This window comes from Parabacteroides sp. PFB2-10 (assembly GCF_029893085.1).
Classification (GTDB): Bacteria; Bacteroidota; Bacteroidia; order Bacteroidales; family Tannerellaceae; genus QVMG01.
This window is the reverse complement of sequence record NZ_JARXWI010000020.1, coordinates 1-57,671: the sequence shown is the minus strand read 5'-3', so window position 1 is coordinate 57,671 and position 57,671 is coordinate 1. Positions and strand designations below refer to the sequence as shown.

The 57,671-nt window shown below is 45.3% G+C and carries 43 protein-coding genes, 1 tRNA gene and 1 pseudogene (1 of these 45 running past the window's edge); 26 read left to right on the top strand and 19 right to left on the bottom strand.

The annotated features are described in order from the left end of the window. On the top strand, positions 1-4 hold the 3' end of the coding sequence (locus tag M2137_RS13485) for a glycosyltransferase (RefSeq protein WP_280766973.1). It extends 1,016 nt beyond the left edge of the window; 4 of the gene's 1,020 nt are visible here — the last part of the coding sequence; the start codon falls outside the window, past its left edge; the stop codon is at positions 2-4. Between the two features lie 17 nt (positions 5-21). Here M2137_RS13485 and M2137_RS13480 read toward each other — a convergent pair whose 3' ends face one another. From M2137_RS13480 to queF, 5 genes are read right to left on the bottom strand one after another with little or no spacing between them, the layout of a single operon-like run. Further along, a complete protein-coding gene (locus M2137_RS13480) occupies positions 22-1,137 on the bottom strand; it encodes a glycosyltransferase family 1 protein (RefSeq protein WP_280766972.1) in 1,116 nt (371 codons plus the stop codon). A 50-nt stretch (positions 1,138-1,187) separates the two neighbouring features. Next, positions 1,188-2,294, bottom strand: a complete 1,107-nt coding sequence (locus M2137_RS13475) for a glycosyltransferase family 1 protein (protein ID WP_280766971.1) — start codon at positions 2,292-2,294, stop codon at positions 1,188-1,190. A 54-nt stretch (positions 2,295-2,348) separates the two neighbouring features. Continuing rightward, complete coding sequence (locus M2137_RS13470) at positions 2,349-3,461, bottom strand: glycosyltransferase family 1 protein (RefSeq protein WP_280766970.1); 1,113 nt, start codon at positions 3,459-3,461, stop codon at positions 2,349-2,351. 44 nt (positions 3,462-3,505) lie between these two features. Continuing rightward, positions 3,506-4,600 carry a glycosyltransferase family 4 protein gene (locus tag M2137_RS13465; protein ID WP_280766969.1) on the bottom strand — a complete coding sequence of 365 codons (1,095 nt, stop codon included), beginning with the start codon at positions 4,598-4,600 and terminating at the stop codon, positions 3,506-3,508. Positions 4,601-4,647: 47 nt separating this feature from the next. Further along, a complete protein-coding gene (queF, locus tag M2137_RS13460) occupies positions 4,648-5,109 on the bottom strand; it encodes a preQ(1) synthase (RefSeq protein WP_280766968.1) in 462 nt (153 codons plus the stop codon). Between the two features lie 841 nt (positions 5,110-5,950). Here queF and M2137_RS13455 point away from each other — a divergent pair. From M2137_RS13455 to M2137_RS13430, 6 genes are all read left to right on the top strand, one after another. Beyond that, the gene (locus tag M2137_RS13455; RefSeq protein WP_280766967.1) at positions 5,951-6,958 is read left to right on the top strand and encodes a polysaccharide deacetylase family protein; all 1,008 of its coding nucleotides are present in this window, start codon (positions 5,951-5,953) and stop codon (positions 6,956-6,958) included. A gap of 53 nt (positions 6,959-7,011) precedes the next feature. Further along, positions 7,012-8,244 carry a 3-phosphoshikimate 1-carboxyvinyltransferase gene (locus M2137_RS13450; protein ID WP_280766966.1) on the top strand — a complete coding sequence of 411 codons (1,233 nt, stop codon included), beginning with the start codon at positions 7,012-7,014 and terminating at the stop codon, positions 8,242-8,244. A 31-nt stretch (positions 8,245-8,275) separates the two neighbouring features. After that, complete coding sequence (locus M2137_RS13445; RefSeq protein ID WP_280766965.1) at positions 8,276-9,781, top strand: TlpA disulfide reductase family protein; 1,506 nt, start codon at positions 8,276-8,278, stop codon at positions 9,779-9,781. 28 nt (positions 9,782-9,809) lie between these two features. After that, entirely contained in the window at positions 9,810-10,226 is a 417-nt protein-coding gene (locus M2137_RS13440; protein ID WP_280766964.1) for a phospholipase, read from the top strand. Positions 10,227-10,337: 111 nt separating this feature from the next. Then, positions 10,338-11,141 carry a metal ABC transporter permease gene (locus M2137_RS13435; protein WP_280766963.1) on the top strand — a complete coding sequence of 268 codons (804 nt, stop codon included), beginning with the start codon at positions 10,338-10,340 and terminating at the stop codon, positions 11,139-11,141. A 22-nt stretch (positions 11,142-11,163) separates the two neighbouring features. Beyond that, on the top strand, positions 11,164-14,697 hold the full coding sequence (locus M2137_RS13430; RefSeq protein WP_280766962.1) for a hypothetical protein: 3,534 nt from the start codon (positions 11,164-11,166) through the stop codon (positions 14,695-14,697). A 52-nt stretch (positions 14,698-14,749) separates the two neighbouring features. On the opposite strand, the gene M2137_RS13425 is transcribed toward M2137_RS13430, so the two are convergent. Beyond that, positions 14,750-14,956 carry a hypothetical protein gene (locus tag M2137_RS13425; RefSeq protein ID WP_280766961.1) on the bottom strand — a complete coding sequence of 69 codons (207 nt, stop codon included), beginning with the start codon at positions 14,954-14,956 and terminating at the stop codon, positions 14,750-14,752. Positions 14,957-15,003: 47 nt separating this feature from the next. Then, positions 15,004-16,815, bottom strand: a complete 1,812-nt coding sequence (locus M2137_RS13420) for a hypothetical protein (protein WP_280766960.1) — start codon at positions 16,813-16,815, stop codon at positions 15,004-15,006. Positions 16,816-16,887: 72 nt separating this feature from the next. Here M2137_RS13420 and hflX point away from each other — a divergent pair, with 72 nt between their 5' ends. After that, positions 16,888-18,111: a GTPase HflX gene (gene hflX, locus M2137_RS13415; protein WP_280766959.1), complete on the top strand. Its 1,224-nt coding sequence runs from the start codon at positions 16,888-16,890 to the stop codon at positions 18,109-18,111. 15 nt (positions 18,112-18,126) lie between these two features. After that, a complete protein-coding gene (locus M2137_RS13410; RefSeq protein ID WP_280766958.1) occupies positions 18,127-18,915 on the top strand; it encodes an aspartate dehydrogenase domain-containing protein in 789 nt (262 codons plus the stop codon). On the opposite strand, the gene M2137_RS13405 is transcribed toward M2137_RS13410, so the two are convergent. Then, entirely contained in the window at positions 18,898-19,782 is an 885-nt protein-coding gene (locus tag M2137_RS13405) for an NAD(P)-dependent oxidoreductase (protein ID WP_280766957.1), read from the bottom strand. The genes M2137_RS13410 and M2137_RS13405 overlap by 18 nt on opposite strands. A gap of 283 nt (positions 19,783-20,065) precedes the next feature. Here M2137_RS13405 and hisS point away from each other — a divergent pair, with 283 nt between their 5' ends. The 3 genes and pseudogenes from hisS to M2137_RS13390 form a co-directional block, all read left to right on the top strand. Then, positions 20,066-21,427, top strand: coding sequence for a histidine--tRNA ligase (gene hisS / locus M2137_RS13400; RefSeq protein WP_280766956.1), 1,362 nt, complete (start codon positions 20,066-20,068; stop codon positions 21,425-21,427). Positions 21,428-21,551: 124 nt separating this feature from the next. Beyond that, positions 21,552-22,376: a hypothetical protein gene (locus M2137_RS13395; protein ID WP_280766955.1), complete on the top strand. Its 825-nt coding sequence runs from the start codon at positions 21,552-21,554 to the stop codon at positions 22,374-22,376. 12 nt (positions 22,377-22,388) lie between these two features. Next, positions 22,389-22,683 (top strand): annotated as a pseudogene (locus tag M2137_RS13390) (His/Gly/Thr/Pro-type tRNA ligase C-terminal domain-containing protein); the annotation flags it as partial. On the opposite strand, the gene M2137_RS13385 reads toward M2137_RS13390, so the two are convergent. Next, on the bottom strand, positions 22,684-23,580 hold the full coding sequence (locus tag M2137_RS13385; RefSeq protein ID WP_280766954.1) for a DUF3667 domain-containing protein: 897 nt from the start codon (positions 23,578-23,580) through the stop codon (positions 22,684-22,686). Between the two features lie 274 nt (positions 23,581-23,854). On the opposite strand from M2137_RS13385, the gene M2137_RS13380 reads away from it, so the two are divergent. The 4 genes from M2137_RS13380 (at position 23,855) to dusB (ending at position 27,740) form a co-directional block, all read left to right on the top strand. Next, complete coding sequence (locus M2137_RS13380; RefSeq protein WP_280751183.1) at positions 23,855-24,124, top strand: co-chaperone GroES; 270 nt, start codon at positions 23,855-23,857, stop codon at positions 24,122-24,124. Positions 24,125-24,158: 34 nt separating this feature from the next. Further along, positions 24,159-25,799 (top strand): chaperonin GroEL, encoded by a 1,641-nt coding sequence (gene groL / locus M2137_RS13375; RefSeq protein WP_280766953.1) that lies wholly within the window; start codon positions 24,159-24,161, stop codon positions 25,797-25,799. 132 nt (positions 25,800-25,931) lie between these two features. Further along, a complete protein-coding gene (locus M2137_RS13370; protein ID WP_280766952.1) occupies positions 25,932-26,690 on the top strand; it encodes a glycoside hydrolase family 11 protein in 759 nt (252 codons plus the stop codon). 60 nt (positions 26,691-26,750) lie between these two features. After that, positions 26,751-27,740 carry a tRNA dihydrouridine synthase DusB gene (gene dusB / locus M2137_RS13365; RefSeq protein WP_280766951.1) on the top strand — a complete coding sequence of 330 codons (990 nt, stop codon included), beginning with the start codon at positions 26,751-26,753 and terminating at the stop codon, positions 27,738-27,740. A gap of 351 nt (positions 27,741-28,091) precedes the next feature. On the opposite strand, the gene M2137_RS13360 is transcribed toward dusB, so the two are convergent. Continuing rightward, on the bottom strand, positions 28,092-29,771 hold the full coding sequence (locus tag M2137_RS13360) for a putative transporter (RefSeq protein WP_280766950.1): 1,680 nt from the start codon (positions 29,769-29,771) through the stop codon (positions 28,092-28,094). Positions 29,772-30,149: 378 nt separating this feature from the next. Next, positions 30,150-32,534 carry an ABC transporter permease gene (locus M2137_RS13355; RefSeq protein ID WP_280766949.1) on the bottom strand — a complete coding sequence of 795 codons (2,385 nt, stop codon included), beginning with the start codon at positions 32,532-32,534 and terminating at the stop codon, positions 30,150-30,152. A gap of 844 nt (positions 32,535-33,378) precedes the next feature. Between M2137_RS13355 and M2137_RS13350 the strand changes: the two genes are divergently transcribed. Further along, the gene (locus tag M2137_RS13350) at positions 33,379-34,695 is read left to right on the top strand and encodes an outer membrane protein transport protein (RefSeq protein ID WP_280766948.1); all 1,317 of its coding nucleotides are present in this window, start codon (positions 33,379-33,381) and stop codon (positions 34,693-34,695) included. Between the two features lie 105 nt (positions 34,696-34,800). On the opposite strand, the gene glgP is transcribed toward M2137_RS13350, so the two are convergent. From glgP to M2137_RS13315, 7 genes are all read right to left on the bottom strand, one after another. Continuing rightward, entirely contained in the window at positions 34,801-37,368 is a 2,568-nt protein-coding gene (glgP, locus tag M2137_RS13345; protein WP_280766947.1) for an alpha-glucan family phosphorylase, read from the bottom strand. A gap of 116 nt (positions 37,369-37,484) precedes the next feature. Beyond that, entirely contained in the window at positions 37,485-39,140 is a 1,656-nt protein-coding gene (locus M2137_RS13340; protein ID WP_280766946.1) for a glycosyltransferase, read from the bottom strand. A gap of 492 nt (positions 39,141-39,632) precedes the next feature. Beyond that, positions 39,633-40,106 (bottom strand): Lrp/AsnC ligand binding domain-containing protein, encoded by a 474-nt coding sequence (locus M2137_RS13335; protein ID WP_280766945.1) that lies wholly within the window; start codon positions 40,104-40,106, stop codon positions 39,633-39,635. Positions 40,107-40,281: 175 nt separating this feature from the next. Next, a complete protein-coding gene (locus M2137_RS13330; RefSeq protein ID WP_280766944.1) occupies positions 40,282-40,983 on the bottom strand; it encodes an FKBP-type peptidyl-prolyl cis-trans isomerase in 702 nt (233 codons plus the stop codon). 22 nt (positions 40,984-41,005) lie between these two features. Then, positions 41,006-41,593, bottom strand: a complete 588-nt coding sequence (locus tag M2137_RS13325) for an FKBP-type peptidyl-prolyl cis-trans isomerase (RefSeq protein WP_280766943.1) — start codon at positions 41,591-41,593, stop codon at positions 41,006-41,008. A 686-nt stretch (positions 41,594-42,279) separates the two neighbouring features. Continuing rightward, the gene (locus M2137_RS13320; RefSeq protein WP_280766942.1) at positions 42,280-43,206 is read right to left on the bottom strand and encodes a FimB/Mfa2 family fimbrial subunit; all 927 of its coding nucleotides are present in this window, start codon (positions 43,204-43,206) and stop codon (positions 42,280-42,282) included. Positions 43,207-44,265: 1,059 nt separating this feature from the next. Beyond that, on the bottom strand, positions 44,266-45,192 hold the full coding sequence (locus M2137_RS13315) for a FimB/Mfa2 family fimbrial subunit (RefSeq protein WP_280766942.1): 927 nt from the start codon (positions 45,190-45,192) through the stop codon (positions 44,266-44,268). A 959-nt stretch (positions 45,193-46,151) separates the two neighbouring features. Here M2137_RS13315 and M2137_RS13310 point away from each other — a divergent pair. The 4 genes from M2137_RS13310 (at position 46,152) to M2137_RS13295 (ending at position 50,813) form a co-directional block, all read left to right on the top strand. Then, positions 46,152-48,044 (top strand): response regulator, encoded by a 1,893-nt coding sequence (locus M2137_RS13310; protein ID WP_280766977.1) that lies wholly within the window; start codon positions 46,152-46,154, stop codon positions 48,042-48,044. A gap of 307 nt (positions 48,045-48,351) precedes the next feature. Continuing rightward, entirely contained in the window at positions 48,352-48,918 is a 567-nt protein-coding gene (locus M2137_RS13305; protein WP_280766941.1) for a DUF3575 domain-containing protein, read from the top strand. An 8-nt stretch (positions 48,919-48,926) separates the two neighbouring features. Continuing rightward, complete coding sequence (locus tag M2137_RS13300) at positions 48,927-50,402, top strand: DUF3868 domain-containing protein (RefSeq protein WP_280766940.1); 1,476 nt, start codon at positions 48,927-48,929, stop codon at positions 50,400-50,402. A 69-nt stretch (positions 50,403-50,471) separates the two neighbouring features. Further along, positions 50,472-50,813, top strand: a complete 342-nt coding sequence (locus M2137_RS13295) for a hypothetical protein (RefSeq protein ID WP_280766939.1) — start codon at positions 50,472-50,474, stop codon at positions 50,811-50,813. A gap of 210 nt (positions 50,814-51,023) precedes the next feature. Here M2137_RS13295 and M2137_RS13290 read toward each other — a convergent pair. Beyond that, positions 51,024-51,097, bottom strand: a tRNA-Met gene (locus M2137_RS13290). A 224-nt stretch (positions 51,098-51,321) separates the two neighbouring features. Here M2137_RS13290 and M2137_RS13285 point away from each other — a divergent pair. The 5 genes from M2137_RS13285 to M2137_RS13265 all read left to right on the top strand — a co-directional run bounded on the left by M2137_RS13285 (position 51,322) and on the right by M2137_RS13265 (position 57,191). Next, entirely contained in the window at positions 51,322-51,705 is a 384-nt protein-coding gene (locus M2137_RS13285; protein WP_280766938.1) for an START-like domain-containing protein, read from the top strand. 83 nt (positions 51,706-51,788) lie between these two features. Continuing rightward, on the top strand, positions 51,789-53,729 hold the full coding sequence (locus M2137_RS13280; protein WP_280766937.1) for an LptF/LptG family permease: 1,941 nt from the start codon (positions 51,789-51,791) through the stop codon (positions 53,727-53,729). A gap of 520 nt (positions 53,730-54,249) precedes the next feature. Continuing rightward, the gene (locus M2137_RS13275) at positions 54,250-55,464 is read left to right on the top strand and encodes a bifunctional 3,4-dihydroxy-2-butanone-4-phosphate synthase/GTP cyclohydrolase II (protein WP_280766936.1); all 1,215 of its coding nucleotides are present in this window, start codon (positions 54,250-54,252) and stop codon (positions 55,462-55,464) included. Between the two features lie 80 nt (positions 55,465-55,544). Continuing rightward, the gene (locus M2137_RS13270) at positions 55,545-56,738 is read left to right on the top strand and encodes a pyridoxal phosphate-dependent aminotransferase (protein WP_280766935.1); all 1,194 of its coding nucleotides are present in this window, start codon (positions 55,545-55,547) and stop codon (positions 56,736-56,738) included. Positions 56,739-56,822: 84 nt separating this feature from the next. After that, positions 56,823-57,191, top strand: a complete 369-nt coding sequence (locus tag M2137_RS13265) for a DMT family protein (protein ID WP_280766934.1) — start codon at positions 56,823-56,825, stop codon at positions 57,189-57,191. Positions 57,192-57,671: the final 480 nt, after the last annotated feature.

Here is a 57,671-nt window from a genome sequence, read left to right as displayed (position 1 = left end):
ATAATAGAAATCTTAAAAAGATCAACCTTCATGTACCGAAGTAATAAATTCATATACCTCCCGTGCTATTTTCCGATTATTATACTCTTCCCTAAAGCAAGTGGATATCTTTTCCAATTCTTTTTGGGAAGGAGGGTTTTGTAGTACCTCCATTATTTTGGTTGCCAAAGCCTGATGATCCATGGGCGGCTCATAATAATTTAATAGCCCCTTGGTTGTTTCGTAAAGTGCCGTCTCTTTGGTCGAGATAACAGGGGCGTTGCATAGAGCCGCTTCGATAGGGGTAAAACCAAAGCCTTCCAATAGAGAAGGGGTAACAAAGAGGGTGGTATGTTGATAGAGCGCCATTAATTCTTCATCACTAACCGTTTTCAGATGAACCACCCGATCCGCTAATCCATGTTGATCGATATACGGTTTCAATACTTCTCTAAAATGCGGGGTCTCTTTCCCGACAAAAACCAGTTTGTGCGGCATGTTGTGTTTGATCGCTTCAAATGCTTTTAGCAATGTAAGGAGATTCTTGTATTCAGCTAATGAATTTACATATAAGATGTAACTGAAGTCGAACAACGAACGGGTCTCGTGGGTCTCCATGCCAAACTCTGCCGCGTTGTATATCGTTTTTATATTCTTCTTAGCAGCAAACGGATATTTTCTTTTGATCTCCTCTTTCACATAGTCAGAGATGGTAATAATAGCGTCTGCCCGTTTGATAATGCGCGGGATGGTTATATAGGATCCTATTTTCCAAAGGATAGAGGTTGAATTAAACTGAAACAGGTCGTGAATGGTTCTGACTTGCTTTTGTTTCATTTTCCAGTAATAGAAAACGACGTGAAAGGGTGAAAAGATAATGTCGCAGTCAATTTGATTGATCGCCTGTTTGTATTTATGTTTATTGGCAAATAGTTTAAACCAGACTCTGGGGATAAGAGTTGAGTATTTTGCTTCCGGTGCGATAACGTACTCATAAGAGGGAAATTCCTGACGCATCACGTCTGCTGTTTTAGGATGCAAGAACAGGCAAATATCTTTCACCCCGTTGTCGCGCATCCCTTTTAGAATTCTAAATGCATACAAGGCTACTCCGTTATGAAGATCTTCAATATAAGACAGGTCAATTAGTAATTTCATTGTAAGATAATTAGTTGATTAGTATCTTCATCTTCTGTGCAAAAATGAATTTAACCCTCATAGACCGAAGTAATGAATTCATACACCTCTTTGGCTATTTTCCGATTATTATACTGCTCTTTGAAGGAGGAAGAGATTTTTTCCAACTCTTCTTGGGAAGGAGGATTTTGCAGTACTTCCATTATTTTTGTAGCCAATGCCTGATGATCCATGGCCGGTTCGTAATAATTCAGTAATCCCATGGTGGATTCATAAAGTGCTGTCTCTTTGCTAGAGATCACAGGGGTGTTACATAGAGCCGCTTCGATAGGAGTCGCACCAAACCCTTCTTGCAGCGAAGGAGTAACAAACAGTGAAGTGTGTTGATAAAGAGATTTCAGTTCATTATCTGTAACTTTATTAAAATGTACTACTCTATTTTCTAAATTATGATCCGTTATATATGGTTTTATTACGTCAGACAGATAAGATGTGACTCCACCAACCAGAACCAATTTATGGGGTATAGAGTCTTTGATTTCTTCAAAAGCTTTTAGTAGCGTCATAACATTTTTGTACTCCGCCAATGTGTTTACACACAATATATATCTAAAGTCTAATAAAGGAAGAGTGTCTTGCCTATTCACATCAATAGGCGCGTATATCTTTTTAATGTTTTTCTTGGCGGCAAATTTGTACTTTTTTAAAACATCTTGTTTTACGAAATCAGAAATTGTAATAAGAGCATCAGAATTTTTTATTTTAATGGGAACAAATATCTTTCCACAAAAGATCCAGAAGCGACTATAGACTCTCAATTCTTGCAAATCATGGATCGTTCTTACATGTTTCTTGCGTATTTTCCAGAAATAGAAAGGGTCGCTGAATGGGGTGAATACGATTTCGCAATCCATTTTATTAATGATTTTACTATAATTGTAACTTGTTACTAAGCGTCTGTACCAAACCTTGTTGATTAGATTTGCCTCAATCTTTGGGGCTATAACATACGCATAGGAAGGAAACTCATTCTGTACAATTTCTGCCGTTTTTGGATTTAAGAACAGGCAGATATCTTTCACTCCGTTGTCGCGCATCCCTTTTAGAATTCTAAATGCATACAGAGCTACTCCGTTATGCAAATTTTCAATATAAGACAGGTCAATTAGTAATTTCATTGCAAAGTAATTTGTTGGTTACATCCATATTACGTCTTTCATTAAAAAATGAATTTAACTCTCATAGACCGAAGTAATGAATTCATACACCTCTTTGGCTATTTTCCGATTATTATACTGCTCTTTGAAGGAGGAAGAGATTTTTTCCAACTCTTCTTGAGAAGGAGGATTTTGCAGTACTTCCATTATTTTTGTAGCCAATGCCTGATGATCCATGGGTGGCTCATAATAATGCAACAACCCCATAGTGGTCTCATAAAGCGCTGCTTCTTTGGTGGAGATAACAGGCGTGTTACACATAGCCGCCTCGATAGGGGTGAAACCAAAGCCTTCCAATAAAGAAGAAGTGACAAACAGCGAGGCATGTTGATAGAGTGATATCAATTCTTTATCGCTAACTCTTTCCATATGAACCACCCGATCAGCTAATTCATGTTGATCGATATAAGGTTTTAATACTTCCATAAAATAGGCTGTTTTTTTCCCCAGGAAAATCAACTTATGGGGAATTTTATGTTTGATGATGTCAAATGCCTTTAGTAAAGTTATGATATTCTTGCTTTCAGATAATGAATTCACATATAATATATAGTTGTATTCGACTAAAGGAGAGATGTTATCTGTCTCTGTTCCAAATTCTATGGCATTGTAAATCGTTTTGACATTCTTCTTGGCTATAAGTTTGTATCTTTTTAGAATTTCGTTTTTTACATGATTGGATATTATAATGATAGCATCTGCATTTTTTATCATACGTAGAATAGTTAGATGAGCACCTATTCTCCAAACGGTTGATGTCGCATTTAATTGAAACAGGTCATGAAAAGTTCTAACATGTTTCTTTTTCATTTTCCAAAAAGTAAAAATCGGATGAAAGGGTGAAAAGATAATATCACAGTCAATTCGCTTCATTGCCTGTTGGTATCTATATCCATCCACTAATAGCTGAAGCCAGACTCTGGGAATCCGGACTACTCTTTTCTCCGGTGCTATGACATAGTCATATTCAGGAAATTCCTGATGGATCGCTTCTGCGGTTTTGGGGTTCAGAAACAGGCAAATATCCTTTACGCCATTATCATGCATTCCTCTTATAATTCTGAGGGCATACAATACTACTCCGACAGGAAGTTCTTCCACATAAGATAAATCAATTAGTAATTTCATTGTCAATAATTAGTTAGTTAGTGAATTCTTTTTTAACGGCTTTTCTATTTTATCACCTCTCTAAACCTTCTCATCCGCTCCTCTTCCGAATAATTCTCGACAAACAGCTGGCGGGAATAGGGGTTAAAGCGGGGGATGGGGTGTTGAGAAAATGTTTGTAGTGCTTTGATAAACTCTTCTTGGGTATGGCATAAGGCACCGACTTTTTTGAAGTCTACATCGTAGCCTTCGAAGGCCTCGGCTGTTCCGATGATGTTCTTCCCGTACATCAGGGCTTCACAGGTCTTTACTTTCATACCACTTCCTTCAAAGATCGGGAGAAGCATAAAGTCGGCCTGTTCGATATAAGGGCGTAGGTCGGGCACATCACTTAAGACTTCGATATTCGCATATTCTTTTACTTTTGGAACGATGGCGTGCATTCCTTTGCCGACAATTTGCAAACGGATGTTTACATATGGCAACACATGGTGGACAAACCATAGAATACCCCGCACATTCATGGGTAAGTGGGTGCCTAAAAACAGGCAAAGGGGCGTTTGGCTTGTCATTCCCTCCGGGTAGATATCCCGTTTATACACATCTTTAAATACGATTGGCGTCAAAATATCAGGCGTCCGGTGATAGCGCTTTTCGATCTCTTCCCGATCCCTTTTATTGAGCGCAATGATCACATCCGAATAGTCGCATGCTTGCTGATCATTTTGAGCCACGCAACGAACGACTATCGGTCGCCAGGGCTTCCATCGTCCTATCTTGGCTGCAAAATAGACCGACTCCACATTATGGAAGAAGGTAATGATCTTGCCTTTGTATTGCTCTTTCTTTAGTTTTTTGGCAATGACCCCGAAAATACTTCTATCGATAAAGACGTAATCATATTCCTTTGCCAAGCGGGCAATATGATCTACCTTCTGAGGAGAGAGCCCATAATAATAGCCTTTCAGGAAGTGTATCAATATAGAAAATATGTGGAGTAACAGCTGCTTCTTACTTTGACTCTCATGAATGTAGTATGTGGTTATATTTTCTTCACCCACCAATTCTGACAGTATACGATAATTAGCATTGGTACACTGTTCACCTCCGGCATCGATTGCCCCGGATCTTCTGTAGCGAATGAAAAGTAATCGTTTCATATCTGCAAAGATAGGCTATTATTTATAAAAACAATCGGCCGGATTCTTCACAGTTTTCCTTGGTGTTCGAACAGCCGCTTTTCGGCCAAAGTTTCGTATTTGGTAGCGGGGCGTCCGTAGTTGGCATAAGGATAGATACTGATGCCTCCCCGGGGGGTGAATATTCCTGTCACTTCGATGTATTTCGGATCCATTAGGGCAATCAGGTCTTTCAGAATGATATTGATACAATCTTCATGAAAGGCGCCATGGTTGCGGAAGCTAAACAGATAGAGTTTCAGGCTCTTACTCTCCACCATACGGGTGTCAGGGATATAATCGATGTAGATGGTGGCAAAGTCGGGCTGCCCGGTGATCGGGCAAAGACTGGTAAACTCCGGACAGTTGAACTGTACCCAATAATCATTTTCCGGATGCCGATTGGTGAACGCCTCCAATACCTCAGGTGCATAGTCCTGCTTGTATTCCGTTGTTCCTCCCAAAAGATGTAGTTCGTCTTCTCTTTTCATGTTGTTGTCAATCTATTCTTGTTTTTAAACGTGGTTAAATAAGCACACGGAAAGAGAATCCCCTTTCAATGGACAAAGATAATGAAAGCTGAACGCAGAGACAAGCTCGCTTGAGCATCCGGTAAATGCGTAAGGTGTTTTTTCGAATAAGGAAAGAATGGAAGGAGATGGGAGTGGGGGAGGTTTAAATTATGTAAGATGTGAAGGTTATAGGAATCACTATCCAAGGCTCCCCTTCTTAGAAAAGAAGGGGGGGACCATCGCTTGCGATGGTGGGGTAGTTTGATGTATTTAAAATCACACATTTGTTCTGTTTTGTGTATTTGTGACTATCAAAGAAATAGGAAAAACATTTATAAAGAATTCAAATTACCCCACCGCTGCAAGCAGCGGTCCCCCCCTTCTTTTCTAAGAAGGGGAGCTTTTAGATACTGATCTGATATACCTTGTATCTTCAATTTCTTTCCGATCTGAAGATCTCACCACCTATTTTCACACTCCTTCCTCCCAAATGTTAAAATCGCGATTGTAAGCAAAACCACCCCTTTTACTTACAAATCCATACGTTAAAAAGTGTTTCTCCCGGGAGTTTGTCTCCGAAGTCCCTCGTTTTTGCGCGCAAAGTCCCTCGGAAATTACAAATCGTAAATTCGGGGTTTCTTCGAAAATGGGCAATTTAACGTTTGTTTACATTATTGTAGGGTGATTGAATCGGTATATAATTAGAGGAATTCATTTTATGTGGTGAGAATTTTCCTACAGAAAATCGTGTCGGTGAAAGACGATGATACAAAAGCCATAGATATGTAATATATTTGTAAAACCATAAAAATGAATCGATATGAAAAGTAAAACTTTGTTCACCTTCCTGGTAGGGGCAGTGGTGGTGTGTAGTAGTTGTTCCACAAAGCCGGAACCGGGTGTTTATGAAATCGCGGACTGGAAAAACTTCACGCAGGCTGCCGTTTCCTACACTTTTGACGATCATTGTCCGAATCAGTTTGCCATTGCCGTTCCGCTTTTCGACCAATACGACTTTAAACTGACCCTTTATCCGGTTCCTGCCTGGGGACCTAACTGGGATGATATTCGCCGGGCGGTAGCCAATGGGCACGAAGTAGGAAGCCATACGGTGTCGCATCCCGTCTTGGGGCGGCTCACGGTGGAAGAACAGATAAAACAATACACCGAATCGATATCGATTCTTCATTCGGAACTGGGCGTTACGAATGAAAACGGCATGACAATCGCTTACCCCAATTGTGCGGTCGGCGATGTGAAAACAATCAGTCAATACTTCATCGCCGGACGTATCTGCTCGGGACGTATCGTAGCAAAGACACCAGCCGATTTCTATAACATCAGCGCTATTAATTGCGGCAGCCTGGGGGTAAACGACCTGCCGGCATTCCAAGAGAAGCTCGCCATGGCTACAGCCGAAAATGGCTGGTTGGTATTGATGATGCACGGGATCGACGACAACAGCTATTCGCCCGTGACGGCCGAATTTCTGCGCGAGAGCGTGGAATATATGGATAAGGTCAGAGATGATTTCTGGGTGGCCTCGTTCAAAGAGGTGGTACTCTACATAAAAGAGAGAGATGCCGCAACAATCAAAGAAGTAAATCTTTCTTCCACGCAGATCACGCTCGAGGTGACCGATGGATTGGATGACGCGATCTATCAGTATCCCCTCACCATCCGGAGGCAACTGCCTGCGAAATGGGAGAAGGCGGAAGTGACCCAAAACGGGAAAACCGTTTCTTCGAAACTGATCGAAATAGACGGACAAACCTATATTCAGTTCGAAGCAGTTCCCGATGGGGGGATTGTTCGTATTACGAAGTAGTTTTTAGATTAAATTCGTACCTTTGTCTCTCTATCTTAAAGATTAAGGCAAAGATGAACTATAGGATCAAGGCACCGGAGCGTTTGCTTCGGGCTACGGTGACACTTCCTGCTTCTAAAAGCATCAGCAACAGGGTGTTGATTCTGAATGCACTAAGTTATAGCGATCAGGAAGTTCAGAACCTGGCGGATTGCGATGATACAAAAGTGATGGTGGGTGCGCTTCAATCGAACGATACGCACTTCGACGTGGGCGCGGCAGGCACCTCCATGCGTTTCCTGACCGCTTTTCTTTCCAAGATCGTAGGCGAATGGACAATTACCGGAACGGAGCGAATGAAAAACCGCCCGATCAGGATATTGGTCGACGCGCTCAACAGCCTCGGGGCAAAGATCGAATATATGGAGAAAGAGGGCTATCCTCCGCTCCGTATCTTGGGCAGCGCCCTGCAGGGAGGGGAGATCTCGCTGGCAGGCGATGTGAGCTCCCAATACATCTCGGCCCTGTTGATGATTGCTCCGTATATGGAGAAAGGGCTTACACTGCATCTGGAGGGAACCGTTATTTCGCAACCTTATATCCGATTGACTCTCAGCCTTATGGAACAATACGGCGTAACGTCGGAATGGACAGGCAACCGGATCCGGATCCGCCCGGGCGAATACCGCCCGATCCCCTTTACGGTAGAGAGCGACTGGAGCGCAGCTTCGTACTGGTATGCGATCGCGCTGTTGGCGCCGGGGGCGGAGATCACACTGAAAGGGCTTTTCAAACATAGCCTGCAAGGCGATGCCGCCGGGGCGAAACTATTTGCGCAACTGGGTATTGGCACGACCTACACGCCGGAAGGTGTTGTATTGAAACCGAATGGAAACAGTTGTCGCAAATTGATTTATGACTTTGTGCAGGAACCCGATCTGGCGCAAACCTTCGTGGTAGCCTGTGCGATGCGGAATATCCCTTTCCGGTTCACCGGACTGCAAAGCCTGAAGATCAAAGAGACCGACCGTATCGAAGCCCTGAAGGCAGAGATGCGGAAACTGGGGTATGTGTTGAAAGACAAGGCAAACAGCCTCTTAGAGTGGGATGGCGAACGATGTGAAACTGAAAAAGATCCGGTGATTGTCACCTACGAAGACCATCGTATGGCGATGGCTTTTGCTCCGATAGCTTTGGCGTGCCCGGAAGGGATCACTATGGCTGATCCCGGAGTGGTCAGTAAAAGCTATCCGAGGTATTGGGAAGACTTGAAAGCAGCGGGATTTCAGATAAGTAGAGAAGAATAGAAAAATTTCTTGAATTCATAGAGTAATAGAAATGAGAGAATTAGGAATTAAATTGGTTGTTGTTTTATTCAGTTTATTATTACTTCAATGCAAAAGCGAGAGTAATGATAATACTCATTTGTCTGTGGAGGGTTTGTCTAATAAATCCACCATCATCACGGGAAACATACAGAACAGGCATGTTTATCCTAATACGAAGGATATAACTATTGACGTTTCTCGTGTGTCGGGTGAAGCCAGGATTTTTCAAATCAAAGCGCCAATCAAAGATGATGGTACTTTTTCCTTTGAAATTGATTTAGCCCGTCCTCAAGACCTGAGTATGCCGCCTTATCTTGATTTTTTGTGGCTGATCCCAGGGGATAGTTTACATGTAGAGATCGATTTCAATAATTTGCTGGATGTTCGCTTATCAGGAGGTAAATCGGCTGAAGTAAATCGTGATTTTTTCAAGTTTTTCGACGCTACCGCATACCGCAATGCCCATTATAACTATACTGGAGTGGGAACCGATTGTGAAATAAACTGTTCCTGGTCTGAAGTCAGGGAAAAACTGGATGAAGAACGACGTCTTTATCGCGACAGGCGGCAAGCGTTTTTGCAGGAAAACAGTGTGTGTGATGAGGTTGTTTCGCTAACGGAAGCAATGATTGAACTGGACTATTACCGAAGTCTTTTTGGCTCATGGTCGCGGCGGCAGATTGTTTATGGTAAGGAAACAATGAGTGAAGAGGCATTAATGAATGAACTGAACGATGTCGCCGTTAAATACTTTCATTCCGATCTTTATGCCAATACACATTTCCATTTTATTGTGGCGCTTTTATCGGCTACAGGATACATTGCAGCGCCAGAGACGGATGCTGATTTCGTGGATTTAGTTAAAAAGACTGCAAAAACAGATGTTATTAAAGATTTCATGTTTACGGTACTGGCAGCACATTCTCTTGTACAAAAAGATTTGGATGGTTTTGAGAAATATAGCGTACATGTTGACAATGCCTATCTGCTCGATCGATTGATGCAGGAGTACCGGATGACTCGCATAAAAATGGAAAATCCCGAAGATATTTCGTCCTATTTGCTTGGGCGTCCGAAAGATTTCACAAATGCCATGTCGTTAGATTACAAAAATCTGCTTGATCAAACCATTGCTCCAAATCATGGGAAAGTGCAAATCATTAACATTAGCGCATCATGGTGTTCTCCGTGTAAAGTTGTTTTGGGAGAACTTGTAAAACTCATGGAAGACTACGGCGACGAGGATTTGAATGTTTCTTTCATTTGTGTAACTCCTGATAATAGTGCAACCCGTGCGATATATTGGGAAAAAGGGATTCATGACTCACGTATTTATTTTGCTACTGACGATGAATATCAATTTTTGGCAACGACCTTTTCCCCCATGGGTTTTCCTTACGGTATTTTGGTAAACAGACAAGGTGTTATTGTGGACTATGGTACGCATGTGCGTCCGAGTAAGATGTTACGTGAAAAGATAGATTTGCTTTTAGAGCAAGACAAATTGGTAAAATAAGAATAAATCATTTATATATAGATAACCGGTGTTTTATTTACTACTTGGATTAATCGTATTGGGTGTTGTGGCAGCGGCGTTGGGCTTTTTCCGCAACCGGAAGTTTCAGCAGATGCTGGAGCGGGGAGAGATTGATGTCATTCCGGAAGCAAAGGAGATTCCGGAGGTGTGCTGCGGACAACATGAATTGTGTGAACGGGATAGTTTATTGGCTGCCGTGAGCAAAGAGATTGAATATTTTGAAGACGAAGACTTGGATCGTTTCCGGGGTGTGGCGGCAGAGGCCTACGAAGAGGAGGCGGTCGAAGAGTTTCGTGAGGTGTTGATGACCCTTCGGGAAACAGAAGTGGCCGGATGGATCCGAAGCCTGCAACTCCGTGGCCTGGAACTGCCCGATGCCCTGAAAGCGGAGGCGTTTCTGATTTTGGGGGAAAGAAGAAATTAATGATGAATTATGGATTATGAATTATGAATTGCTGATGCCTTTCATTACTTTATGCTTCACGAAGCAGTCTTCCATTCATAATTCATAATTTATAATTCATAATTTAAAGAGATGGATATCTTACACTACGCCTTTTTCCAACATGCCTTGATTGGCAGCATACTGACGGCCATTGCCTGCGGTATGGTCGGCACGTATGTGGTGGCTCGTCGGTTGGTGTTTATCAGCGGAGGCATTACCCATGCGTCATTCGGCGGGCTGGGGCTGGGGTTCTACTTGGGCACCAACCCGATATGGATGGCGTTATTGTTTTCAGTCTTATCGGCTTTCGGGGTGGAATGGGCCAGCAAAACACAGAACATACGCGAAGATTCGGCCATTGCCGGCGTGTGGTCGCTGGGCATGGCGCTGGGGGTTATCTTTATCTTCCTCACACCGGGCTATACGCCCAACCTGTCGGCATTCCTCTTTGGAAATATATTGACTATCACGACCTCCGACCTCATCTGGATGGGGGTATTGGCGTTGCTGTTGATCGGGCTGTTCAGTCTGTTCTTGCGGGAGATTGTGTACGTGGCGTTCGATCGCGACTTTGCCGTGACACAGGGGCTTCCCGTGCGGCTTGTCGAATATGTGATGATGTTCTTTATTGCGGTTACGATTGTCTTTTCTATCCGGTTGGTGGGCATTATGCTATTGATGAGTATGCTGACACTCCCGCAGATCTGCATGAATATCTTTACCTCCGACTTCAAAAAGATTATCTGGGGAAGCATTGGCATTGGCTTTCTGGCTTGTGTCACCGGGCTTTTCCTCTCCTATTTCTTCAATGTGCCTTCCGGGGCGTTTATTATCCTGATTTTGGTGGTCTTCTTTTTGGCGGCAAAAGCAATAAAAGCGCTGATTCGTCGTTAAGCAATTAGTCATTATCAATGAATTGAAAAAGAGCTTTTATCATATCATTCCCTTTCTGGCGGTCCTCCTACTCCTCTCTTGCAGTACAAAGAAGAACACCAGGGCGACCCGCTTTTACCATTCCTTTACGACCCGTTATAATATTTACTATAATGGAAAGGTATCGTTTGACGAGAGCCTTAACAATATGCAGCGCAACTACAAGGAGAACTATACGGACAGGATCCATATGTATCCGATCAGCGCGAAACCCAAAGACAAAGCCAATCCCGGCGGTCCTTTCGACCGGGCGATCGAAAAAAGCAATAAAGCCATCAAACTTCACTCTATCGGTACCAAGCCGGCACGCAAGCCAGGCTGGCGCAATGATCCCAAGCAGGTGGCTTTGCAGGATAAAGAAGAATACAATCCTTTCTTGAAACACAGTTGGCTGATGCTTGGGCAGGGACAGTTCTATAATGCCGACTTTCTGCAGGCGGCAGCTACCTTCTCGTATATCTCACGCCATTATGCCGACGATCCGGAGGTGGTGGCCGAAGCTAAGATCTGGCAAGCCCGTGCCTATTCGGAGATGGCCTGGTATTTTGAAGCGGAAGATATTCTTTCTAAACTGAATACCAACGGTATTCCCAAGAAGAACCGGAAACAATACGAGGCGGTCATGGCAGACTACCTGATCAAAGAAGGGCGTATAGAGGAGGCTGTGCCCTATCTGCGGACAGCGATCAAAGCGGAGAAAAACAAACTGCAACGCACCCGCATGAAATATCTATTGGGGCAGATCTATACCGATCTGGAAATGCCCTCCATGGCGTATGATATGTTTCGGCAGGTACCCAAGGCTAATCCCCCATACGAATTGGAGTTTGCCGCCCGCATCCGCCAGACGGAGGTGTTTGCCGGAAGCAATTACCAGAAAATGATACGCATGCTCGAACGGATGGGCAAGCAGGATAAGAACAAAGATTTCCTGGATCAGGTCTATTATGCGATCGGAAATATCTACATCAGTCGGGAAGATACGGTAAATGCTATCGCCAACTATGAGAAAGCGGTAGAAAAGAGTACGCAGCATGGGATGGACAAAGCCATAGCCCAGATACGCGTAGGAGACATCTATTTCCAGATGGGTGATTACATCAAGGCACAACCGCATCTTAGCGGCGCCCTGGCAGGCATTCAGAAAGAATATAAAGACTATAAGCGGGTGGCGCATCTTTCGTCTGTATTGGATGAACTGGTGATCCATGCCGAAGCGGTTCATTTGCAGGATAGCTTGCAAACGCTTGCCCGTATGCCGGAAGAGGAGCGCTTGGCTGTGATCGATAAGATCATCGAACAGGTGATCAAAGAGGAAGAAGAGGCAAAGAAAGAGGCAGATCGCGAAACCTATCTGGCAGAGCAACAGGCGCAGGGAACAGGCATTAACCGTCCGGGTATGGAAGGCTCGGGTATCACGGTGCCGACAGCCGGTGGCGCCGGTGGTTTCTATTTTTATAATCAGCAAACCGTCGCCCAGGGCAAAACGCAGTTTCAACGGCGTTGGGGACGTCGTGCGTTGGAAGACAACTGGCGGCGCTCTAACAAAAAAATGACCACCTTCGATGACCCGCAGGAAGAGAACCTGGCAGAAGGAGCCGCTCAAACCGACACTCCTCTCGTGGATGAGGAAGGGAATATGATTGAAGGGGGCGAAACGATCTTAGAAACAGAACTGTCCGATGACCCCAAAACGCGGGATTATTACATACAACAACTCCCATTGACGGAAGAGGATATCGCCGCATCCGACCTTATCATCGAAGACGGACTCTTCCACATGGCGATGATCTACAAGGATAAACTGGAAGACTTCCCCTTATCGATCGGTGCTTTTGAAGACCTGGAACGCCGTTTCCCGGAACATCAAAACAGGCTGGAAAGCTATTATCAGATATTCCTGATGGCAATCCGCATGGGGGATAAGGAGTTGGAAGAGAGATATAAGCAACTTATCATCCGGGAGTTCCCGGAAAGCGATTATGCCATTGCGGTGGCCGATCCCGATTATGAATACAATATCCGCATGATGGATGTGGTGCAGGATTCTATCTACCAGCTTACTTACGATGCCTACTTAGATGGGAATGTCGCTATGGTGCGTGAAAACTATCAATTGGTAAGCGAAAAGTATCCGTTGGCAAAGCTTATGCCTAAGTTTATGTTCTTAGACGCGTTGAGTTATGTGGAAACGGCCGATGTGGAAGGATTCAAAGAGGCATTGCGGGCCTTATTAGACAGGTATCCGAACGCGGATGTGAGTGAACTGGCCGGTGAGATGTTGAAAGGTGTATTGCGCGGCCGTGCCCTGGTGCAGGGTAGTGTTCGCGGTATGACCTGGAACCTGCGCTTCGGCGACGGGGAGATGTCGGAAGCGGATTCGGCTCGTGTGTTTACGGATAAGCGGCAGGCGCCCCACCGCATGATGTTGATCTTCCCGACAGGTAGTATCGATCGCAATCAGTTGTTGTTTGCTGTGGCGGCCTACAACTTTGCCCACTTCTTAGTGAAAGAGGTCGATCTCTCGTTTGAAGAGGCCGGCCCGGTGACGATGTTAATGATAACCGGATTCTATCACTTCGACGAGATTGTGCAATATTATAAGATGATTCATGGCGAAGGTGGGTATGCCCAAGCGCTCAACCGGGATGTTTCTATCTTCCCGATCTCCGAAGATAATTATGAGACGTTGATGCGTGGCAAGACCTTGGATGAATATGTCGACTTCTTTGAAGAAACATACGGGGAGGAGTTGGCGGACATGATTGCCCGTTGGCGCTTGCGTCAGAATGCAGATGAGCAGGAGGCCGAAGAAGAGGCGGCAGCTGCGGCAGAAAGAGAGCTGTTGCGCGATGAACCGGAAGCAGTCGTAGAAGAGCCTGTTGTCATGGAAGAGATACCGGAAGAAGAAGAACCAATCGTGCCGGAAGAGGTAACTCCGGAAGAAGAAAGGACGATTCCGGAAGAAGGCGAGGATATTCCGACGGAAGAGGTGATAGAGGAGATAGATATACAGGTTGCCGATAGCATAGCAATAGAGGTAACGCCCGATTCCGTGCCTGCCCTGCAAACCGTTCCTGAAGAAAAGCAACTCACCTTGGAAGAGATTGAAGAGATCCGGCGCCGTGAAGCAGAAGAGAAAGCCGCCCAGGAGGCTGAAGACCTTGCTCGGAAAGAGCAGGAACGTCTGGATCGCGAAGCGCTTCTTGCCAAGCAAAAAGCGGAAGAAGAGGTTCTCCTAAAGGCAAAGGCCGAGCAGGAAAAACAGCAGGAAGCCGATCGTAAAGCCAAACTGAAACAGGCCGAAAAGGATCGCAAAGCCCGCCAGAAAGCGCAGGAACAACTCCGCAAACAGAAGGAGAAAGAGAACAAAGCCCGTCTGAAACAACGCGAGAAGGATCGACGCGAAAAAGAAAAACTGGCTAACCAACGCCTGAAAGAACGTGAGGCAGCAGCACGCAAAGCCCAGAAAGAGAAAGAAGCTGCGGCACGAGCACGGGCAAAACAACGGAAATAGACCTTCATCATAAAAATAAACCCCGACAAATAATTTGCCGGGGTTTATTTTTTTACTTTTCTTCTTTCCACTTATCTCTCATCTTCTTGCGTTTAATCTGCAGGAAACGCAGTAAAACAATGATGACCAACGTGGCGCCGATCATACAAAAGTATTCCGTATAATCCATCGGGGCATTGGCACGTCCCGGCCATCCGAGAACACTCATGACGATCAGGTAAGCCACTAAGGCTAAACTGGTGATATTTACTTTCTTCATTTTCTTTCCATTGATAAACGACAAAGATAGAGGTTTATCGGTACAGGTCAATCGTTTAGAATGAATTTATGTTGTGCCTGATACTGACTCGTTTTCACACAGACAATATAAAATCCCATCGTTAAGGAAGAAGGTAGGCTAAGCACGGTAGAACCGGGCTTAACCTCCTTCTGCCAACAAATCCGTCCTCGTAAATCGACCATGTATGCAACACCTGGCATGAGTAAATTCTCTAAAAAGAGTTTGTTCGCACTAACATAGCTAAGTTGCGTTTGAGTCAAGGGGGAAGAGGTCGCGGATACCGGCGACGAGAACGTTGGATCAGCTTTTGTCTTCGACAAAGCTTCTGAAGTGGATAACATCCTATATATAGAAGTAGTGTATGGGACAGTAACCAATAGATCCATATCCCTCTCCGCTTTTACAAAAAAGGCGGAAAAGGCAGGAAGGGCATAGTCGCTATCCATTGGATAGGTCATATAATTGCCGTTTTCATACAGATAGATAGAAGCTCCCTGTTCAAAGTAAGGAGCCAATGCCTGCAAAGGAAGGGGTGAGGGTAGCGGATTTCCGCAAAGATACCAGCCATGGTGTTCTGAATAGACTGACGGTCCCTTCAAAGCCGTGCGAACGGAAATCGTCCCCTCTTTGCCAAAGTCCGGCGGGATCACGCCCGGAAGAGAAGAAAAACAGATCGTTTGTCTGTCAGCCTTCTCATCCAGAGCGATCAGATAACCCCTGTTCTTTTGCATAATCGGCTGTTCGCTTGTCAATACAGAAGTAGGAATCACTTTCCAGTAATTCTCTCCTGCCGCTTCGCCACGCGAGCGAGCCTCGCCGTCGTATCTATACAGGTAAAAGAAATTACCCCCTTCATTTGGTGAATCATCTTTCAATGTAAAGGCGGGATCGATCCCTTCCGCGTAAACATCAAACGGGAAAGAGACAAAATACCATTTATCCTTTTCCGGCAGTGTCCGGTAAACAGTTGTTTTCTCTTTTATATTGATTTCTCCCGCAGAAGAGAATGCCGCCTCTGTATCACAAAAAAGCAGATTTTCTGTTGATAGCGATTGCCCTTCTTCCACATAAACGCTGCCATCACCAATATATAACCGGTTGCAAGCGACAGCACTATCGACCGTCACTTCCCCGTTTATCATCGCATGGCGTTTACGCATGGGCGGATCATCGCTCCATTTCTGCGCATCATACCAATTGCCGGCACCGGTAAACAGGGAATATTCTTTCACCTGTCCAAAGGCATACAGGCTATCGATGGCATAGTATCCTCCTTTCGTACTGCCCGGCTTTTCTCCGATCTCCAATAAAATATTCCAGGGATTGTCTCTGACCCGCAGCCGATGGCTATCCGGAGAGCCGCTAAAAGGCTTGAGCCCCTTGAAGGAGATCGAATAATCGCCTGTTAGATCCAGACAGGCTATTCTCCCGATCGGCTTCTCTTTTCGGGAGGCAGAAAGGTATAAGTTTTCCTCTTTTATCAGGTTTTGGGCGGCAAACAAGACGATGATTTCCACGTCGCGATAGATTCCCAATGGAAAATCATCCATTTGTAACCCGCTTCCGGCTGGCATTTTTAAGGACAATCCACCGGAGCCATCCATAAGCCCTTCCGCTTGCGGATCAAAAAGTGATGCCTCTCCATTTGTCTCATACCCCCAGTTATCACCCGGATCATCCGAAAATGTTTGCACCCGGAACGTATCCGCAACGAGCTTGTTCTCGACGGATCCGACAAAAGAAGTCCATGTGGAAGGATTGATTTCCTGTGCTTGTGATGAAAAGTGGCCTGTCAGGATCATAAGGAAGCCACTTATGATAAGGTTTTGCCGCGTCATAGTAAAGGTCTTAAAAAGGTTATTATAGGTAGCAAATATAATAAAATAATCCAAAAGACCTATCTTTGTGGCATGAAAGATTTTATTATTTCCGACAACACAACGGAGAAGGCCGTATTGGTAGGGCTTGTGACACATGTGCAAAACGAGCAGAAGGTAAAAGAATACCTGGATGAATTGGCATTCTTAGCCGAAACAGCCGGGATGGAGACAGCCAAACGCTTTACCCAGAAGCTGGATTATCCGCATCCGGTCACCTTTGTCGGTTCCGGGAAGCTGCAGGAGATCAAAGAATATGTAGTGGAAAACGAGATTGGTGTCGTGATCTTCGACGACGAACTCTCTCCCAAGCAATTGCGCAATATAGAAAAGGAGTTACAGGTACGCATTATGGATCGTACCAGCCTCATCCTCGATATCTTTGCTTTCAGGGCGCAAACGGCTCATGCCAAGACGCAGGTCGAACTGGCACAATACCAGTATATGCTTCCCCGCCTGACACGCCTTTGGACTCACCTGGAGCGTCAGCGAGGTGGTAGCGCCATGATGCGTGGACCCGGTGAGACGCAGTTGGAGACCGATAAACGAATCATCAAAGAAAAGATCGCCTTGTTGAAGAAACAATTGGTCGATATCGATAAACAAAAGAGTGTGCAACGCAAGAACCGCGGCAAGATGGTGCGTGTAGCCTTAGTTGGATACACCAATGTCGGGAAATCGACCCTGATGAACCTATTGAGCAAAAGCGAGGTGTTTGCCGAAAACAAACTATTCGCCACGCTCGACACCACCGTGCGCAAGGTGATTGTCGACAACCTTCCTTTCCTGCTTTCCGACACGGTCGGTTTTATCCGTAAGCTTCCGACCGAGCTGGTCGAATCGTTTAAGTCGACCCTCGATGAGGTGCGCGAAGCCGATCTGTTGGTTCACTTAGTCGACATCTCGCATCCCTCGTTTGAGGAGCAGATCGAGGTGGTGAACAAAACCCTGGCGGAGATCGATAATACCGAAAAGCCGATGATTATGGTATTCAATAAGATCGATGCCTTCACCTTCGTGCCGAAGGAGGAAGACGACCTTTCCCCGCGCAGCCGTGAGAATATCTCGCTGGAAGAACTGGAGCAGACCTGGATGAACCGCCTGCCTGATAATACCATTTTTATCTCGGCCAAACAGTCCACCAATACGGATCAGCTCAAGAAACTATTGTACGAACGGGTGAAACAGATTCATATTACCCGCTTTCCTTATAACGATTTCCTCTTTCAAAATTATGAAGATATAGAGGAGCCATAAACATTTTTCCCCCATATGAAGAAATTAGTAATTGTCGGATGCGGACACCTGGCAGACATTGTCGCGGACGCTATCCTGAAAGGCTTGTTGCCTGAGTATGATCTGGTCGGCGTCTATTCGCGCACAGCAGCCAAAGCCGAGCGGCTTGCCTCCATAATGCGTCGTTACGGCAAGCCCTGCGCGGCCTGCACCTCGCTGGACGCCCTGTTGGCCTTGCAGCCCGACTACCTCGTCGAAGCTGCTTCGCCTGCTGCGATGAAAGAGATTACGTTGCCGGCATTAGCGAATGGCACCTCCATCATTACCCTGTCGATAGGCGCCTTTGCCGATACCGCCTTCTATGAGGAGGTAAGGGATGTGGCCAAGGCAAACGGTACACGCGTGTATATTGCTTCGGGTGCGACGGGAGGCTTCGATGTGTTACGCACTGCTACCTTGATGGGAAACGCTTCCGCCCGGTTTTTCAATGAGAAGGGAGTGCATGCCCTGCGGCGCTCGGTGGTGTATGATCCGGCCTTGGAGACAGAGAAACGGATTGTTTTCTCCGGAACGGCGCGCGAAGCCATCGGCGTATTCCCTACCGGATTGAATGTTTCGGTAGCTGCTTCGTTGGCCTCGGTCGGTCCCGAAAAGATGCAGGTAGCCATGCAGTCGACACCGGGCTTTGTTGGCGATACCCAACGGGTGGAGATTCGCAACGACCAGGTGCGTGCTGTGGTGGATGTTTATAGCGCCACCTCCGATATCGCCGGATGGTCGGTGGTCAGCACCTTGATTAATATTGCCTCACCCATTGTATTCTGACAGGTTCCGAAGCACCTTCTCGCTCAGGCGGTCGAAGGCCTGACGGGTGCGCCCTGTCGATACCTGCATGCAACGTACGTGTGGGTGGCTGAGTAGATGTTCGCCGCCCAAGGCACCTATTGTATCGCAGAAACAGAGGTTGTCGCCCTCGAGCCATTGGGTAAACGGAGCCTCGTCCCAAGCGGGCGATAAACCGGTATTGAACAGTATCTTTCGGTTGCCTAAGCTGGCAAATTCGGCTTCATGCAATAGGACAGTATTCTTATTCAGGCAGCAGCAAACGACCTCACTCTCGGCCAATAGTTCTTGCAAAGGTAGAAAGCGATACCCTTTGCCACGTGCCTCCTCTTTCTCGCTACGGGCATAGTAGGCAATATCAGCCCCAAAGAATTTCAGCGCATCGGCTATCATACCACCCGATTTGCCCAATCCGATGATGCCGGCCTTCAGTCCGGTAATCTCGCGCGCCATCCCGTCCCACGGTTCCTGGTCAAACCCATGCAGGCAACGCACCAGTTCACTGATCACATATTCCACCACACCCTCGTCGCCATAATCGCGGATGCCGGTCACCGTGATGCCCCGTTCGTTGGCATAACGGATATCCACATTCGCGCTTTCGGGCGAGTACAACGAACAACACATACCGATATATTTCACCTTCGGGCATTGTTCCAATGCAGTTCGGTTGATACGGGAGGTATAACTGAGCAGAACGGCATCGGCATCACCGATGCGGGCGGCTACTTCGTTGTCGTCGGCCGGTATATCCGGATACATAACAACCTCTTCTGCAAAAGAGTATAAGGCCTTTTCAGCCGACGGAATCAGGCTGACAGGTTCTATGGCTACCAATTTTCGAAACATAACTAATTAAATTTAAAACGATAAAGGTACGAAAAATTTGGCGTCTGTTTCGCACGCTAAAATCTTGAAGTGTTAAAATATCGATTGTAAGCAAAATGGCCGTTTTACTTACAAATCCATACGTTAAAAAGTGTTTCTCCCGGGAGTTTGTCAAAATACTCCCGCTTTTTTGCGCGCAAACTCCTTCCGAAATTACAAATCGTAATTTCGGGGTTTTGCTTTCAACCTGTTAATTTACTACCTTTGTCTCCGGTTAAATAATCTATAATATAGAAACTGGAAAATGCAAAAGCCATCCATACCTAAAGGAACCCGAGATTTTTCGCCGGAAGAAATGGCGAAACGTAATTATATCTTTCAAACGATTCGTGATGTGTTTCATCTCTATGGCTTTCAGCAGATTGAGACTCCGGCTATGGAGAATCTATCGACCCTGATGGGAAAGTATGGCGAAGAGGGCGATAAGCTGCTTTTTAAGATATTAAATTCCGGGGATTGTTTCACGGGTATTAGCGATGATGAGTTGATGGAAAAAAATCCGGTCAAACTCGGTGCTAAGATGTGCGAAAAGGGTCTGCGTTACGACCTGACGGTGCCTTTTGCCCGCTACGTGGTGCAACACCGCAACGAGATTTGTTTTCCATTTAAACGTTACCAGATACAGCCCGTATGGCGTGCCGACCGGCCGCAGAAGGGGCGTTACCGCGAGTTCTTCCAGTGTGATGCCGATGTGATTGGTTCCGATTCATTGTTGAATGAGGTAGAACTTATTCAGATTATGGATGAGGTGTTCCACCGTTTGGGCATTCGCGTGGCGATCAAGATGAACAACCGCAAGATCCTGTCGGGCATTGCGGAGATCATTGGCGCTGCCGATAAGATTATCGACATAACTGTGGCAATCGACAAACTGGATAAGATCGGATTGGAAAAGGTGAATGAAGAACTGCGCGGAAAAGGCATTCCGGCAGAAGCGATCGAGCTATTGCAACCGATCATCAGCCTGCAGGGATCGAATGCGGAGAAGATAGACACGCTGAAACAGACATTAGCCGGATCGGAAACAGGTCTGCGTGGGGTGGAAGAGATAGAGTTCATTCTGGAGCGTTTGCAACATACGCCTATCCGCAGCCGGTTGGAGATCGATCTGACCCTGGCTCGTGGCTTGAACTATTATACCGGAGCTATCTTCGAAGTGCGTGCATTGGATGTGGAGATCGGCAGCATTACCGGAGGCGGACGCTATGATAACCTAACGGGTGTGTTTGGCTTAGAGGGCGTTTCGGGCGTTGGTTTCTCGTTTGGAGCCGACCGTATATTCGATGTATTGAACCAATTGGATCTCTATCCGAAGGAGTCGCTGTTGACAACGCAGCTGTTGTTTGTCAATTTTGGCAGCCGGGAAGAGACCTGGTTGTTGCCTGTATTGCAGCAAGTGCGCCAGGCAGGCATTCGTACCGAATTGTATCCCGAGCCGGTTAAAATGAAAAAGCAGATGAGCTATGCCGATACAAAGAAGATACCATTTGTGGCCATTGTAGGGGAGACGGAGATGAGCGAAGGAAAAATAATGCTCAAGGATATGCTTACTGGTGAGCAATCACTTCTTACCCCCGAAGCTTTACTTGCCAGAATGATGAGCTGATTACTGAAAAATCTCCGTGAGGTTGAAATGTTTTGTTGTGATAGTGAATACCAAGATGGTCCGAAGCCGGATGGCTCTGCAAATCTTCGAATAATGTTAAAAAACGATATTAAATTTCTTTATAATGCAACAGGAGCAAGATAAAAACATTCGATTGTTGTCCCTTTTTTTACTATGCTGCCTCTCCTTTCAATTTTCCCGGGGGCAGGAAGTATTGCCGGATAGTATTAAGTATAAGAAACATTCTGTTGCGGCTTTTGACAACTGGTTAAAGAAAGCCTACTCTATCCGGATGGAGGTTCCGGAAGGTTTTAAAGATTTGTATGCGCTTGAACTTTTTCCCTTTGGTCCACTAAAGGGAGGCACTACGGGTGCATACGGTCCAATAATGGAGTCGGAAGATGGAGAATGTGTGTTGATTTATTCTTGGATCCCTCTTTATATAGAGCCGCCAATCTTCGGTGGTATTGAAGAGGCTTTAGAAAGTATCAACGCGCAAGTATTCGGGTGTGAGATCCAACCCCAAATGCCGCGTGATTATCGGAATCGTCTCTTCGCGAGAGGTCAAACATATTCTAACTTGCAGACAGCGTGGGGAACCATCGACAAAAACGGTTATGGACATGACGATGAAGAATTATTATTCGATGATCATGTAACGATTGTTGCGGGACATTTTGCTCACAGCCATTTCAATGCGGATACCGTCTATGTCTCTCCAATCCCTATGAAAACAGTTTTCAAGGAAAAGTACACTTTGTGCACCGGCATTTCATTTATGAAGGAAAATTTTGCCGGAATACAAGTGTTTTTCTTTTTCACAGAAAAGGGAAAAGCCAAAGAACAAGAGTATCTTATGAGCCTTTTCGGGAAGATAAAATACCTTGGAGAAGAATGGGATGAAAATGAAATGTTCAATTACAAAGAGGAATTGAAATTCTTTTTGTAAAAAAGCACTGAACTGGAGAAACTGTTGACCACGCAACTGCTGTTTGTCAATTTCGGCAGCCGGGGAAGATACCTGGTTGTTGCCTGTATTGCAGCAAGTGCGCCAGGCAGGCATTCGCACCGAATTGTATCCCGAGCCGGTTAAAATGAAAAAGCAGATGAGCTATGCCGATACAAAGAAGATACCATTTGTGGCCATTGTAGGGGAGACGGAGATGAGCGAAGGAAAAATAATGCTCAAGGATATGCTTACTGGTGAGCAATCACTTCTTACCCCCGAAGCTTTACTTGCCAGAATGATGGGCTGATTACTGAAAGATCTCCGTGAGGTTGAAATGTTTTGTTGTGATAGTGAATACCAAGATGGCTAAAATCACAGCAGCTATCGCAATAAAGATGGCGTAGAACAGCATAACCAATGGGATTTTCCATAACATATGGCGCTTTTTCTTAGGACTGTAAACCACATACAGCGCCACTAAAAAATAGAGGCTGATGACCCCCACGTAGGGGGTAAACCCGAAGCTCACAGGAGAAACAAACATTTCGATTGGCACCAGTATGGCAAGGTAGATAAAAACAAAGGCGTGAAAGTGGAGAGAAAAGATCAGGTGGTGAGCATAATACTTTTTGTTCCTGTAAAAAAATAATAGGAGTAAGAAGGCAAAAATAGGGACGAGAATCAACATACTATAGGGAATATAGCTGATAAACCGATCTTTTATTTCCCGGCTAGCCAGCTCCTCTTGATCCAATTGCTTCAGTGTTTCCCGAGTGGTATTTTCGGACTCTGTCGTGTTTTGTATTTCCGTTTTCTCAATAACAGGTGTTTTCTTCTCCTTTTCCTGGTCACTTATCTGTTCGGTTAAAGCCAAAACGGCAAAGAATAAAAGGGTGGCAAACCAAAACAATTTCGCCGGATAGACATACCTTACGACCCTTCCGGCAAAGAACTCTTTTGTCAGCTTGCCGGGGAAAAACAACAGGTATTTGAGTGTTCGGAGTATTTTATTATCGAAAGCAAAAATAGTCTCCAGCGTGTTTGCCATGATTTCGCGGACGGTGCGTTCTCTTCCTGCAAAAATATCTTGTCCGCAATGGTGACAATATCTTGAAATAACCGGGGTTTCGCAGTTGCGGCATATACAGTGGATGGGTAATGCCTTCTTTTTCTTTGTGAAGATAGCACGTTTGTATTTCATCATATATTTCCTTATGTGGAAAGAAAATCAATCTTTGCGGGTGCAAATATAGCTGTTTTTGGGGTTGTTCGTTTCGTTTTGGTGTCAAAAGGAGAGATGAGTAAGGAGCTTGCCTGATTATAGGAATGACTTTTTTGCAGTATCTTTGCCATGTGCGAAGAGAGGGAGGGATGATATTACTGACAGATTGTCATTTTGTGGGATTGGCATGGTTTTGGCTAATCTGTATGGTGTGATAATAATATATACATAACAACAATAATAAAACAAATTGATTATGAACATTAAGCCATTAGCAGACAGAGTGCTTGTAAAGCCGGCTGCAGCAGAAGAGAAGACAGTGGGTGGAATTATTATTCCTGATTCAGCAAAAGAAAAACCGCTGAAAGGAGAAGTAGTCGCCGTAGGTAACGGAACAAAGGATGAAGAAATGGTAGTTAAACCGGGTGATAACGTATTGTATGGCAAATATGCCGGAACGGAGATCGAACTGGATGGCGAGCAATACCTGATCATGCGTCAATCTGATATTTTGGCAATTATTTAATTCAACAAAAACAAGAAAATAAATCATAAACATCATGGCAAAAGAAATCAAGTATGATATGGAAGCCCGCGACCTTTTGAAGAAAGGTGTGGATGAACTGGCAAATGCCGTAAAAGTAACGTTAGGCCCGAAAGGTCGTAATGTGATTATCGAAAAGAAATTCGGCGCGCCGCATATCACCAAAGACGGTGTGACTGTGGCTAAAGAGGTGGAAGTAGCTTGTCCGTTTGAAAACATGGGTGCTCAGTTGGTGAAAGAGGTAGCCTCGAAAACTAACGACAATGCCGGTGACGGTACGACCACGGCTACGATCCTGGCACAGTCGATCATCACCGTAGGCTTGAAGAACGTAACAGCCGGTGCGAACCCGATGGATCTGAAACGCGGTATCGACAAAGCGGTGGTGAAGGTAGTTGAAAGCATTGCCAGCCAGGCAGAAGCTGTAGGCGACGACCTGAATAAGATCGAAAACGTAGCGAAGATCTCTTCCAATGGTGACGAAAGCATCGGTAAATTGATTGCTGAAGCTATGCAGAAGGTGAAAACCGAAGGTGTGATCACCGTAGAAGAGGCAAAAGGAACGGAAACAACGGTAGACGTGGTGGAAGGTATGCAATTCGACCGTGGTTATATCTCTCCGTACTTTGTGACTGATACTGAAAAGATGGAAGCTCAGATGGAGAATCCGTTTATCCTGATCTACGACAAGAAGATCTCTGTATTGAAAGAACTGCTTCCGATCCTGGAACAGACCGTACAAACAGGACGTCCGTTGTTGATCATTGCTGAAGATATCGATAGCGAAGCGCTGGCAACATTGGTAGTGAACCGTCTGCGTGGTTCGTTGAAGATCTGCGCGGTGAAAGCTCCGGGATTCGGCGATCGCCGCAAAGCGATGCTGGAAGATATCGCTATCCTGACCGGTGGTACGGTGATCTCTGAAGAGACTGGTATGAAGCTGGAAGGTGCTACGATGGATATGCTGGGAACAGCCGAAAAGGTAGTGGTAAACAAAGACAACACAACCATCGTAAACGGTGCCGGCGACAAAGAAGCTATCCAGGGACGTATCGCCCAGATCAAGGCCCAGATGGAGACAACAACTTCTGATTACGATAAAGAAAAACTGCAGGAACGTCTGGCTAAAATGGCCGGTGGTGTAGCGGTTCTTTATGTAGGTGCTGCCTCTGAAGTAGAAATGAAAGAAAAGAAAGACCGTGTGGATGACGCGTTGAGCGCTACCCGTGCAGCGATCGAAGAGGGAACAGTACCTGGTGGTGGTGTTGCTTATATCCGTGCGATCGAAGTATTGGAAGGGTTGAAAGGCGAAAACGATGATGAAACAACCGGTATCGAGATCATCAAACGTGCGATCGAAGAACCGTTGCGTCAGATTGTAGCCAACGCAGGAAAAGAAGGCGCTGTGGTTGTACAGAAAGTAAGAGAAGGCAAAGGCGATTTCGGTTACAATGCCCGTACGGATGTGTATGAAAACCTCTGCGCAACAGGGGTGATCGACCCGGCGAAGGTAACACGCGTTGCGTTGGAAAATGCTGCTTCTATTGCCGGTATGTTCCTGACAACCGAATGTGTTATTGCTGAAAAGAAAGAAGATACACCTGCCATGCCGATGAATCCGGCAGGTATGGGTGGCGGCATGGGTGGCATGATGTAATTCATCCATCCGCATTCCGGGATGACTCCGTCTCCCGAATACATATTTCAAAAAGGCTATCCGGTTGGATAGCCTTTTTTTGTATATTTGTCCGATTGAGTATCCACTAATTAATAAGAAAGGAACATAATTATGAGATTAAGGAAAATCACTATGGCAGTCGGTCTTTTATTGGCTTGCGGCTTATCGGGCACGATGCTGGCTCAGGAAAATGCTAAAACATTTACAAGGAATGCAACAGGTGTTTTTGAAGGCTATCACTATGAGTTTTGGACAGATGTAAGACCAGGCTCAACCGACAACAAAGCCATCATGCAGCTTACCGGCGGCGGCTCCTTCACCTCTGAGTATGATACTTCGAACAATAGGAATACGCTTATGCGTACGGGCAAGAAGTTTGATACGAAACAAACGCATAGTGAGGTAGGCGAGATTGTTATGGAGTATGACGTTGACTACAACCCGGAACTCCAGGGTGCGTCGTATATGTGCGTATATGGTTGGACAAGAAGAGATAACGATGCGCCGCTGGTGGAATTCTATATCGTAGAGAGCTGGGGCGGATGGCGTCCACCGGGCAATAGAGGCTCGCTGGGCAATGTGACCATCGACGGCATAGAATATGAACTCTTTGTGACGGATCGTATAAACAAACCTTCCATAGAGGGTAATACCACGTTTAAGCAATACTGGAGCATCCGTACGACCAAGAAAGGAAGTGGGCAGATCAATGAAAAAATCAATATCAGCAAACACTTTAAGATTTGGGAAGAAAAGGGACTCAAAATGGGTACACTCTATGAGGTTACTCTCTGCATTGAAGGCTTTAATAGCAAAGGAAAGGCAACGATCAATAAGAATGTGATCACCATCGACGGCAAAGCGCTTTGATTTTGACCTTTTTGTCTTCGGACAAAATATCGTACTTTTGCCTCTTTAAAACAATCTATAATGAAGATAGGCTCTATAGATTTGGGGAGGCAACCCGTTTTGCTTGCTCCGATGGAGGATGTGACGGATATATCTTTTCGCTTGATGTGCAAGCGATTTGGAGCGGATATGGTATACACGGAGTTTGTATCGAGCGATGCCCTGATCCGTCATGTCAATAAAACAAAACAAAAACTTACTGTTTCGGAAGACGAACGCCCCGTAGCCATACAGATCTATGGCCGGGAGGTGGACGCCATGGCAGAAGCAGCGCGGATATGTGAAGAGGCACGTCCGGATATATTGGATATAAACTTCGGATGCCCGGTGAAACGGGTGGCCGGAAAAGGCGCCGGCGCCGGTATGTTGCGGAATATCCCCCTTATGATTGAGATCACCAAAGCGGTGGTGAAAGCGGTGAATATCCCGGTAACGGTGAAGACACGCCTGGGGTGGGACATGAACGACCTGGTGATTGTCGACCTGGCGGAGCAACTGCAGGACTGCGGTATCGCGGCGCTTTCGATCCACGGGCGCACCCGTTCGCAGATGTACACCGGCGAGGCCGACTGGACACTGATCGGCGAAGTGAAGAATAATCCTCGGATGCATATACCGATTATCGGCAATGGCGACGTAACGTCAGCCGAGCGGTGCAAGGAATACTTCGATCGCTATGGGGTGGATGGTGTGATGATCGGGCGCGGGAGCATTGGTCGCCCCTGGATATTTGAAGAGATAAAACATTTTCTTACGACAGGAGAAGTGTTGCCCGGCAGGGAATTCCAATGGTACCTGGATATATTAAAGCAACAGGTGGTGCAAAGTGTGGAGCGTCTGGACGAGCGAAGAGGCATTCTTCATATCCGTCGTCACCTGGCAGCGACCCCTCTTTTCAAAGGAATACCTGATTTTAAACCCACGCGGATTGCCATGCTTCGCGCGGAGACGGTGGAACAACTGTTCGAAATCATGGACAATATTCCGCATCAATTGAATTTGAAGGGGTGAAATAATCCAAATATGTAACATGAAAGTCCATATTTGATACAAATATCCAAGACATACAGGAATTTTGCATTATATTTGCAATGAGTTTTTTTCATAGTATTTTAGATCTAAGGTTAACAAGTCTTTGTCACGAGAGAGTCGAGAGATTGCCTCATGAGAAAGCAATAAAACCGTTCGCACGCGAACGGTTTTTATTTTTTAACTGTGATTACGCTGAATACAAGATGGGCTATGATTTGATTATAAGATGATTTATAGGATTAGTTGATTGGAAGCCCAATCACATTAATCATTTCATCAAGAAAATCACATCATAGTCCATCTTGTATTCAGCGTAATCACAGTTCAGGATTATACATAAAATAGTAATATCAACAACTGCGCCACCAATACCCTCAGGAACATCGTCATCGGATAAACAGTAGCATAGCTCACGGCGGGCGCATCGTTGCCGGCGGTGGCGTTGGAATAGGCCAGGGCTGGCGGATCGGTCATACTACCTGCCATCAGCCCCATCAGTGTAAAGTAATTGAGTTTGCAGAAGTAGCGTCCGATAAAGCCAATGATCAATAAAGGAATCGTTGTGATGGCAAAACCATAGCCCACCCAGGCCAAGCCGCCTTTATTAACAATCGTATCCACAAAACCACCACCGGCTCCCAGTCCCACGCAGGCCAGGAAGAGTGTGATGCCCACCTCGCGCAGCATCAGGTTGGCACTTTGGGTCGTGTAGGTGACTAATTTGTATTTATATCCGAAGCGGCTGATCAAGATCGCTACAATCAGTGGGCCTCCTGCTAATCCCAGTTTCACCGGTTGTGGAATGCCCGGGAAGAAGATCGGAATACTGCCTAACAATACCCCCAGGGCTATACCTAAGAATATGGTGATCAGGTTAGGATGATCCAATCGTTTCATTGAATTACCTAATAACTCTTCTACCTTGGCCACGGCCGGTTCACTCCCTACCACCGTCAATTTATCGCCCATTTGCAAGGTCAGACGGTGGGTACCCACCAGGTCGACTCCGGCACGATTCAAGCGGGTGATATTGATTCCATGCAAGCGACGTAGTTGCAAGTCGCCCAAGCGCTTGCCATTCAGTTCCGGTTTGGTCACCAGTATCTGGCGGCTCACCAGCTGACTCTTGGCCGGGATCCATTGTTTGCGATCCATTTGTATCTCTTCGCCTACGAATGTTTTAATCGTTTCCGCGTCCTGTTCAGTGGTAATGACAAAGATCTTGTCGCCTTCATGCAAGACTGTATCAGCCGAGGCTATGTCGACCTCGTTGCTGTTGCTATACATAATGCGGGATATTACAAACTCGCGATGCTTCAATAGTTCCGATAACTGCGCAATGCTCTTGCCCCAGATAGCAGGATTCCTTACCACCAAAGAAACAGGCATGGCTCCATGAGAGAGGCTGTCTTCTTCGATACTCAACCGTTCGGTTTCTTGTTGGAAATTGATGCGGAAAATGTAGCGGACGAATAACATGGATAGAATAATGCCCACCACTCCCAACGGATAAGCCACCGCATACCCCAATGCAATCGTATCGTCTACCTGCCCGAACAGATCAGAGAAGGCTTGCTGAGCCGCACCCAGACCGGGTGTATTCGTTACCGCTCCCGACATCACACCGACCATCGTGGCCATCGGCGTGCCTGTGAGGAAATGGATAGACAACGTGACCAACGCCCCCAGCAGTACAATGCCGGTAGCCAATAGGTTTAAGGTGATCCCGCCCTGCTTGAAAGAAGAGAAAAAACCGGGACCAACCTGCATCCCTACCGAGAAAACAAACAGAATCAAGCCGAACTCCTTGACAAAATGAAGCACTTTCGGATCCATGTTAAACCCGAAATGCCCCAGGAGAATGCCGACAAAGAGAACCAATGTCACACCCAGGGAGATACCAAACACTTTGATTTTCCCTAATTGAATTCCTGCTGCAATGACAACTGCCAGCAAAAGGACAGAATGCGCTACGCCCTGTCCCCACAATAACTCATTGAACCAATCCATACAAACCTTTATTAAAAACCGGCGGCAAAGGTAACCATTATTATCCGGGAGATAAAATTTTTATTTCTTTGAATGCCGTGAATGATTTTCTCAAAATTTCAATAATAGAACAATTCTATTTGTTTAGTTTCGGAAAATGAACGAATAGCAATCTCGTTTTACACAGAATAAGAAGGCTCTTAAAAGATACTGTCTGATAGGACTATAATATAGACCGTGAAATACAATACTTTTGAGTTGCCATATTATTATAGGTTTTTGATAGTTTATTTCTTATTCGGTTTAATAGCTTAACAATGAAAAAATGGCTGAATAACCTCTACATGAAAAACAAGCTTTTATACGGCTTTGCATCAGATTGATGTAAAGCCGTATTTTTTATTCGCTCCGCAAAGCATTGACCGGGTTGCGCGAAGCCGCCCGGTAGCTATGCCAGCTTACTGTTAATAGGGTGACACATCCTACGATCAATCCGCTCAATAAGGCCACTCCCACCGATACATGTACCCGATAAACAAAATTCTCCAGCCAGCGACCGATCAGCCACCAGGTCACAGGCAGGGCAATCAGAAAGGCTATGCCCACCCACACCAGGAACTGTCGGTTCAGTAACTTCATAATCTCTCCCGTCGTGGCGCCGTTCACTTTCCGTATGCCAATCTCTTTTGTGCGTTGCTCCATCGCATAAAGCGCCATGCCGAACAAACCAAAGCAGGTCAGAAACAGGCTGATCAGAGAATACATCCAAAGCAATCGCGACATGGAAAAGACCTTCTGATTGCGTTCTTTAAACTCGTCCCACACATGGCGGTAGCTGAAATAACGACCCGGGAAATGCTTCTCCCACAACGCCTTTACCTCCGACAACAGTTCCGGCCGGTCGCGATTCAGGCGGAAATAGATACAATACACATCCTCCGCATTTCTTTCTATCTGAATAAGAGAAGGAAATACGGCATCCTCCAGCGTATTGGTATAGAAATCTGTCAACACACCGGCCACGACAAAAGGCGGTGCCTCTTCTCCTTTTCTATCCCTGCCCACCACCTCCTGATAGTGTTGCAGCGGCTGTCCTACCGGATTCTCTCCTTCGGGGACAAACAGGCGAACAAAAGTTTCATTCACATAGACGGGACGCGCCCATTGTTCAAGCCCTTTTTCCGGAGGGAATCCCTGTTTGAGTTGAATACGGAAGGTCTCCAGATAATCAGTGTCGCCTTTGAAAAACAACAAGGGGTAATAGGATTCATTTCCATGTTCATCGGTAGTGACAACCTGTTGCAGGCCGCTGTTCAACACAGCAAACCCGGTAGCAGTGACCTTTCCGATGCCCGGAATCGCCTGTATCTCCTGTACTAACGGACGAATATCCTTATCGCTCCATTCTCCCAGTTCGATCAATCCTTGGTACGCCTCGCCACCTTGCCGGATCAGTCCCACCTGTTGGTTGACAATCAATGTGCCCATAACAAGCCCGATCGAAATGGCGAACTGAAGAACCGTCAGCGAAGCCACAATAACCTGCCGTTTCCCTCCTCTGAAAAAGGCATAATAGCCTTGCAGCGAAAAACGGGTCACCTTTCGACCGACATAGAGTGCCGGCACGACCGACAGGATCAATACAAACCCACACAAGGATGGGAGCACCTGTCGGTTCAACAGGAAGGCGGCTTGCATCCGTCCCCCGACAATCGCGTTGAACTGGGGCAAGAGTGTGTATATGATCAATAGGGAAAACAGGAACGCAACAGCGACAGTCAGGAAGGTGTCTAAAAACAACTGCCCGATGATATGCCCCCGATCAGCGCCCATCAGTTTCTGGGTATGTATCATTTTCACCTGTTGCAACAGACGGGAGAAATTCAGGTTGACATAGTTAAAACAGGCAATCAGCAGGATCAGTATGGAGGAGAAAACACCTACATATAATAACGGTTTCTGTTGGGAAACAACAAAATTGAATCCTTCCATAGTATAGGAAAGGAAATAACGCTCGCGAAGCGGAATGAAATAGTATTGCCCGATATCGCCTTGTATGGTCGGTATTCCATCCGCCTTCACCTGTCGGGCAAATGTCTCCGTATCGATCGGATGTTCCGTAAGCAGTATGGCAGCTCCTCCGTGATAGTTCGAAGGGATCATGCCGAGTGCATCAAAAGAGAGAATCGACTGATCGCGCGCTTTGATAACCGCCACAACCTGGTAATCAACACTTAATTCTTTTCCGCCGCCATAGAAATCATCTTCCATTATAATATAAGAAATCGTTTGCCCCAGCGGGTTCTCACCTCCAAAATAGAGTTTTGCCAGCTCTTCTGTTAATGCTATCTTATGGGGTTCGGTCAATGCCTCCCGGAGGTTGCCGTAAAGCACTTCGTACGGGAAAAACTGCAAAAAAGAGCTGTCCGCCTGCATGGACAGGATCGGTGGATAGCTGTTTTCGTCTACCTGAACCGATTGCATATACTCGGAACCTAACCGCAAATAATCCTTGACAAAGGGATAGCCATCTTTCAATTTTGGCGCAATATCAGACACAATATAAGCGACCCGCTCGCCGGATTGCAGGGGCGAGTCCTGGCTCATAAAATAGATATGATCGCGGTTCGGATTTTCGGTTTCCACATTGTATTCATGGATCACAAACGCCGCCAGCATATTGGTACATGCCAAGCCGATGGCCAGGCTCAATACAGAAATGACCGTAAACAATTTATTGCGTCGCCAGCTTCGGAAAATCAATTTAAAAGAGACCTGTTCCATTCGCCTGTATTTTATTGCCCCAAATCTACGAATTATGCATAAGTAACCCCGTCAAGAGACAAAGAAAACTGATCATTCTCAAAACGCAAAGTATGAATAAATGTTAATTCGCCGGTTTTCAATGAAACTCCCAATTTACGATTTGTAATTTCGTCGGGACTTTGCGCGCAAAAAAGCGGGACTTCGGAGACAAACTCCCGGGAGAAACACTTTTTAACGTATGGATTTGTAAGTAAAATAGGCGTTTTGCTTACAATCGAGTTTTTAACATTTGGAGAAAAGAGACCACCTCTCCCCCTGCCCCTTTTCCACAAGAGAGGGGAATAGTTACTGATTTCTTCAAATTGGAAAGAAATTGAAGATACAAGGTATATCAGATCAGTATCTAAAAGCTCCCCTTCTTAGAAAAGAAGGGGGGGACCGCTGCTTGCAGCGGTGGGGTAATTTGAATTCTTTATAAATGTTTTTCCTATTTCTTTGATAGTCACAAATACACAAAACAGAACAAATGTGTGATTTTAAATACATCAAACTACCCCACCATCGCAAGCGATGGTCCACCCCCTTCTTTTCTAAGAAGGGGAGCCTTGGATAGTGATTTCTATAACCTTCAATTATTACCCAATTTAAATATCCTCCCCCCCCTCCAAAACACCCATTTACCAGATAAATCAAAGGCTGAAACTGTTTAAATTATTTAATTTTAGGCACAAATAAGGGTTAAGTGTGCAATTTCTGCCAAAAGTGTATACCTTTGCAACCGTTTATACGGGGATATAGACCAATATTACCTTGATATAGACGATAGTTTAAATGAACTAATAATTATTGTATGAAAAAAATTATGATGTTAGTAAGTCTGTGTGTATTACCGTTTACGTATGCCGCAGCAGAAGGATATCAGGTGAACTCGCTTAGTGCGAAACAATCAGGTATGGGTCATGTGGGAGCCGCTATGAAGTTGGGAGCTGAGAGTATGCATTTCAACCCGGCCGGATTAGGTTTCTTAGACAATACCCTTGATCTCTCGGCTGGTGTTTCCGGTGTTTTTTCCAGCGCGAAATACGCTCAAGGGAATTATACACATGAGGCAGATAATGATCCGAGCACGCCTCTCTATTTCTATGGTGCTTTCAAGATCTACGACTTCCTGTCGGCCGGCGTCAGCCTGACGACTCCTTACGGAAGCGCGATGAACTGGGGCAAGAACTGGCAGGGAGCCGGTCTGATTCAGGATATTGCCCTGAAGGCATACGCTATTCAACCGACTCTCTCCTGGAAGATCACCGATCGCCTGAGCATTGGCGCCGGTGCAATGATTATGTTTGGCAATTTCGAGTTGAGCCGCGCGTTGGTTACGTCGAGTGACCTTGCCCTTTTGGCTATGCAAAATCCGGCGTTGCAGCCGCTTGCCGATAAATACAAAGATATTACGCCGGTGGCCGCTACGTTAGGTGGCGACGCGGGTGTGAAGCTGGGATTCAATCTCGGCGCGATGTTTGATATTACGGATCAGTGGACGGTGGGTGTTTCTTATCGTTCGAAAGTAGATATGGCGGTAGGCGAAGGAACAGCGCAATTGCAATATGCCAATGAAACGGAATTGAAACCGATTTTGGGCGGTGGTATTCCTGCCCTGGATCAGGGGACTTTCGAAGCAGCCCTGCCGTTACCCTCCAATTTGAATGTGGGTGTTTCCTATAAGCCCAATGCGCGTTTGTTGCTGTCGGGCGAAGTGCAGTTTGTCGGCTGGGGAGCATACGACGAATTGAATGTGGAATTTACACAAGGAGCGATCAAGGGATTTAATATCAATGCGAAGAAGGATTACCAGAATACCCGGATTTATCGCCTGGGTGGGCAGTATGCGGCAACCGATCGTTTCGATCTTCGTTTGGGCGCTTACTATGATGAGTCGCCGGTAAAAGATGATTTCCTGAATCCGGAGACCCCCAGTATGGATAAGTTAGGGTTAACGGCAGGGATGAGCTTCCGTCCGTTGCAATCGCTTTCGATCGACCTGGGTCTGGCCTATGTGACCGGTTTCGGACGCGACGGCTCCTATCCGATGCCCAATAAGCTCGATCCGACCAACACCTTCAGCGGACATTATGAGGTAAGTGCTTTTACCCTGTCACTGGGAGTAGGCTATAGCTTCTAAATAATATAAGATAGTTTCAAGATCACAAATTGTGATCTTAGAAAAAAAGGGGAATGAACGCCGGTTCATTCCCCTTTTGTGTATATCGGTTAGCGGTTGTTTTGCTTAAATCCAACGCACATAAGCAAAGTCCATGCGGTGAGGCAGGTCTTTGTTGTCGGGATATACGCGGAAGCCAACGTTTAGATTACCCGATACATCCGGATTGGATACCAATTCGAAATAGAGCTTGGATCCTTCTTCTTTCTTGAGGGTAAACTTATGGGTTTCGTATAGTTCCTGTTGCTTTGTTTCCAGATTGGTGTTGGTAACGACCATATCAATACCCAGCATGCCTTTTAATTCGTGGCGGTCGATCACTACCTTAAAGGTATAATCGTCGCCGACTACAGGGCTATTGCCATTGAAAATATCGGGTTCGCATGACATAGATACCACTTCGAAGCTGTCCCAGTTGGTGGCTACCTCTTCTTTCCAGGCGGCAATCTCTTTTGCCTTGGCGAAGTGTTGCTCTTTCAGTCGAGCCGAACGGGTGGCCAGTTTATTGTAGAAGCGTTCGATATAGTCGTCGAGCATACGCTTCATGGTGTAGTCCGGAGCGATCTGCGCGATGGAATTCTTTACATATCCGGCCCATTGCTCGGAATAACCTTTGTCGTTCCGGTTAAAGAAAGCGGGGATGATCTCTGTTTCCAACGTATTGTAGATGGTAGCCGCGTCTAATTGATCCTGGTATTGCTGGTTTTCATAGGTGCGCTTGTCGGTCAATGCCCAACCGGCTCCCTCTTTATATCCTTCATACCACCATCCGTCGAGTACGGAGAAGTTCAATACACCGTTCATTTCCGCCTTTTCTCCGGAGGTACCGGAGGCTTCCAAGGGGCGGGTAGGGGTGTTGAGCCATACATCGACACCTGAGATCAGGCGGCGAGCCAGGCGCATATCGTAGTTTTCGAGGAAGATGATCTTGCCTAAAAACTCAGGGCGCCGGGAGATCTCTACGATATGCTTGATCAATCCCTGGCCTCCGCCGTCGGCGGGGTGGGCTTTCCCAGTAAAGATAAACTGAACAGGGTATTTCTCATTGTTTACGATCTTCGCCAGACGATCTAAATCGGTGAACAACAAATGCGCACGTTTGTAGGTTGCAAAACGGCGTCCGAAGCCGATTAACAGGGCATTCGTATTGATCTTTTCGAGGATAGATACTACCTTGGAGGGATCGCCCTGGCTCTTCAACCAGTTGCCTCTGTATTGTTCGCGGATATAGTCGATCAGTTTCTTTTTCAATGTCTCACGCAGGTTGAACAGTTCTGCGTCGGGTACATTATATATCTGCTCCCAATAGCTCTTGTCCGACTGGTTTTCAAAGAAGCCTTCTTTGAACTTTTCGGTGTAGAACTGTTTCATTTCCGTAGCTGCCCAGGTAGGCATGTGTACCCCATTGGTCACCCAGCTTACGTGAAGCTCGTCGGGGAAATAGCCTTTCCATACCGGTGCAAACATCTTTTGAGATACTTTTCCGTGCAACCAGCTTACACCGTTGGCTTCCTGGCAGGTGTTTAGGGCGAATACACTCATGGAGAATTTCTCGTTGGTACCCGGGTTCTCACGTCCCATATCGATGAAATCCTGCCAACTGATGCCCAGTTTCTGCGGAAATTCGCCCATATAACGGCCGAACAGGCCTTCGTCGAAGTAGTCGTGTCCGGCAGGAACCGGCGTATGTACAGTATAAAGGGAAGAGGCACGCACCACTTCCAATGCCTGATTGAAGGTAAGTCCGTCGTTTTGGATATAGTCGACAAGGCGTTGGGCGTTGATCAATGCGGCATGTCCTTCGTTACAATGGTAGACTTGCTTCTTGATGCCCAGTTTATTGAGCATCATGATACCGCCAATGCCCAGCATATACTCCTGTTTCATACGGTTTTCCCAGTCGCCGCCATAGAGTTGGTGGGTGATGGAACGATCCCATTCGCTGTTTTCAGGCACATCGGTATCCATCAGGTAAAGGGGGATACGTCCCACGCTTACTTTCCAGATATGCGCGTAAACCGTGCGTCCGGGGTAGGGTACCTCCAATACCATCGGCTCGCCATTCGAAGTGGTTACCTGTGTCAGCGGCAACGCGTTGAAGTTTTGCGCCTCGTAATTGGCAATTTGCTGGCCATCCATCGAGAGCGATTGGGTGAAATAGCCATAACGATAGAGGAATCCAACGGCGCAGAGGTCGATATTGCTATCGCTGGCCTCCTTCAGGTAGTCACCAGCCAGTACGCCTAACCCGCCTGAATAGATCTTCAGGATATTGGTTAAGCCATATTCCATGCTGAAATAGGCTACGGATGGTTTGCTCGCGTCGGGTTTCTTATCGACGTATGCTTTGAAATGAGCATGGACAGTTTTCATGTCAGCAATAAAATCTTTGTCGGCTACCAGCTCTTCAATGCGGTTATATGTGAGTTGTTGCAACAAAAGAACCGGATTGCCTTCTGTTGATTTCCAAAGTTGTTCGTCAATACGCTTAAAAAGTTTGGCTCCTTCGTGATTCCACACCCACCACAAGTTCTCCGCGATTTCCTGTAGCGGCTCTAATTGTTTTGGTAATTTTGCGTGTGAATAGACTTCTTTCCAAACGGGTTCGTTTACGTTGTTAGCTTTGATCTTCATTATATTGATATTTAAATGAGTTTCTAAAATGATTATTTATTTATGTAAGTTTTCATTATTTATTTTTTTGACGATGCAAAGATAGCCACTATCTGAAGAAGTGGCATGTTTACTATTCAAATTCTTTGATTTTTAGCTTCTCTGGCTATCGTAAAGGCTTGTTCGTAGTAGGCAATAAACCTGCTCCATTCCGCCTCGCCGGCCAGTGTCAGGCAGCGTCTTTTGATGGCGTCTCTTTCGGTTGTCGTCTTATGGGCGAGCGCGATGACCTGCCGGGCAATGGTTTCGGCTACTTCGAAATAGTTAAAGTCTGTCCTTTCGATCACCACCACGCCTTCGTCGATATCTGTTCCTGTTACGTTTTTCTTTGCCCACATGCCGAAGCCTGCCAGGTTGGTGGTAATGGTGGGTATGCCGAAAGCGACACTTTCCAGCGGGGTATATCCCCAAGGTTCGTAGTAAGAGGGGTAGACTGTCGCATCCATGCCGATCAACAGATCGTAATAGGGCTTGTTGAAAATGCCGTCTTGTCCGTCTAAGTAACAAGGGACAAAGATTATTTTCAACTTCTCATGACAATTATTTGTAAAACCGGCATGTTGAATGTAATTCAATACCTTGTCGCGTTCCATCTGATGCAGCCAATGGGTGATAAACGGAAATTGCAGGCAGCCTTCGACAGCGATGTCTTTGTCGACCACCTCCTTCAGGTCGCCTCTCGCTTCGCGCACCCAGGCCGGCACGGTAATGAAGGCGATCACCTCTGACTGGATCTGTCCCGATGTGCGGATGCGGTTCATCGCTTCGATAAACACATCGATCCCTTTGTTCCGGTATTCATAGCGTCCGCTTGTAGACACCAAGAGCGCGTTGGGGCTGATCTCGCATCCCAATAGCTTTTCCGCTACATTGATCAGGGCTTGCCGTGCCTCTTTGCGTTTCGTTGTATAGTTTCTGCCTACGGGAACAAAATTGCGTTCAAAGCCGTTTGGGGTGACTATATCGGGTGTTTTGTCTAATAATTGCGTACACTCACGGGCGGTGATATCGCTGACCGTGGTGAAGCAATCGACATATTGCGCCGTTTGCTTTTCAAGGGAATGTTTTGCCTCCATATTCAGTTCACGCGCCATCTGATCGCCATTATAATGATCCAGATAGGCATAAAGCGCTTTGTCGTTGCCGGCAATGGAGCGCCCGATGGAGGTGGCATGTGTTGTGAATATGGTAGCGATCTCGGGTATGCGGTTCTTGATATATAAGGCGCCCATACCCAGCATCCATTCGTTGAACAGCGCAACGACCTCTTTTGTCTTCAGCTCGTAAAAATGGTAAAAGCTTTCGATGACCTTGCCTACGGCATAAGCGAAGATACAGGATTCGTCATAGTCGCCATACGCGTGCATGGAGTCGACTTGATAGTTGTTCCACATATGGAAAAACAGCTCGTCGCGATCGCAAGCGAAGGGTTTAAAATCGACCAATACCACAGGCGGTTTGCCGGGAACATCCCAACGACCCACTTTGATTTGTAAATGATTGATTTCTTTCGCGTGTATTTGCCAGTCAGGAAATAAACTCGTGTCCTCAATAAAATCCGCATTCTTTTTTTCTCCCCATAGATCAGGTCCTATAAAGATCACCCTATCTTGAAAAATTTCCTGCAGTGTATGCGCTTTTGTTGATAGTACAGTATAAATCCCCCCCACTTTGTTACAGACTTCCCAACTGCTCTCAAACAGATAGTCGGGCGTCCTTTTAATATCATCCATATATGAATCAGTTTCTTAAAACAACGGTTTCAGACTGCAAAGATATATTATTTTACCGGGAGTACATCGGTTTTGACGTGAAAATGAGAGTTTTCGCGAATCAATCCGGAAAGCGAAAGATTCGTTTCCGGGCATATTAAATTCGGTAAATGGGAGAGAAGGCAAGGTCTATTTAGGGCGTTATGACAGGATAAATAGACGGTTAAAATTAGTTAATTAGGCCTGTTTCGGCGAAATGCCTAATTTACGATTTGTAATTTTTGCGGGAGTTTGCGCGCAAAAAAGCGGGACTTTGGAGACAAACTCCCGGGAGAAACACTTTTTAACATACCGGATTGTAAGCAAAACGGCCGCTTTGCTTACAATCCGTATTTTAACATTTGTATAAAAAAAGACACAGCGTGTTTTCAATATACGCTGTGTCTTTGTACATATTGGGTGGCATTCATAGGAGTTTTTGGGTTACTCCTTGAAATGTCCTGATTCTTCGCTTTAATCTTCAAATTCGTCCCGGCAGATAGGAATTTCGCGTCTGACGCTTTGACGGAGGGAGATCAAGGTTTCTGTGTTTGTAACGCCGGGAATTTCCTGGATCTTTGTGTTCAGAAGCTCCATCAGGTGTTCATTATCTGTGGCATAAAGCTTGATAAGCATGGTGTAAGGGCCGGTCGTGAAATGGCATTCCACAATTTCCGGAATCTTTTCAAACTCGGGGACAACATCTTTATACATAGAGCCGCGCTCCAACACAACGCCAATATAGGTGCAGGTGTTGTAGCCTAAACTTTTAGGATTGATTTGATAGCCCGAACCGGTTATGACGTTTGTGTCTGTCATACGCTGTACCCGCTGATGAATAGCTGCACGGGACACACCACACACTTCTGCGACTTCCTTGAACGGGATACGCGCATTCTTGCATACAATGTTCAGTATCTGCCTGTCCAGTTTGTCAATTTTTTCCATCCTTTTTTTGATTTAGTTATTATTATCTGGTTTATTAGTATCAAAAGTATGTAATATTTTTGAAATAGATAGCAAAATGATAGTAAAAAGTAATAATATAAGACAAAAGACGAGCGCAAGTATGCTGTTTAGCATATTGCGCTCGTCTTTATATGTTCAAAATGCCACTTAGGGCTTATTCCATGATTTCCAGTAATTCTACTTCGAAGGTCAACATGCTGTTACCCGGGATAGAATAGTTGTCTGCTTCGCCATAAGCCAGTTCAGACGGAATCCAGAATTTGTATTTTGATCCGACAGGCATGATTTGCAAACCTTCTGTCCATCCTGAGATAACACCGTTTACGAGGAAAACAGCCGGTTCTCCGCGTTCGATCGTGCTATCGAATGTGGTTCCATCAAGCAGGGTGCCGGTGTAATGTACTTTTACTCTGTCGGTCTCGGTAGGACGTGCACCGGTTCCTTCTGTGATTACTTGGTATTGCAGACCGCTTTCAGTAGTGATCACGCCTGATTTCGCTTTGTTTTCTTCCAGGAATTTTTCGCCTTCTATTTTGCTTTTGGCTTTTTCTTCCTCAGCAATGCGCTGGAAATAAGTCTGAACAAAGGTATTTGCTTCTTCCAAAGGAATTTTTGTTTTTGCATTTTCATCTCTCAATGTTTCTACAAAACCTGCGATAAGCGTTTCGATATTCACTTCTCCGGGTAGACCCTTGAGGTTTTGTCTGAATCCATCTCCGTTGAGGATACCAATGGCATAACTGACGCTGTCGGCGCCGTTAGTAAGTTTTGCGTTGCCGACTTTCGGCTGACAGGAAGTGAAGGCAATGCTGCCTACAACAAATACTGAAACCAGTAAAAAATTAATCTTTTTCATTTTACTATAATTTATAATTCTGTTATTTCACAATCTCTATTAATTCTACATCAAAGATAAGCGTGCTGTTGGGCTCTATGGCTTCCCCGGCACCTCTTTCACCATAGGCCAGGTCGGAGGGGATGAACAAACGCCATTTGGAACCGGCGGGCATAAGTTGCAGTGCTTCTACCCATCCGGGTATGACTTGTGACACGCCGAATACGGCTGGTTGGCCTCTTTCGATGGAGCTGTCAAACACGGTGCCGTTTATCAACGTGCCGTGGTAATGGCATTTGACCTTGTCGGTAGCAACAGGAATAGCGCCTGTGCCTTTCTTGAGGATTTCATATTGCAAGCCGCTGGGCAGAACGGTTACGCCCGCTTTATGGCTGTTGACATGCAAAAACTCTTCTCCGGCTTTTTTGTTATTCTCTAATTTCTCTGCCTGTAATTTTGTGAAGTATTCATTGATGACCAGTTTGGCTTCATCGTAGCTGATAGCAGGTGCTTTTTCTTCTAATACATCTTTCAGACCCCGGAGGAAATCTTCTGTGTTTAATTGATTGATTCCTGAAGATTGGAAATTGTTTCCAATACTTAGTCCGAGAGCGTAACTAACTTTATCCATATATCTTTTTATTTTATAGCCTACAAAAGTAGTGTTTTTATCGGATATACTATATCGATCTTGTTATTTCTTTCTGATTACAGGTGGTTTATCTCTTTATTATCCCCTTTCTTCTTTCCGTTTATATGGCGTGCATGAATCTTTTTGATGGCTCGTATGAATGAGATATTCCCGGCGATGTTTCGGAAATTTAAAAATATGCGATTCTCAGAGGGGCTGTCTTCTTTAGATAGATAGATCAACTTTTCCCGGCTTTTGTTGAGTGAGGGAAAGTTGAATGCTAAACCATTTGTTCATTTATATCAGATGAGTAGGCAAAACTATCATATGATTGGTAAAACTATCACTTTCTTTGTGGAATCCCTTTCTAAAGCGTTCTCTTTGTTTCTTTGCCGATTGTCTTTTGTGACGGCGCGGCGATCCTCTCATTCCAGTAGGTAAAACTATCAATCTTGTCGCATTCCTATCACAAGGTTGGCAAACCTATCACAAATGATAGGTTTGCCGATCACTTTATTTTGAGGCTCCGCATGTAGAGCGGGTTTTGGGTAGGTGGTAAAACTATCATTTATTTCGGTAAAACTATCACTCCCTTTGAGGTATATGAAAAGCAAGTCGCACATTTGGGAATATCCAAATGTGCGACGGTTTATTATAACGTATACAAAAATTGAGGGCGGATGGTGTTACGCTACATTAACAATATTAACAACAGTACCAAAGTTTGCTACATGGTAAGTGATCTTGTTAGCGTTAGCAGCGTTGAAATATACTACGGCTTGTTCTCCTTCGTTTACAGCCATTTTTTCAGTTTTTTGGAAATTTTTGCTGGAAAGGATCAGTTGATCGTTTCTATAAAGCTCTACAGTCACGTCATCGGACGGAAAAATAGAGATCTGTTCTTTTGCAAGGTTGCCGTTTTCGTTTACAGAAGTCGGCACGATATAGCTAACTACAGAACCAGTCACGTTGCCATTATAATCTATGGCAGATGAGGCAGAAGTAATTTTGTAATAATAGTCACCTGTTGTGCCATAAGCTTCAGTAACATTCAGGGTAGCGAGTGTGAATTGTGCTACTTTTCTTTCTACCACCAGTGTATTTACCTGGTCAGCTTTTGTTTGTGTACGGTCTAAAGTCAGTTGTCCATAGAACAGGTCACTGGGGGGAGTAGTGACCTGTCCATTGTTTTGTTTCAACTGAACACGTAAATCAGATAAAATGTTGGCTTTGGTAAGTGAACTAACTTCTTCTTTGTTGTTTGATAATCCAGCCCATGCAACCACGGTAATACGGTTCGCATTTTGTGCGTGGATCTGTATCTTTTGGCCGTTCATAACGGCTGCTTTTGTAATGTTCTGTGAGGCGATGAAATCATATTTCTCGTCAAAGATGTAAAGCGTTACATCGTTTCCTTCGCCATACGTGGTGATATCTTTGCCGGCTTTGTCAACCGCTTTGATTTTAACTGTGAAATCAGCCTGCTGAGTGGCTACTACTTCTGTAGAGGTGAAATTGGAGTCGCTGCTGTCAGACGAACAGGAAGTGAACGCCAACAGAGTAGATAAAGTTGCTATTGCTAAGAAACCTTTTGTAAAATTATTTGCTTTCATGACTCTCAATTTTTTTGTTGTGTATACGTTTTATTTAATTGTTTTGTGATTCTTCATTTGGGTCCCTCAACCCGTTGTAAATGTATCATCACGATGCAAATATACAGCCGTATTTCATACTACCAAATCTTTTAGCGTTAAAAACAGTTAAAACAATCGTTTTTCTCTCAAAAAAGGCGTGTAAACCGATCAAAACAGTATGTAAACACATCAAAAAGGGTGGTAAAACGATCTTCTTTGATGTGAAAATCGTTTATTTACATAGGTGGTAAAAGTATTATATAGGAAGTTAAAAATATTATTCTACGGTTTTTCTCTATGGATTTATAGGGTGGTGTATGTATCAGTTAGGGGAAATATGCTGGGTTTTGCTTTGCGGTGACTTCAATACGTGTCTGTTAGCTTCTGTAGGCGTCTGGATAGCGCAGGCTAAAAGAAGGATTATTGGAGATTATCTATTGTAATTAGATTTGTACCTATGCGACAATAAGCTTCATTTATATCATTTGCGTGCCGTACGGCTAAGCTGATTGCTTTTATTCTTCACTCGTCTGAATCAGGATTGCTAGGATAGCAAGATGAAGAGGAAATCTATTAGCCTTCCATTCCGGAGATCTATCTTATCCGGGCAATCCTGACTCAGACGAGTGGATCTTCCTTTTTATTCATCCTTATAACACGCGGTGGTAAAACTATCATAAAGGTGGCAATGCTATCATTTCCGTTTTGAAAACTCTTTCTGGAAACGGGTTTATCGTTTCTTTGCCGGATGTTGTGTTTCTCGCCGCGGCATTCCTATCAGCAAAGCTGGCGAAGCTATCATTCTTATTGTATTCCTATCATAAAGTCGGCAAACCTATCACAAATGATAGGTTTGCCGATCACTTTATTTTGAGACTCCGCATGTAGAGCGGGTTTTGGATAGGTGGTGAAACTATCATTTATTTCGGTAAAACTATCACTCCCTTTGAGGTGTATGAAAAGCAAGTCGCACATTTGGGAATATCCAAATGTGCGACGGTTTATTATAACGTATACAAAAATTGAGGGCGGATGGTGTTACGCTACATTAACAATATTAACAACAGTACCAAAGTTTGCTACATGGTAAGTGATCTTGTTAGCGTTAGCAGCGTTGAAATATACTACGGCTTGTTCTCCTTCGTTTACAGCCATTTTTTCAGTTTTTTGGAAATTTTTGCTGGAAAGGATCAGTTGATCGTTTCTATAAAGCTCTACAGTCACGTCATCGGACGGAAAAATAGAGATCTGTTCTTTTGCAAGGTTGCCGTTTTCGTTTACAGAAGTCGGCACGATATAGCTAACTACAGAACCAGTCACGTTGCCATTATAATCTATGGCAGATGAGGCAGAAGTAATTTTGTAATAATAGTCACCTGTTGTGCCATAAGCTTCAGTAACATTCAGGGTAGCGAGTGTGAATTGTGCTACTTTTCTTTCTACCACCAGTGTATTTACCTGGTCAGCTTTTGTTTGTGTACGGTCTAAAGTCAGTTGTCCATAGAACAGGTCACTGGGGGGAGTAGTGACCTGTCCATTGTTTTGTTTCAACTGAACACGTAAATCAGATAAAATGTTGGCTTTGGTAAGTGAACTAACTTCTTCTTTGTTGTTTGATAATCCAGCCCATGCAACCACGGTAATACGGTTCGCATTTTGTGCGTGGATCTGTATCTTTTGGCCGTTCATAACGGCTGCTTTTGTAATGTTCTGTGAGGCGATGAAATCATATTTCTCGTCAAAGATGTAAAGCGTTACATCGTTTCCTTCGCCATACGTGGTGATATCTTTGCCGGCTTTGTCAACCGCTTTGATTTTAACTGTGAAATCAGCCTGCTGAGTGGCTACTACTTCTGTAGAGGTGAAATTGGAGTCGCTGCTGTCAGACGAACAGGAAGTGAACGCCAACAGAGTAGATAAAGTTGCTATTGCTAAGAAACCTTTTGTAAAATTATTTGCTTTCATGACTCTCAATTTTTTTGTTGTGTATACGTTTTATTTAATTGTTTTGTGATTCTTCATTTGGGTCCCTCAACCCGTTGTAAATGTATCATCACGATGCAAATATACAGCCGTATTTCATACTACCAAATCTTTTAGCGTTAAAAACAGTTAAAACAATCGTTTTTCTCTCAAAAAAGCATGTATACCGATCAAAACAGTGTGTAAACACATCAAAAAGGGTGGTAAAACGATCTTCCTTGATGTGAAAATCGTTTATTTATATAGGTGGTAAAAGTATTATATAGGAAGTTAAAAATATTATTCTGCGGTTTTTCTCTGTGGATTTATAGGGTGGTGTATGTATCAGCTTTGCTTTTTGTCTCCTTGATATCCTTTTCATATTTGAAGCCATTTGCCCGGTTGGCTGTAAATAGCTCACGCAAACCGAGCCATATTTCGCTAAAACCAGGTCGGGGTCCTCCGAAAACGCTCAAACTGAAATTGCTTTGCGCCTTCAGCTAAGCGAACGCTTTTTGTCATTTTGATAGCAAAATGGCCATTTTGCTTTACAATATGATACGTTAAAAAATGTTTCTCCCGGGAGTTTGTGAAAATACTCCTGCTATTTCGGAAATAAACTCCCTCGATTTTGACAAAATGATATTTCGTCTTGAACCGGGATTACGCTGATTTAGGGATTTCCCGGTTCAAGACGATTCGCGTAGCCTCTTCTCCCTATATATATATAATGTATAGGAACCCTAAAACACAAATCGCGAAAAAGTATTTATAATGAATAAGAGGAATAAAATCATGAATTGCAAAAAAAAGCGGTTTTGGATTGAATATGACATTCTTTCTTTGTAATTTTGCGTGGAACAGGCTGGCAGGAGCCCCTGTTTTATCGCTGATCGTTAATTAATGAAAGGAAATACCCTATGAAAACGAATACACTCTTCCGGAAAGGGAGTTGGCTGTTAATGCTTGCGCTATTACCGGGAATAACCTATGCCAATGATGCAAGTAGCGGTTCCTCTACAGGAATACTCATTGTTGTCTTTATTCTTCTTTTAGCCGGTGTAGCTGCCGGATTATTTTTCTTTTTCAAGAAGAAAGGGGAAGAGGCTTTGGCGCAGGCGGAGGAGTTGCGCGTTAAAAATGAAGAGCTGGCCAAAGGTGTAGAGGAGCTGGAGCAAAAATCACAAGAGCAGGAAGCGACCATCTCGACCCTTACCGGAAATAAGCGTGAGTTGGAACAGATCTTAGTTGCCAAGATAAAAGAAAACGATACGATCCTGCGTGAAGCGGCTGAAAAAGAAGAGCACGCCAAGACCCAGGTGCAGGAGGCTGAGACGATCCAGGACAGTTTCTTTGTTGAAACGATCCACGAAATGCGTACCCCTCTTTCCCTTATTCTGGGATCCCTTTCTTTAGTGGTACAAAATAAAAGTCCTGAAGAGGATATGTCGACGCAGTTGATCTCGGCCTATCGTAACACACTGGCGCTGCAGGACCTTGCCGACCAGTTGATCGGGACACGTCGCACCAACGACGTGGCCAGTTATTTGCGTGTAGCCCGCTATGATATGATCGAGATCGCCAGCCAGAGTTGCGACCTTTTTGTCGACTGGATCGCGATGAACAGTATAGATTTCCGGGTGACCACACAGACGGCCGTACTTTGGGTATGGCTCGACCGCCGGAAAATGGAATATGCTTTGCGTACCTTGTTAACTAATGCGCTGAAAAGTACCTTTATCTATGGGAAGGTGGTGCTCGATATCTCGGTGGAACGCCGGGAAGACACGGCCTACTGTAACCTGACCGTCTCGGACGAAGGGCTGGATGAGAATGAAAGCGCACGCCGCGGGCTTCGCCAGGTGATTGATATGGTCGATGACATAGGCGGTATTTATGAGTATGATACCTCTACCAACGGTACGTCTTATTCTATGCTGATCCCACTGGGTAAGAAGCATCTGATGGAGCGCCGGGTAGAATTTGTAGAGCCTGAAGGCGACCTGGTGAAACTGAACGACAAACAAAAAGAAGAGATAGCAGAATTGATCCAGGTGATCCCGCAAAAGAAATCGACCGGCAAGAAATTATTGGTGATCGACGACAGCGACCAGATCCGTTGGTTCCTCAAGCATGTATTCAGCAAAGAATACCAGGTGGTCGAAGCGCGCAACGGACAAGAGGGCATCGATACCGCCTTCGCGGAATTGCCCGACCTGATCCTTTGTGATGTGATGATGCCGATAAAAGATGGTTTCGAGACCTGCCGCGAGATAAAAAGCGACAAGCGCACGGCGCAGACGCCGGTCGTAATGCTCACCGCCAAGGTAGAGAGCGAAGATGTGATCAAAGGGATCGAAGCCGGAGCCGACGATTATATCACCAAACCGTTTGATGTGGAGATCCTGCGTAGTAAAGTCGGCAGCCTGTTGAAAAAGCGTGAAGAGCTGCAACACTACTACGTGAGTAACGGAGGCGCTGAAGGAGCTGCTCCGGGCGAAGAGAAAGAATCGCATGGCATACCGGGCACGAAGAACAGTCCGTTTATCGATGCCGTAATCCGCTCGATAGAGAGCCATCTGAACGATTCGACCTTCGAGGCGAAGATTCTGGCTGACGAGCTCAATATCAGCCTGCCGACGCTTTACCGTAAGATCAAGCAGTATTCCGACTGTAGCATCCTGGAGCTGACACGTACCGTTCGCTTGAAGAAAGCCGCTGAATTTCTGTTGATGCAGAAATATTCTGTGGCGGAGGTGGCCGAGATGGTGGGCTTCAATGATACCGCTACTTTCCGCAAACGTTTCGCCGAGCAGTTTGGCGTGACTCCTTCGCAATATGGTCAGCCTAATTGACGGAATTTGAATGCGTGACGTATTCAAAACAAAGCTTTTTCGTCGAATCATCGGTAAGTCTATCAAGTTTTTGAAACTGGTAGTTTTACCAATGTTATTGGTAGTTTTACCCTTAAAAGATGAAAGATTTACCTATCGTTATGAGGAGGAACTTTCTCTATATTTGTAACATGAAATATCCTATGTGAGAATAAGCTCTGTTGTAAAGCCGTATATCATTGGCATGTTACACGGATTTAATATATGTTAGAGTGTTCGGGGAATAGGTGAGTGACTAGCTGATGTATAATATTTAAAACGTAAGTATATGAAAAAAGTACTTTTCCTTTTCGTGCTTCTGGTTTTTATGACAACCAATGCCTATAGCCAGAAGTTTGCGGTAAAGTCTAACTTACTCTACGACCTGACAACAACCATCAATCTGGGTGTTGAGTTCGGTTTGGCAGATAAGTGGACTTTAGACATTTCCGGAAATTATAACCCCTGGAAATTTAGTGATGAATGTGACGCGATGCGTTTAAAACATTGGTTAGTGCAACCCGAACTGCGCTACTGGACTTGTGAAAAATTCAATGGACATTTCTTCGGACTCCATGGGCATTATGGCGATTACAACGTGGGAGGCATTAAGTTCCTGAGTCAAAACATGGAAGATCACCGCTACCAGGGAACGCTTTACGGAGCAGGTCTTTCTTATGGTTATCAATGGCTGCTCAGCGATCATTGGAGCATGGAAGCCGTGATTGGCGCCGGTTGGGCTCATATGGAACACGACAGATATCCTTGTCTTTGCTGCGGGGATTTTGTTGAGAAAGACAGAGATTATTTTGGTGTGACGAAAGTGGCACTTTCTTTTATTTACTTCTTTAAATGATTTGGGCCATGAAGAAATATCTACATACATGTATCGTATTGGTGTTGTTTGCAGCCGGAACCCTTTCCGCCATGGCGCAATCCACCGTGAGTGTTACCTCAAACGAACTGAAACGCAAAGGTAACACCGTAAGCATTGATGCTACCATCCGCATACCGGGTGATATCGTTAAATCGAAAGAATTCCTGACACTGACACCGGTGTTGGAAGCCGAAAGTCAGAAAATGGGTCTTCCGTCGATTCTGATCAACGGAAAGAACCGCGATAAAGTCTATCATCGTGAAATCGCATTAAACAACCTGGAGGATGAGCCTCGCTTCGTGGTATTGGTTGCTCCGGAACAAGATGAACACGTGGTGGAATATAAAACAACCATTCCTTGGGAAGACTGGATGCATAGCGCTCGCTTTGTATTGGATCCCAATCTTTGCGGATGCGGAAACGAATCAAAAGGCAATCCGATCCTGATCGCTAACAATATCCTGCAACGCCCGGATAAACGCTACGAACCACAGCCGACCTACGCTTATGTGAAGCCGGAAGTGGAAACGCGTAAAGAACGTGCTGAAGTGGGAACGGCATACCTGGATTTCCAGGTAGGACGCTATCAGATCCTGCCCGACTTCCGCAACAATGCGGTGGAGTTAGGAAAGATCCGCAGCACGATCGAGACTGTTATCAACGACAAAGATATCACGCCTGTGGGCATTTTCCTGAAAGGGTTTGCTTCACCGGAAGGCTCTTACAAGAGCAATGCGACGCTGGCCGACAACCGTACGAAAGCGTTGCGTAATTACATTATGCAGCAATACCGCCAGTTCGCTCTCAACTTCTTCACATTGGATTCTCAACCCGAAGACTGGGATGGATTCAAAGCACGCGTAGAAGCAGACATGAATGTGCCTTCACGTGCCAGTGTAATGGATATCATCAACAGCTCGGATGAACCCGACGTGAAAGAACGTAAGTTGCGCGCATTGGATGGTGGTGCTCCTTATAAATATGTATTAGCAGAGCATTTCCCGCCACTTCGTCGTACGGAGTACCGGATCGACTATACGGTACGCGGATTCTCCGTGGAAGAAGGACGTGAAATCATCAAAACGCGTCCGCAGCACCTGAGCTTGGATGAAATGTTTGCCGTGGCAAATACCTATCAGCCGGGAAGTGCCGAATATAATAATGTGTTTGAAGTAGCTGTCCGGATGTTCCCGGAAGATCAAGTGGCTAATTTGAACGCAGCCAATATCGCCATCAGCAAGAAGGATTACGCCGCTGCGCGCAATTACCTGACAAAAGCTGGTAACAGCATTCAGGCAGTACATTCACGCGGGGTGTTGAATCTGCTGGAAGGCAATCTGGATGAGGCAGAGAAGTTGCTTACACAAGCTCAAAACGGGGGAGTGCGTGAAGCAGCAGCCAATCTGGAACAACTGCGCAAGAAAAGAGAAGATAACGCTCTTTTCGCAGGATTTGATCAATAATTATAGAAGGGGGAAGATGCCGTGTGGGCATCTTTAATATATAGTGTTGATTTTCTAATTTGTTTTAACATGGAACGTATTTTGGACATTGAAAATGTCTTACTAAACGAAGTGGACAATCCAAATAACGTGTATCTGTATTTGGAAGGGGATGTATGGTGTGCTTATGAGCGTTCTGCCTACTATTTGGCAGCAATGCGTTCGGTTATTTTGGGGAAAGAGGTGATTGGCGGTGGCTACGATGTAGTTTTGCTGAAAGCCGAATTCCGGGTAGACGACATGAGTTTGCCTTTGCATCCGGGGGTTTCCTTAAAGCTGGTTGCTGACGATAAGTTGCAATTCAGTATGAACAGATCCGTTGCTGGTTTCCCTGAGTGGAAAAGACAACAATTAGAAAAATTATCTGCTTAAAGACTTTTGCTGGGTACATAAGACTTAGCGAAAATTGAGGGTGTATTTTTAGGGGAAGTCCGGTCACAGACCGGTACTTCCCCTTTTTTTGTTGGTGATTTTGCTTAAAGCAAAATGATATTATCTGGGTGATCCAAGGCATTCCTTGGGGATACCCTCAAATAAAAAACCAAAGACCTGCAGGATTCTGCAGGTCTTTGGTTCTCTTCGTAGCGAGACCCGGGATTGAACCGGGGACCTCATGATTATGAATCATGCGCTCTAACCAGCTGAGCTATCTCGCCATCATGTTTTGTTTGCTATTTACAGAAGAATGTTATTCCTCCCGTCGAATGCGGTGCAAAAGTAGAGGTATTTTTTCTATTCTGCAACCTTTTTCAAAAAAAAGTAGCGAATAGTGTCGCGGGTTTCAAAAAAAACTGAATCATCCGGCGGTGTTTTTGAAACATATATACCGTTCGTTCCGTTTTTTCTATGTAACTTGTGCGCAATACTAAAAATTACTGGGATGAAAAAAGAGAAGTTTCATATCGAGTATGTTTTTGATAAGGTTTCCAAACGCAGTTTATGGAACCATGTGACCACCCCCCCGGGGTTATCGTCATGGTTTGCCGACGACGTGATGATTGATGGTTCTACATACACTTTCATATGGGATAAAGAAGAAGAACTGGCAGAAGTGATTGCGTTGAGGCCGGAAATAAGTGTGCGCTATCGGTGGATAGATGACGAAGAGGAGGATACTTATTTTGAATTTAAGTTACATACGATTGAGTTGACCGGCTCTACCGCGTTGGAAATTACCGACTTTGCGGAGGCCGATGAAAAGGAAGATGCTATTGATCTTTGGGATTCACAAATCGACCGTCTTAAACGTAGCTTGGGAATTTAACAGGTTCTTAGCGTAGTTTCACCCTTTTGAATGAACTTGTTATCGTTTTTTGCACTACTTTTGCGCTTTCAACCGAATTGGCAATGCTGAGAATAAAACGATTATATACTTTTATGTTGCAGACTTTCCTGCCGTTATTTATTATGACGTTCGGGATTTGTCTGTTTATTGTATTGATGCAATTCCTCTGGCGTTTTATTGACGATCTGGTTGGGAAGGGATTGGATATGTCTGTCTTGGGGGAGATGTTCCTGTATGCCGCCTTATCGTTGATACCCATGGCGCTTCCATTAGCCATCCTATTGGCATCGCTTATGACATTCGGTAACTTAGGAGAACGGCTCGAATTGCTTGCCATGAAGTCGGCTGGCGTCTCTCTGATACACATTATGCGCCCGTTGATGGTTCTGATTATCGTTGTTTCCATCAGCGCCTTCTTCTTTCAGAACAACGCTATGCCGGTGATTCAGGTAAAACTCTACACCCTTTTAAACTCTATTCGCAACAAATCACCCGAACTGGAGATACCCGAAGGCTCTTTTTATACAGGAATTACCAACTTCAATGTGTATGTAAAAGAGAAAGACAAGAAAACAGGCCTGTTGAAAGACATGATGATCTATGATTATTCAAATGGATTCAATAACGCCCGGGTGATTCTTGCCGACTCCGGCCGTTTGAAAACTTCTGACGATAAATTGTTTCTTGTTTTAACCATGTATGACGGAGAGTCGTTTGAAAACCTGGATCCTAAGAAAACAAACCGGGGGCAGACCGCCGTTCCTTACCGTCGCGAGACATTCAAAAGCAAAGAGGTATTGATCGAGTTCGATGCAAATTTCAATCGCTACGATGAGTCTCTCATGGCCAATATGTATGTCGGGAAAGACTTGAAAGACCTGCAATTATCGATCGATTCCATGAGTTTTCGCCTTGACAGCATAAACCAGCTGAATGCACGTTCGGTTTACAACAATTCATACAAGCGATCGATCAACCAAAGCCAACCGGTTCCCCATTCGGAAGAAGAGAAAGAGGAGATCGACTTCAAAGAATTTATGCGTTCGAACGAGGTAAGAGCCCATGAAGCGTCGCAAATCAATTTCGATAAATATTATGCCGAGCAGACCGCAAGTGGCAAAGTGTCTGTATTAAATAGAGTGAAAAGCTCCATTGATAATACGCGTAGCGACTATCTGTTCCGTGGCGCCAACATCGGAGCGGAGGGCAACACCCTACGGCGGCACAAAACAGAATGGCATAAAAAGTTTACTTTATCGGTCGCCTGCCTGCTCTTTTTCTTCATTGGCGCCCCTTTAGGCGCAATTATCCGTAAAGGAGGATTGGGCGTTCCTGTGGTTATCTCCGTTTTGCTCTTCATCTTCTATTATATCATTGATAATATAGGCTTCAAAATGGCCAAGGAGGGTGTTTGGGCTGCCTGGCAAGGGATGTGGCTGAGTACGGCTGTATTAGCACCGATGGGTATTTTCCTTACCTATAAAGCGGTGAACGACTCCGTAATCCTGAATGCCGACACCTATATCAACGCATTGAAAAACCTGATCGGAAAGCGTTCGAACCGCAAGGTAGACATGAAGGAGGTGATCATTTTCAATCCGGACTACCGGATCGTATCCGGCCGTTTGCAGCAACTGATCGGCGATTGTAAACATTATCTTTCTTCACATAAACGATGGACCAATTATTTCAGCTTCTGGAAGCAGGGCGGAAAAGACCCCATTGCCCAGCAATTGTCGGATCAGGTGGAAGCCATTGTGGAAGAATTGGGCAATTCGAACCAGATACTTGTTATCAATAAATTGATGGACTACCCAATCATGTCGGGATACTACCAGATGAATTTCGACATCAATCCGACATGGGGTCTTATCATTGCTATTCTTTTCCCGATAGGTCTGCCTTTTTACCTGCTTGCCACCTACAAGCGGAAACTGCTTCGCCACGATGTGAAAGTGGTATTGCGCACCAGTGAAGAACTCATGCAAATCATTACTTCCTAACTATTATTTCTTCCTTTTTTCTTCCTTTTCCCATTTTGACATTTCCCAAATTCCGTAAGGATTCATTTGGTAAATATCTATTTGCCGTCTGTTTTTTTGACACAACAATCATCCAAATGTTAAAATGTTGATTGTAAGCAAAACGGCTGTTTTGCTTACAGATCCATACGTTAAAAAGTGTTTCTCCCGGGAGTTTGCAAAAATACTCCCGCCTTTTTGCGCGCAAAGTCCTTCCGAAATTACAAATCGTAAATTGGGGGTTTTGTCGGAAATGGACGATTTTAACATTTGTTTGCACTATCACGGAGCGGCAGAATAGTCACCTGATAGGACGAATCTTCGCCTATTTTTCGATGAAAGATCATAGACGACTCAAAAGAGGCATTCTCCGGCTAAACCATTGAATGTTGCAACTCCGGAAGAACATCTTTTTTCAAATCAAAATACTCTTCTTGGCTTTCGCGATGCTTCGAAATAATTGTTGTACTTTTGCAGCGAATAAATAGCAAAACAACAGACCATGAACGAATTTAAACTGAACACCATAGAAGAAGCGATAGAAGACTTCCGCGAAGGAAAATTCCTGATTGTTGTCGACGACGAAGACCGTGAAAACGAAGGTGATTTTATCATTGCTGCCGAAAAAATTACTCCTGAGAAGGTTAATTTCATGATGTCAGAAGGACGCGGCCTCCTCTGCGCCCCTATCACGGAAGAGCGCTGCCAGGAGCTTGAACTGGAAATGCAGGCGCAACATAATACCTCCATTTACGATACGCCTTTCACCGTCACGGTCGATAAGATCGAAGGTTGCACTACCGGTGTATCTATGTCAGACCGCGCGCTGACGATCCTTGCCCTGGCCGATCCGGAGACCAAGCCGACCGACCTGGCTCGTCCGGGACATATCAGTCCGCTTCGTGCCCGCTCCCGGGGCGTTTTGCGCCGTTCGGGGCATACGGAAGCTACCGTCGACCTGGCACGTTTGGCCGGATTATATCCCGCCGGAGCCTTGATAGAAATCATCAACCCGGACGGAACCATGGCACGCTTGCCTGACCTGATCAAAGTATCGCAAAAATTCGGTATAAAGATCATCACCATAAAAGACCTGATCGCCTATCGTCTTCAAACCGAATCGATCGTAGAGAAGGGCGTAGAAGTGGATATGCCGACCGAATACGGTCACTTCCATCTGATCCCGTTCCGCCAGAAAAGCAACGGCTTAGACCATATCGCTCTGATCAAAGGGGAGATAAAAAAAGATGAACCCATCCTGGTGCGTGTTCATTCTTCCTGTGCTACGGGAGATATTTTCGGATCGATGCGCTGTGAATGTGGCGAACAGCTCCATAAATCCATGGCTATGATCGAAAAAGAGGGCAAAGGCGTGGTGGTTTACCTCAACCAGGAGGGGCGCGGCATCGGTTTGATGGAGAAGATGAAAGCCTATAAATTGCAGGAAAACGGCTTAGATACGGTAGACGCTAACCTCCACTTAGGACATCAGGCCGACGAAAGAGACTATGGCGTAGGCGCACAGATCCTCCGCCATATAGGTGTTACCAAGATGCGCCTGATGACCAACAATCCGGTGAAGCGTGTAGGCCTGGAAGGATACGGGTTATCAGTAGTAGAAAACGTGCCTATCGAAGTGACACCCAACCAATACAACGAATTCTATCTGAAGACCAAAAAAGAGCGAATGGGACATCAGTTGCACAAAATCAAATAAAAAGCAAAGTGTTGCTCTAATCAGGAAATATAGCTAATTTTGTCACCAAATTCACATAATCAATAACAAAAAGCAATTCTATGACACAAGTTTCAGATCGTTTAGCAAGTTTGTCGCCTTCGGAAACGCTGGCGATGTCGCAAAAGAGCCAGGAGTTAAAAGCTCAGGGTATCGACGTGATCAACCTAAGTGTAGGAGAACCCGATTTCTTCACACCCGAACATATCAAAGAGGCAGCTAAGAAAGCCATCGACGACAACTTCTCTTTCTATTCTCCCGTACCGGGATATATGGATCTCCGGAAGGCTATTGTGGACAAACTGAAACGGGAAAACGATTTGGACTATACGACCGATCAGATCATCGTGAGCGGTGGTGCCAAACAATCGGTTTGTAATGTATTGCTGAGCATCATAGGCCCGGGCGACGAAGTGATTGTTCCGGCTCCTTACTGGGTGAGCTACGTAGAGATGGTCAAACTGGCAGAAGGAACTAATGTGATTATTGAAGCCGGTATCGACCAGGATTTCAAGATTACTCCCGCCCAATTGGAAGCCGCCATCACGCCGAAAACAAAGGCGCTTATCCTCTGTTCACCTTCCAACCCGACCGGAAGTGTTTACTCTCAGGCGGAGCTTCGCGGATTGGCCGAGGTATTGGCTAAACATCCGAACGTGATCGTATTGTCAGACGAGATCTACGAACATATTAATTATATCGGTAAACACCAGAGCATTGCGCAGTTTGCGGAGATCAAAGAACGCGTGGTGGTGATCAATGGGGTATCCAAAGGTTATGCCATGACTGGTTGGCGTATCGGTTTCATCGCTGCTCCGCTTTGGATTGCCAAGGCTTGTAATAAGCTGCAAGGGCAATACACCTCGGGAGCCAGCTCTATTGCACAGAAAGCATCCGTAGCCGCCTTCAATGGCGATCAGTCTTGTGTGGAGCAGATGCGTGAAGCATTCCTTCGTCGCCGTGACCTGGTGATCGATCTTTGCAAAGATATTCCGGGCATCAAACTAAATGTTCCCCAGGGCGCTTTCTATGTGTTCCCTGAAATGGATTATTACTTCGGTAAGAGCGCGGGCGACCGTCAAATCAATGACGCCGGCGACCTGGCGATGTATCTCTTGGAAGTAGGTCATGTGGCTACCGTAGGTGGTGCTGCTTTCGGCGCGCCGAAGTGCCTGCGCTTCTCGTATGCTACCTCTGATGAAAACCTGATCGAAGCGATCAGCCGTATGAAGAAAGCCTTGGCCGATCTGAAATAAGCCAAAGAATCCATAAAAAGAAAAGCTATTTCCTCCGGGAAATAGCTTTTTTGCATGCATACACCTTCTGTTATATTTTTTGATATGAAAGCATTATACACCGTATTACTCCTTATCGGTTCCAATATTTTTATGACCTTAGCCTGGTATGGCCACCTGAAGTTGCAGGAGATGAAACTTATCGACAACTGGCGCCTGGGCAGCATCATCCTCTTTTCCTGGGTGCTTGCCTTCTTTGAATACTGCCTGCAGGTGCCAGCCAACCGGATCGGCTTCGTCGGAAACGACGGCCCTTTCTCCCTGATGCAACTCAAAGTGCTTCAGGAGGTGATCACGCTGGTTATCTTCACCCTGTTTGCCACAATCTTCTTCAAAGGCGAATCCTTCCAATGGAACCACCTGGCTGCATGTGTTTGCCTGGTATTGGCCGTTTATTTTGTTTTTATGAAATGATTGGAACCGGTCATACCGTTCCGCTAAAACGTGAATAAATGTTAATACGCCGGTTTCCGGCGAAACCCCCGATTTACGATTTGTAATTTCGGCGGGACTTTGCGCGCAAAAAAGCGGGACTTCGGAGACAAACTCCCGGGAGAAACACTTTTTAACGTATGGATTTGTAAGTAAAAGAGGCATTTTGCTTACAATCGCGATTTTAACATTTGGGAAAGGAGACCTCTCTCCCTGCCCCTTTGCTTTACGCCTTCGGCTAAGCGAACGTTGTTTGCTTTACGCTATCGCTAAGCGACCTCCGGTTCTCCACAAGAGAGGGGGATAGTTACTGATTTCTTCAAAGAGGAAAGAAATTGAAGGTTTGCAGAAAGCCCGGAAGGGCTTCAACTCCTAATAACCCCCAGTGAAGAGAGCGAAGCGAACGACTGGGGGGTGATAGCGAATGTGGAAACAAACCAACGCCGAAGGTGTTGAATTAAA

Coding starts and splice junctions, on each gene's coding strand:
- M2137_RS13480 (WP_280766972.1), bottom strand. CDS start 1,137: ATGAAATTACTAATTGACCTGTCTTATATTGAAGATCTTCATAACGGA.
- M2137_RS13475 (WP_280766971.1), bottom strand. CDS start 2,294: ATGAAATTACTAATTGACCTGTCTTATATTGAAAATTTGCATAACGGA.
- M2137_RS13470 (WP_280766970.1), bottom strand. CDS start 3,461: ATGAAATTACTAATTGATTTATCTTATGTGGAAGAACTTCCTGTCGGA.
- M2137_RS13465 (WP_280766969.1), bottom strand. CDS start 4,600: ATGAAACGATTACTTTTCATTCGCTACAGAAGATCCGGGGCAATCGAT.
- queF (WP_280766968.1), bottom strand. CDS start 5,109: ATGAAAAGAGAAGACGAACTACATCTTTTGGGAGGAACAACGGAATAC.
- M2137_RS13455 (WP_280766967.1), top strand. CDS start 5,951: ATGAAAAGTAAAACTTTGTTCACCTTCCTGGTAGGGGCAGTGGTGGTG.
- M2137_RS13450 (WP_280766966.1), top strand. CDS start 7,012: ATGAACTATAGGATCAAGGCACCGGAGCGTTTGCTTCGGGCTACGGTG.
- M2137_RS13445 (WP_280766965.1), top strand. CDS start 8,276: ATGAGAGAATTAGGAATTAAATTGGTTGTTGTTTTATTCAGTTTATTA.
- M2137_RS13435 (WP_280766963.1), top strand. CDS start 10,338: ATGGATATCTTACACTACGCCTTTTTCCAACATGCCTTGATTGGCAGC.
- M2137_RS13425 (WP_280766961.1), bottom strand. CDS start 14,956: ATGAAGAAAGTAAATATCACCAGTTTAGCCTTAGTGGCTTACCTGATC.
- M2137_RS13420 (WP_280766960.1), bottom strand. CDS start 16,815: ATGACGCGGCAAAACCTTATCATAAGTGGCTTCCTTATGATCCTGACA.
- hflX (WP_280766959.1), top strand. CDS start 16,888: ATGAAAGATTTTATTATTTCCGACAACACAACGGAGAAGGCCGTATTG.
- M2137_RS13410 (WP_280766958.1), top strand. CDS start 18,127: ATGAAGAAATTAGTAATTGTCGGATGCGGACACCTGGCAGACATTGTC.
- M2137_RS13405 (WP_280766957.1), bottom strand. CDS start 19,782: ATGTTTCGAAAATTGGTAGCCATAGAACCTGTCAGCCTGATTCCGTCG.
- hisS (WP_280766956.1), top strand. CDS start 20,066: ATGCAAAAGCCATCCATACCTAAAGGAACCCGAGATTTTTCGCCGGAA.
- M2137_RS13395 (WP_280766955.1), top strand. CDS start 21,552: ATGCAACAGGAGCAAGATAAAAACATTCGATTGTTGTCCCTTTTTTTA.
- M2137_RS13385 (WP_280766954.1), bottom strand. CDS start 23,580: ATGATGAAATACAAACGTGCTATCTTCACAAAGAAAAAGAAGGCATTA.
- M2137_RS13380 (WP_280751183.1), top strand. CDS start 23,855: ATGAACATTAAGCCATTAGCAGACAGAGTGCTTGTAAAGCCGGCTGCA.
- groL (WP_280766953.1), top strand. CDS start 24,159: ATGGCAAAAGAAATCAAGTATGATATGGAAGCCCGCGACCTTTTGAAG.
- M2137_RS13370 (WP_280766952.1), top strand. CDS start 25,932: ATGAGATTAAGGAAAATCACTATGGCAGTCGGTCTTTTATTGGCTTGC.
- dusB (WP_280766951.1), top strand. CDS start 26,751: ATGAAGATAGGCTCTATAGATTTGGGGAGGCAACCCGTTTTGCTTGCT.
- M2137_RS13360 (WP_280766950.1), bottom strand. CDS start 29,771: ATGGATTGGTTCAATGAGTTATTGTGGGGACAGGGCGTAGCGCATTCT.
- M2137_RS13355 (WP_280766949.1), bottom strand. CDS start 32,534: ATGGAACAGGTCTCTTTTAAATTGATTTTCCGAAGCTGGCGACGCAAT.
- M2137_RS13350 (WP_280766948.1), top strand. CDS start 33,379: ATGATGTTAGTAAGTCTGTGTGTATTACCGTTTACGTATGCCGCAGCA.
- glgP (WP_280766947.1), bottom strand. CDS start 37,368: ATGAAGATCAAAGCTAACAACGTAAACGAACCCGTTTGGAAAGAAGTC.
- M2137_RS13340 (WP_280766946.1), bottom strand. CDS start 39,140: ATGGATGATATTAAAAGGACGCCCGACTATCTGTTTGAGAGCAGTTGG.
- M2137_RS13335 (WP_280766945.1), bottom strand. CDS start 40,106: ATGGAAAAAATTGACAAACTGGACAGGCAGATACTGAACATTGTATGC.
- M2137_RS13330 (WP_280766944.1), bottom strand. CDS start 40,983: ATGAAAAAGATTAATTTTTTACTGGTTTCAGTATTTGTTGTAGGCAGC.
- M2137_RS13325 (WP_280766943.1), bottom strand. CDS start 41,593: ATGGATAAAGTTAGTTACGCTCTCGGACTAAGTATTGGAAACAATTTC.
- M2137_RS13320 (WP_280766942.1), bottom strand. CDS start 43,206: ATGAAAGCAAATAATTTTACAAAAGGTTTCTTAGCAATAGCAACTTTA.
- M2137_RS13315 (WP_280766942.1), bottom strand. CDS start 45,192: ATGAAAGCAAATAATTTTACAAAAGGTTTCTTAGCAATAGCAACTTTA.
- M2137_RS13310 (WP_280766977.1), top strand. CDS start 46,152: ATGCTTGCGCTATTACCGGGAATAACCTATGCCAATGATGCAAGTAGC.
- M2137_RS13305 (WP_280766941.1), top strand. CDS start 48,352: ATGAAAAAAGTACTTTTCCTTTTCGTGCTTCTGGTTTTTATGACAACC.
- M2137_RS13300 (WP_280766940.1), top strand. CDS start 48,927: ATGAAGAAATATCTACATACATGTATCGTATTGGTGTTGTTTGCAGCC.
- M2137_RS13295 (WP_280766939.1), top strand. CDS start 50,472: ATGGAACGTATTTTGGACATTGAAAATGTCTTACTAAACGAAGTGGAC.
- M2137_RS13285 (WP_280766938.1), top strand. CDS start 51,322: ATGAAAAAAGAGAAGTTTCATATCGAGTATGTTTTTGATAAGGTTTCC.
- M2137_RS13280 (WP_280766937.1), top strand. CDS start 51,789: ATGCTGAGAATAAAACGATTATATACTTTTATGTTGCAGACTTTCCTG.
- M2137_RS13275 (WP_280766936.1), top strand. CDS start 54,250: ATGAACGAATTTAAACTGAACACCATAGAAGAAGCGATAGAAGACTTC.
- M2137_RS13270 (WP_280766935.1), top strand. CDS start 55,545: ATGACACAAGTTTCAGATCGTTTAGCAAGTTTGTCGCCTTCGGAAACG.
- M2137_RS13265 (WP_280766934.1), top strand. CDS start 56,823: ATGAAAGCATTATACACCGTATTACTCCTTATCGGTTCCAATATTTTT.